Genomic DNA, 57,182 nt, shown 5'->3' on the forward strand with positions numbered 1-57,182 from the left:
GGCCGGGGACCTGGCGCTGGCCGCCGGTACCGTCCTCGGCCCGCCGCAGATCGCCCTGCTGGCCGCCATCGGGCGCGGCACGGTCCGGGTCCGGCCGCGACCGCGGGTCGTCGTCATGTCCACCGGCAGCGAGTTGGTCCAGCCGGGTGAGACGCTGGCCGCGGGCACGATCTACGACTCCAACAGCTTCGCGCTGGCCGCGGCCGCGCGGGACGCCGGAGCCATCGCCTACCGGGTCGGCGCCGTCGCGGACGACGCCGACACCCTGCGCTCGACCATCGAGGACCAGCTCATCCGGGCCGACCTCCTGGTCACCACGGGCGGGGTCAGCGTCGGCGCGTACGACGTGGTCAAGGAGGCCCTGACCTCCGTTTCGGCCGGCGACGACGCGGCCGAGGCGGGGAACGTCGACTTCCGCAAGCTCGCGATGCAGCCCGGCAAGCCCCAGGGCTTCGGCACCATCGGACCCGACCACACCCCGCTGCTGGCGCTGCCCGGCAACCCGGTGTCCTCGTACGTCTCGTTCGAACTGTTCGTGCGGCCCGCGATCCGGGCGTTGATGGGCCTGCCCGCTTCCGTGGTCGGCCGGCCGAGCGTGCGGGCCGTGCTCACGTGCGACAAGCCCCTCGGCTCGCCGGCGGGCCGTCGGCAGTACCTGCGCGGCAAGTACGACGCCGAGGCCGGCACGGTCGCCCCGGTCGGCGGATCGGGCTCCCACCTGATCGCCGCGCTGGCCCACGCCGACTCCCTGATGGTCGTACCGGAGGACGTCACCTCGGTGGAGTCCGGCACCGACCTGGAAGTGATCCTGCTCGGCTGACCACCCGCCGGTGCGGGTAGCGTGTGTCGCACCACACAGGCCCCTCGGGGCCCAGAGCGGAGCGGCACAGCATGAGTACCGAGAGCAGGCTCACCCACATCGACGAGGCCGGCGCTGCCCGGATGGTCGACGTCTCGGCGAAGGACGTCACCACCCGGACGGCCCGCGCCAGCGGACGCGTCCTCGTCTCCCCCCGGGTGATCGAGCTGCTGCGCGGCGAGGGCGTGCCCAAGGGCGACGCCCTCGCCACCGCGCGGATCGCCGGGATCATGGGGGCCAAGAAGACCCCCGACCTGATCCCGCTGTGCCATCCGCTGGCGGTGTCCGGAGTGAAGGTCGACCTGTCGGTCGTCGACGACGCCGTCGAGATCCTCGCCACCGTGAAGACGACCGACCGCACGGGCGTCGAGATGGAGGCCCTGACGGCCGTCGCGGTCGCCGGGCTCACCGTGATCGACATGGTGAAGGCCGTCGACAAGGGCGCGGTCATCACCGACGTCCGGGTGGAGGAGAAGACCGGCGGCAAGTCGGGCGACTGGAGCCGGGGATGAACGCCCCCCGCGGCGGCGAGGTCCACAGCCACGTCCCGCCGGTGACCGGCGACGCGTGGCCGGCGGCGGCGCCCGCCGCGTCCGCGGCCCCGACCACGCGCGCCCTGGTCGTCACCGCCTCCAACCGCGCCTCGCGGGGCGTCTACGCCGACAAGGGCGGCCCCCTGCTCGCCGAGGCGCTGGAGAAGCTCGGCTTCGCGGTGGACGGCCCGCGCGTGGTTCCGGACGGGGACCCCGTCGAGGCGGCGCTGCGCGAGGCCGTGGCCGCCGGGTACGACGTCGTCCTCACGACCGGCGGCACCGGCATCTCGCCGACCGACCGCACCCCGGACGCGACCGCCCGCGTACTGGACTACGAGATCCCCGGCATCCCGCAGGCCATCCGCGCCGAGGGCCTCGCGAAGGTACCGACCGCCGCCCTGTCCCGGGGGCTGGCGGGCGTCGCCGGTCACACCCTCATCGTGAACCTGCCCGGTTCGACGGGCGGGGTGAAGGACGGCCTGGCCGTGCTGGCCCGGATCCTGCCGCACGCCGTCGACCAGATCCGGGGCGGCGACCACCCCAGACCCCCGGCGGACCCCGGGAGCCAGAACTGAACGGCCCGTCCTGGCCGGTGGCACTCGCGGACGGCGACGTCACGCTCCGGCCGATAAAGGTGCGGGACCAGCGCGCCTGGCGCGAGGTCAACCGCCGCAACCGCGAATGGCTGCGGCCGTGGGAGGCCACCATTCCGCCGCCCGCGCCCTGGGGCCCCGTCATCCACCGGCCGACGTACCGGCAGATGGTCCGTCACCTGCGGGCGGAGGCGAACGCGGGCCGCATGCTGCCCTTCGTCATCGAGTACCAGGGGCGCCTCGTCGGTCAGTTGACGGTCGCCGGGATCACCTGGGGCTCGATGTGCGCCGCGCACGTGGGTTACTGGGTGGACCGCGACGTCGCGGGCCGCGGGGTGATGCCGACGGCCGTCGCGCTCGCCGTGGACCACTGCTTCGGGAAGGTCGGTCTGCACCGCATCGAGGTGTGCATCCGCCCGGAGAACGGTCCCAGCCGCCGGGTCGTGGAGAAGCTCGGCTTCCGCGCGGAGGGGATGCGTCCGCGGTACCTGCACATCGACGGTGCCTGGCGGGACCACCTGGTGTTCGCGTTGACGGTGGAGGAGGTCCCGGAAGGACTGCTGCGCCGGTGGCACCGGACGCGGCCGCAGCCTCAGGACAGGCCGCCGACGGTCGCCTGAAAGCCGGTTATCGGAAATGCGTTCGAATTCATGACCGGGTCGCCCATAACCTGATCCGAAGAATCACAAAAAAAGTCCGTGATATCAGCCTGATCGTGCGACACACCGACCCAATTGGCTGATCCCCCCGCCCGCGCCCCTCTACGGTGTGGGGTGTGAGCAGCAGCGGCCTCATCTACGCAGTCATTGTCGGGGCCTGGGCCGCCTACTTGGTGCCCATGTGGCTCCGGAGGCAGGACGAGCTGAACGAAGCGCGTCCGACGGAACGCTTCTCCACCGCCATCAGGCTGCTTTCCGGCCGGGCGGGAATGGAGCGCCGTTACGCCAAGGGGCTGCGTGAGCGCGGTGACGAACAGGCGGAGCCCCAGCCCCACGGGGACCCGGACGCCGCGACGGAAACGGTCAATTCCGTGGACGCCGACGCCCGGGCCTTCGACGTGCCCCCGACCAGGGCCGAACCGAGGTTCGTCGAAGCCGAACGGGTCCGGCGACAGCAGCGCCTCCAGGTGCTCGCCCGCCGCCGGCGCACCACCGCGCTGCTCTTCCTGGTCTTCAGCGCCGGAGCGGTCGTCGCCGCGGTCGGTGGACTGCACTACCTGTGGGCGCCGGCCGTCCCCGCCCTGCTGCTGAGCGCCTACATCGTGCACCTGCGCGTCCACGAGCGCCGGCGCTACGAGTTCACCATGGACCGGCGCCGCGCCGAGGCCGCCGCCCGCAACCTGCGGGAGAACCGGCCCCGCCGCCGGGCGGCCGAGGACCCCGCCGCGGGCGCCGAACCGGACCCTGCGCCACCGGTCTCCCCCCAGGAAGCCGGGCGCCGCGCGCTCGTCGAGCAGACCGACCACGCCGAGTGGGTGGACCAGCAGCGCGAGCGTGAGCGCGGTCCGGCACGCGGCGACAGCTGGGAGCCGGTCCCGGTCCCGCTGCCGACGTACGTGACGGCCCCCGTGGCTCCCCGCGCCACCGGCCCGGCCGCCCCCGACGCCTGGAGCTCGACCCGCTCCAGCACCGCCGAGCCGACCGAACCCCGACTGCGGGCGCAGCCCGGGGTGCCGAAGCCGGCGTCGGAGCCCAGGCCCGAGGCGAAGGCGGCGACGGGCCCGGATGCGGGTCAGGCTTCCCGGCCGGAGCTCGGGGCCCAGGCCGCCGCGCCGCGCCCCCGCGGCCGCGAGCGGGGTCGCACCCCGCTGTTCGACCAGTACGAGGGCGAGGACCGCCCGCGCGCCGCGAACGAGTGATCGGCGATCGGTGACCTGCGCGGACGCTCCGGAGAATCGGTTTTGGAGCACCCGCGAGGGGATGCTAATGTTTCACACGTCGCAAGGGCCTGTGGCGCAGTCTGGTAGCGCACCTCGTTCGCATCGAGGGGGTCTGGGGTTCAAATCCCCACAGGTCCACAAACGACAGTTCACGGGTTGCTCCCGAGAACGTCCCGAAATCCCGTCCGGTCGCAAGACCGGGCGGGATTTCGGCGTTTGCGCGCGCTGTCCCCGACGGCCGACCGCCGACGCCCGGGACCGGCGCGTCGCCTTCTCGCGGAGTCGACCGCCGGACCCGCCGTCGGATGTGTCAGCCCGTCAGCGGCTTCGTCATGCAGCGGCTGGACTCGTGGAAGCGGTAGTGGCCGAACTTCTCGGACAGGGCGTAGCCCGAGGAGAGGTAGAGGGCGATGGCCTCCGGCTGCTGGTCGCCGGTCTCCAGGACCATGCGGCGGCGGCCCGCCGCGCGGGCGTCGGCTTCGAGCTCGGCCAGGATGCGGCGGGCCAGGCCCAGTCCGCGGGCCTCGGGAACCACGTACATGCGCTTCACCTCGGCGTCGCCCTCGGAGTAGCCCTCCTCGCTCCGCTCCATGCAGCGCCAGGCCCCGCTGGCCACGGGGGCGTCCGAGGCGTCGTAGGCCAGCAGGTACAGGCCGTTCGGCGGGACGAACATGGCGGGGTCGAGGAAGGTGGCGTCGCCCTCGCCCTGGTAGCGCTGCTGGTATTCCAGCTGGACCCGGGCGTCGAGGTCGACGGCGTGGGGGTGGTCGTAGGCGGCGGTGCGCAGGTGTATCCCGTGAGACATCAGGACATCGTACGGAAGGCTCCGGCTATGGTGCTGGGATGCTCACTGTGACCTCCGTGAATGTGAATGGGATCCGCGCCGCCGCCAAGAAGGGCTTCGGGGAGTGGCTCGCGGGATCCGACGCCGACGTCGTGTGCCTCCAGGAGGTACGGGCCGAGGAAGGGCAGATTCCGGACGAGGTGCGCACGCCCGAGGGCTGGCACACGGTGTTCGCGCCGGCCGCCGCCAAGGGCCGGGCCGGCGTCGCGCTGTACACGCGCCGGGCGCCGGAGCGGGTGCGCGTCGGCTTCGGGAGCGACGAGTTCGACGCCGCCGGGCGGTACCTGGAGATCGACCTGCCGGGCGTGACCGTCGCCAGCCTCTACCTGCCCTCCGGCGAGGCGGGTACCGAGAAGCAGGACGAGAAGTACCGGTTCATGGACGAGTTCCTCCCCTACCTGACCGCGCTCAAGGCGTCGGCCGCCGCCGACGGCCGCGAGGTCGTGGTGTGCGGTGACTGGAACATCTGCCACCGGGAAGCCGACCTCAAGAACTGGAAGACCAACCGCAAGAACGCCGGCTTCCTGCCGGAGGAGCGGGAGTGGCTGGGGAAGGTGTACGCGGAGGCCGGTTATGTCGACGTCGTGCGCGAGCTGCACCCCGACACCGAGGGCCCGTACTCCTGGTGGTCCTACCGGGGTCGGGCGTTCGACAACGACGCCGGTTGGCGCATCGACCTCCAGGTGGCGACCCCGGGGCTGGCCGCGAAGGCCGTGAAGGCCTGGGTGGAGCGCGCCGAGACCCACCCGGAGCGCTGGTCGGACCACGCCCCGGTGTCGGTGGCCTACGCGCTCGGGTCCTGATTCGAGGCCAACAGTCGGTCCATCGCCATCGTGAGCTCCGCCTCGACCACGCTCTTCGCGAGGGGGCGCAGGCGGGGCAGCGACTCCTCGGACAGGTGCGTGGAGATGAGTTCCGTGAAGAGGGCGGCCATCGCGTCCGCGTGCTCGCGGACCCGGCGGCCGGTCTCCAGCACGGCCGCGAGCGGCACGCCTTCGCGGACCAGCGCCGACGAGACGTCCAGTAGCCGGCGGCTGACGTGCACGATGGCCTCGCCGTCGACGGCGAGGTAGCCGAGGTCGAGGGAGGCCGCGAGGTTCTCCGGGGTGACCTCGCCCTCGAAGTGGTCGGCGAGGGCCTCGGGGGTCAGCCGGACCGGGGTCTCCTCGGACCAGCCCATGCCGAGGAGCTCGCCGAGCTGGCCGACGTCGCGGCCGTTCTCGAAGGCGGCGATCAGTTCGGCGATGCCGCCCAGGGTGTGGCCGCGTTCCAGGAGCGCGGCGATGGTGCGCAGGCGGGCCAGGTGGTGGTCCTCGTACCAGGCGATCCGGCCTTCGCGGCGGGGCGGCGGGAGCAGCTTGCGCTCGCGGTAGAAGCGCAGGGTGCGCACCGGTATGCCGGCCGCTTCGGCCAGTTCCGCGGTCCGGTATTCGCGTGCCATCGCGGGCCCGTCCTCCGTCGTCACTGCTGATTCTTCGTGCGCCACACGCGCAGCCTAGGCCGTACCCGCAGTAACTTTCCGGGCGTGACCCCTACCCATGGGTACGGGGCTGCTCTACCCTCCCGATTGTGCCAGTGATTGCTGGCAGTGTTGCGGTGTGGTGGCTGGGACTGCGGAAGCGGAAGGCGGCGGGCATGGGCGGCATGGCAGAACACGGACGCGAGCACGTACGAGTGGCGGTGATCGGATCCGGATTCGGCGGGCTGGGAGCGGCCGTACGGCTGCGGCGCGAGGGGATCACGGACTTCGTCGTCCTGGAGCGGGCCGACTCCGTCGGCGGCACCTGGCGCGACAACAGCTATCCGGGGTGCGCGTGCGACGTCCCCTCGCACCTGTACTCCTTCTCCTTCGCGCCCAACCCCGACTGGCCGCGGACCTTCTCGGGACAGCCCGCCATCCGGGAGTACCTGGAGCACGTCGCCGACGTGTTCGGGCTGCGCCGCCACATCCGACTGAACCACGAGGTCGAGATGATGCGCTGGGACACCGAGGAACTGCGCTGGGAGATCGAGACCTCCGCCGGTGCGTTCACCGCCGACGTGGTCGTCTCCGCGACCGGGCCGCTCTCGGAACCGAAGCTGCCGGAGATCCCCGGGCTCGCCGAGTTCCCCGGCAAGGTCTTCCACTCCGCCCGCTGGGACCACGACTACGACCTGCGCGGCAAGCGCGTCGCCATGATCGGGACCGGGGCCTCCGCGATCCAGATCGTCCCGGCCATCGCCCCCGAGGTGGAGCGCCTCACGCTCTTCCAGCGGACCCCGCCGTGGGTCATGCCGCGCACCGACCGGGCCATCAGCTCGGGCGAGCGGTGGCTGCACCGTCAGCTGCCCTTCACCCGCGCCGCGCGCCGCGGGCTGCTGTGGGGGATCCGCGAACTCCAGGTCAGCGCCTTCACCAAGCGGCCGAACCAACTCGGACTGGTCGAGTCGCTGGCGAAGGCCAACATGGCGCGCTCGATCAAGGACCCGGAGCTGCGGGCCAAGCTGACGCCCTCGTACCGGATCGGCTGCAAGCGGATCCTGCTGTCCAGCGAGTACTACCCGGCGCTGGCCCGGCCCGACGTGGACCTGGTGGCCTCCGGGCTGACGGAGATCCGCGGTTCGGTCCTGGTGGCGGCCGACGGCACCGAGACCGAGGTCGACGCGATCATCTTCGGCACCGGCTTCCACGTCACGGACATGCCGATCGCCGACCGGGTCGTGGGGGCGGAGGGGCGGACCCTCGCGGACACCTGGAAGGACGGCATGCAGTCGCTGCGCGGTGCGACCGCGGCCGGTTTCCCCAACTGGATGACGATCATCGGTCCGAACACGGGCCTGGGGAACAGCTCGATGATCCTGATGATCGAGTCGCAGCTGAACTACCTGGCCGACTACATGCGCCAGCTGGGCGTGTTGGGCGGGCGCACCGCGCTGGCCGCCCGACCCTCCGCGGTGAACAAGTGGAACCGGGACGTGCAGGCCCGCATGGAGCGGACCGTGTGGAACACCGGCGGCTGCACGAGCTGGTACCTGGACGCCCAGGGCCGCAACACGACCGTCTGGCCGGGCACGACCGGCGAGTTCCGCAAGGAGACGCGGACCGTCGACCTGTCCGAGTACGAGGTCATCCGGGTGCGGGACCGCGAGCGGGTCCCGGCCGTCGCCGTCCCCGTCGCCGAGGCGGCCCCCGCCCCCGCCCCCGTCGCCGCCCCCGCCCCCGCGGCCCAGCCGCGTCGGAGCGGCAAGGCCCCGGCGGAACCCGCCCCGGCCCCGGAGCCCACCGCGGCCACCGCCGAGGAGGGCGCGGCGTGAGCCGGCCGGCGTACGTCACCACCGGGCGGTGGGCGCCTCCCGCGCCGGCCCGGGTGGCGGCCGTGACCTCCGCGGACGGGGCCCGCCTGCACGCCGAGGTGCACGGGGCCGAGGGCGCCCCGGCCGTGGTCCTCGCGCACGGCTGGACCTGCTCCACCGCCTTCTGGGCGGCGCAGGTGCGGGACCTGTCGAAGGACCACCGCGTCATCGCCTACGATCAGCGCGGCCACGGCCGCAGCCCCGCGGCCCGCGCCTACGGCACCGACTCCCTCGCCGACGACCTCGTCGCGGTGCTGGGGGCCACCCTCGCCCCCGGCGAGCGGGCCGTCGTCGCCGGGCACTCCATGGGCGGCATGACCGTCATGGCCGCCGCCGGTCGGCCCGAGTTCACCGAGCACGCCGCGGCCGTCCTGCTGTGCAGCACCGGCAGCTCCGGGCTGGTCGCGGAGTCGACCGTGCTGCCGCTGCGCGCCGGACCGCTGCGGACCCGCGCGACCCGGGCGGTGCTCGGCGCTCGGGCCCCGCTCGGGCCCGTCACGCCCGTGGCCCGCGCCCTGCTCAAGTACGCGACGATGGGCCCCGGATCGGCGCCGGACCGGGTGGAGGCCTGCGCGCGCATCGTGCACGGCTGCCCCAGCGGGGTCCGACACGCCTGGTCGCTGGTGCTGGCCGCCCTCGACCTGGACGCCGAACTGGCCCGGCTGACCGTGCCCACCGCCGTGATCGGCGGCACGGCCGACCGGCTCACCCCGATCGGGCACGCCCGGGCGCTGGCCGCCGCCCTGCCGAACTGCGTGGGCCTGACCGAACTCACCGGAGCGGGCCACATGACGCCCGTCGAGGCGCCGGAGGCCGTCTCGGCCGCCCTGCGCGAACTCACCGCCCGCCACCTCCCCGCACCACAGGCCGCCCCGGCCGCGGGAACCGCCCCGGCCGCAGAGGCCGAGAAGGAGAAGACGCCGTGAGCCGCAGCAGTCTGGAAGGACAGGTCGCCGTCGTCACCGGAGCCGCCCGCGGGGTGGGCGAACTGCTCGCCCGCAAGCTGTCCGCGCGCGGTGCCAAGGTCGCCCTGGTGGGCCTGGAGCCGGAGGCCCTCAAGGAGGTCTCCGAACGCCTCCACACCGACAGCGCCCACTGGCACGCCGACGTCACCGACCACGAGGCGATGGCGCGGGTCGCGCGGGAGGTCAAGGAGCGCTTCGGCAAGGTGGACATCGTCGTCGCCAACGCGGGCGTCGCCGCCGGCGGGCCGTTCGTCGACTCCGACCCGGTGGCCTGGCGCCGCGTGATCGAGGTCAACCTCATCGGTGGGGCCGTCACCGCCCGCGCCTTCCTGCCCGTCCTCACCGAGAGCCGCGGCTACTTCCTCCAGATCGCCTCGCTCGCCGCGATCACCCCGGCCCCGATGATGACGGCGTACTGCGCGTCCAAGTCCGGCGTCGAGGCCTTCGCGCACTGCCTGCGCGCCGAGGTCGGGCACAAGGGCGTCAAGGTCGGCGTCGGCTACCTCTCCTGGACCGACACCGACATGGTGCGCGGGGCCGACCAGGACGAGGTCATGCGCGACCTGCGCCGGAGCCTGCCGTGGCCCGCGAACCGCACGTACCCGCTCGGGCCGGCCGTCGACCGGATCGTGGCGGGCATCGAACGGCGCTCGCCGCACGTCTACGCGCAGTGGTGGCTGCGCGGCATGCAGGGCACGCGCGGCTACCTGCCGGGGCTCATCGCGACGGTCGGGCAGCGGGAGATGCGGCGGTTCGAGCCGCGCCTGTCCGGCGTCTCCACGGGACTCGTCGGAGCCGGCGGGGCGGCCGACGAGAAGGAACGCACCCACCACGCTTAGACCGTAATGCGAGGAACGTCCCTCCGTGCCAGGCTGGTCGGCATCACGCACCCACCCTTTCCAGGAGGGCACAGCATGGGTTTGAGGGACCAGTTCCAGGACAAGGCGAGACGGCTCGCGGAGCAGGCCGAGGCGACGGCCGCCGCGCAGGGCGCCGAGGCGGAGGCCACCCGCGCCCCGGCCCCGGCGCACGAGGTGGGGTCACGGACCGGCCGGGTCCGTGACGCCCTGGACGACGCGCTCGACAAGTAGCGCGTCCCGACGCCGAGGGGCGCGGCCCGCACCACGCGGGCCGCGCCCCTCGCGCATGCCGGTTCCCGCGCGCCTACTCCCGCGGCGGCAGCTTCGGACGGCGCCGGTCCGGTACGTCCGTGTAGCCGGGCGGCACGGCCGCCGGGTCCTGTTCCAGCAGCTCCAGCGCCAGGTGGACGGCGTCGTCGAGCTGGGCGTGCCGGCCCTCCGCCCAGTCCAGCGGGGTGCGCAGGATCGCGAGGTCGGGCTCGACGCCGTGGTTCTCCACCGACCAGCCGTACTCCGGGAACCAGGCGGCGTTCATCGGCACCGTGATCACCGTCCCGTCGCCCAGGGTGTGCCGGCCGGTCATGCCGACGACCCCGCCCCAGGTGCGCTGGCCAACCACCGGTCCCAGGCCCAGCAGTTTGAATGCGGCGGTGATCATGTCCCCGTCGGAGGAGGTCGCCTCGTCGGCCAGGGCCACGATCGGGCCGCGGGGGGCGTTGGAGGCGTACGAGACCGGCTGGGCGTCCCGGGTCAGGTCCCAGCCGAGGATCGAGCGGGTCAGCTTCTCCACGACCAGCTCGCTGATGTGGCCGCCCGCGTTGCCGCGCACGTCGACGATCAGGGCCGGCCGGGACATCTCCATCCGCAGGTCCCGGTTGAACTGTGCCCAGCCCGAGCCGCCCATGTCGGGGATGTGCAGGTAGCCGCAACGACCGCCGCTGACCTCGCGGACCACGGCCCGGCGCTTGGACACCCAGTCCTGGTAGCGCAGCGGCCGGTCGTCGACGAGCGGCACGACGGCCACCCGCCGGGCCCGGCCGGACCCCTCGGCGGGCTCGAAGGTGAGCTCGACGGTGGTGCCCCCGGCCGCCGCGAGCAGCGGGTAGGGGCCGGTCACCGGGTCGACGGGCCGGCCGTCGACGTGCGTGAGCACGGCGCCCTCGCGGATGCCGGTGCCGGCGAGGGGGGAGCGGGCCTTGGAATCGGAGGATTCGCCGGGCAGGATCCGGGCGAGCATCCAGGCGCCGTCCCGGGGTACGAAGTTGGCGCCGAGCAGCCCGATGGCCCGCTGGTAGTGCGGCGGGCCCTCGTTGCGGCGGGCGGGGGAGACGTAGGCGTGCGAGGTGCCGAGTTCGCCGAGGACCTCGCGCATCAGGTCGGCGAACTCGTCCGGGGAGGCGACCCGTTCGACCAGCGGACGGTACTGGCGCAGCACCGCGTCCCAGTCGATCCCGCACATGCCCGGGTCCCAGAAGTAGGCGCGGATCAACCGGCCCGCCTCCTCGAAGGCCTGGCGCCACTCGGCCGCCGGGTCCACCTCGTGCAGGATGCGCCGCAGGTCCAGGTAGACCGTGGAGTCCCCGTCGCCGGGTTCCGTCGCGGGCACCGCGCGCAGGTCACCGTCGTCGTTGACGACGAGGCGGGTGCCGTCGCCGCTGACGGCGAACCAGTCCAGCCCGGAGGCCAGTTCGGCCTTGCGGGCCTTGGTCATGTCGAAGTGCTCCAGCGTCGGCTTGCCGCTGGTGTCGGCCGGGTTGGCGAAGGTCTCGCCGAGCGCGCCGGAGATGGGCCAGCGCAGCCACACCAGCCCGCCGCCGCTCACCGGGTACAGGGCCGAGTACTTCGACGCGGACACCGGGAACGGGGTGACCCGGCTCTCCAGCCCCTCGACCTCCACGGTCACCGCGCCGTCGCCGGACTCGGAGTCCCCCTCGGCCGGGTCGAGTCCGCCGGCCGCCGGTCGTCCGTCGGGGGAGAACGCGAAGGGGGAGTTCGTCGCGGAGGAGAGCGGCACCAGGTACGGGCGGCAGCCCAGGGGGAAGGAGAGGTCGCCGGTGTGCACGTCGTAGACGGGGTCGAAGCCGCGCCAGGACAGGAAGGCGAGGTAGCGGCCGTCGCGGGTGAAGACCGGGTTCTCGTCCTCGAAACGGCCGTTGGTGACGTCGACGACGGTGTGTGCGCCGGGCCCGGCGATCTTCGCCATCTTGATCTGCCGCAGCGAGCGCCCGATGCCGGGGTGCGACCAGGTCAGCCAGCAGCCGTCGGGGGAGAAGGCCAGGTCGGTGACGGGTCCGTTGATCGACCGGACCAGCTCGGTGACCTCGCCGTTGGACTCCTCCGTCGCGTCGAGGAGCAGCAGCCGTCCGTCGTTGGAGGCGATCGCGAGGCGTTCCCCGTCGGGATCGGACAGCAGCTCCAGTACGCGGCCCAGCGCGCCCGAGGCCAGCCGCCGGGGCTCGCGTTCGCCGGACGCGCGGGGGAGGTAGGCGATCTCGATCGCGTCCTCGCCCTCGGCGTCGGTGACGTAGGCGACCTGGCCGCCGCTGCCGAGCATCTCGGGCAGCCGGACCCGCACGCCCGGGGTGTCGGCGATGGTGCGGGCGGGCCCGTCGCGGTGGGTCAGCCAGTACAGGCTGCCGCGTACGACGACGGCGCTGGCCCGGCCCGTGGCGTCGACGGACAGGGAGTCGACGTGGCTGGCGGCCGGCACCTGGTACGTACGGCGCCCCGCGCGCGGCCCGCCGAGGCGGACGTGGAGCTTGCGGGGGGAGGCGCCCGGGGCGAGGGAGTCGACGAGCCAGATGTCGCCGCCGCACTGGTAGACGACCCGGGAGCCGTCGCTGGAGGCGTGGCGGGCGTAGAACTCGTCGTGGTCGGTGTGCCGGCGCAGGTCGCTGCCGTCCGGCAGGCAGGAGTAGAGGTTGCCGATGCCCTCGTGGTCGGAGAGGAAGGCGATCCGTCCGTCGACGAACACGGGGGAGTCGAGGTGCCCTTCGATGTCCTCCAGCAGCCGCTTGCCGTGCAGCCACAACCGGCCGGTGGCGCCGCCCCGGTAGCGCTTCCAGGCGGCGGGCTCGTGCGGCGGCTTGCCGGTCAGCAGCAGGCTGCGCCGCTCGCCGTCCGGCCCCTCCTGGACCTGGAGGTCGGACACGGGCCCCCAGGGGAGGCGGCCGCCGGGGCTGCCGTCCGTGGGCAGGCTGTAGGCCCAGGCGAAGTAGGAGAAGGGTTGGTCGTGCGAGGACACGGCCAGGATGTCGCTGCGGCCGTCCTCGTCGGGCGGGGTCCAGCCGCAGACGCGCGTGTCGGTGGCGCCCCAGTAGCTGAGCTGCCGGGCCGGACCGCCGTCCACGGGGACGAGGTGGATCTCGGGGTCGAGGCTGCGCCAGGTGGTGTAGGCGATGTGCCGGCCGTCGGGGGAGAACCGCGGGTGACTGACCCGGGTCCGGTCGACGGTGATCCGCCAGGCCCGGCCGGGACTGGCTCCTTCGGGAACGAGGGGGGCGACCCAGAGGTCGTCCTCGGAGGCGAAGCACAGCAGGTCGTCGTGCAGGTGCGGGAACCGGAGGTACGCGACGTCGTGACTCACCCCCCAATGCTTTCCGCGGCGGGGGGCCGCGGCAACTCGTACAGGTGATCCCCTTCGGGGGATTCGGGGCGTTCGGCGACCGGGTGACCGACGCCACTCCCCGCAACGAAACGGAACGGTTTCGTTCCCTTGAGGGTGGGGGTATCGTCTTAACGGTACGGAACAGTTTCGCTCGGGCAGGGGGCACGGAGATGACCGAAGAGGCGTCGGAGACGTCGGCGCGGCGCACCCGGATCACCCCCGAGCGGCAGGCCGAGCTCCACGAGGCGGTCCTCGACCTCCTGCGCGAGGTCGGCTACGACGCGTTGACCATGGACGCGGTCGCGGCCCGTACGAAGTCCAGCAAGGCCACCCTCTACCGCCAGTGGGGGAGCAAGCCGGAGCTGGTCGCCAAGGCCCTGCGATGTACCCAGCCGGTCTCCCTCGGGGAGATCGACACGGGGACGCTGCGGGGGGACTTCGCGCTGATGGTGGCGCACTCCGATGACGCGCAGATGGCCAAGGACACCGCGCTGATGCGGGGTCTGGCCCATGCGGTCCACGAGAGCCCGGAGCTCCACAAGGCGCTGCGGGACCTGCTGGTCGACCCGGAGATCAACGGTCTCCAGCGGATGCTGCGGCGCTCGGTGGACCGGGGCGAGATCCGGCCGGACTGTCCGGCCCTGGATTTCGTGCCGCACATGCTCATCGGAGCGTTCATCGCGCTCCCGCTGATCGAGGACCGGTCCGTCGACCGGGCCTTCCTCGGTGAATTCATCGATGCCGTGGTCTTCCCCGCCCTCGGCGTCTGACTCCCTCCCCACAAGCGTTCCGCACCGCCCGCTGCTCCTGACACGCCGCTCTCGTCGTCGGGCCGGCTCACCACGCCCTGATCCGTCCCGGATCCATCCCACGACCTGAACGGGAGAACCACCCTCGTGGCCACCTTCCTCTACCGGCTCGGCCGCGGCGCCTTCCGGCGCCGCCGCTTCGTCGTCCTCGCCTGGGTGGCGTTGCTGTTCGTCGCCGTCTTCGGCGCCGCGACGGCCGCCACGCCCACCTCCGGCTCGTTCTCGATACCCGGCACCGAGGCCCAGCGGGCCTTCGACCTGCTGGACAAGAAGTTCCCGGGCATGTCCGCCGACGGCGCCACCGCCCGCATCGTCATCAAGGCCCCCGAAGGCGCCAAGGTCACCGACCAGGGCGTCAAGAGCGAGGTCGAGAAGGTCATCTCCGGCCTCAAGAGCGGCCCCGGCGCCGCCGAGGTCGCCTCCGTCGACGACCCGTACGCGACGCAGGCGGTGAGCCAGGACGGCTCCACCACCTACATCAGCGTCAAGTACAAGGTCAGCGGGATGGAGCTGAAGGACGCCACCCGCGACGCGCTCAAGGAGTCCGGCAAGGACGCCCAGGCGCAGGGGCTCGGCGTCGAGATCGGCGGCGACGCCCTGATGGTGGCGCCCGAGACGGGCTCCGGCGAGATCATCGGCATCCTGGTCGCCGCGATCGTCCTCGTCATCACCTTCGGCTCGCTGATCGCGGCCGGCCTGCCGCTGCTGACCGCGCTGATCGGCGTGGGCATCGGCGTCTCCTCCATCACCGCGCTCGCCAACGTGCTGGACCTCGGCTCCACCACCTCCACCCTCGCGATGATGATCGGCCTCGCGGTCGGCATCGACTACGCCCTCTTCATCGTCTCCCGCTACCGCGCGGAGCTCGCCGAGGGCCGCGCACGGGACGAGGCCGCCGGCCGCGCCACCGGAACCGCCGGTTCTGCCGTCGTCTTCGCCGGTCTGACCGTGGTCATCGCCCTGGTGGGTCTGGCCGTCGTCAACATTCCGATGCTGACCAAGATGGGTGTCGCCGCCGCGGGCACCGTGGTCATCGCGGTGCTCGTCGCCCTGACGCTCGTCCCGGCGATCCTCGGCGTCGCGGGCAAGAGGGTCCTGCCCGCCGGCGAGAAGAGCAAGCTGTTCGGCAAGGGCAAGCGCCCCGCCGCCGCCGCCGCCGACGCGGACGCCAAGCCGAAGCCCAACGGCGGCACCCGCTGGGCCCGCTTCGTGCTCCGCCGCCCCGTCATGGTGCTGCTCGCCGGCGTCATCGGCCTCGGCATCATCGCCATCCCGGCGAGCAAGCTGGAGATGGGCCTGCCGGACGACGGCGCCCAGCCGGTCTCCACCACCCAGCGCAAGGCGTACGACCTGATGTCCGACGGCTTCGGCCCCGGCTTCAACGGTCCCCTGATGGTCGTCGTCGACGGCGACAAGGCGCTCGCCGACAGCACCGCCGAGCGGATCAAGGGCCTGCCGGGCGTGGCCGCGGTGGCCCCGCCGATGCAGAACGAGGCCAAGGACGCGGCGATCGTCAGCGTCATCCCCAAGGACCGGCCCTCCTCGCACGCCACCGAGGAACTGGTCCGCGAGATCCGCGACGGCAGCGGGGACGACGTCCTCGTCAGCGGCCAGACCGCGATGAACATCGACTTCTCGCAGAAGATGAACGACGCGCTGCTGCCCTACCTGGCGCTCGTGGTCGGTCTCGCGTTCCTGCTGCTGATGCTCGTCTTCCGCTCGATCCTGGTTCCGCTCAAGGCCGCCCTCGGCTTCCTGCTGTCGGTCGTCGCCGCCCTCGGCGCGGTCGTCGCGGTGTTCCAGTGGGGCTGGCTCGCCTCGGTCTTCGGGGTGGAGCAGACCGGGCCGATCATGTCGATGATGCCGATCTTCATGGTGGGCGTGGTCTTCGGCCTGGCCATGGACTACGAGGTCTTCCTGGTCACCCGCATGCGGGAGGCATACGTCCACGGCGAACGCCCGGGCCAGGCCGTCGTCACCGGCTTCCAGTACAGCGCCCGCGTGGTCGTGGCCGCCGCCGTCATCATGATCGCGGTGTTCGCCGGCTTCCTCGGAGCCAGCGACCAGATGGTCAAGATGATCGGCTTCGGCCTGGCCATCGCCGTCCTCTTCGACGCCTTCGTGGTCCGCATGGCCATCGTCCCGGCGGTGCTCGCGCTCCTCGGGCACAAGGCTTGGTGGCTGCCGAAGTGGCTCGACCGGATCCTGCCGAACGTGGACGTCGAGGGCGAGAGCCTGCGCAAGCACCTCGGCGAGGACTCCGGCCCCTCGGAGGGCCCGGACAAGGATCGCGAGCTGGTCAACGCCTGACCGGCGCACGCGCGACGGCCCCGGCCCCGCACCCCTTCGGGGGTGCGGGGCCGGGGCCGTTTCCGGGACCGTGACCAGGGGTGTTCCGGGCCCCTTTTCGGTGCCCGGCCGCTGCGCCTAACGGGTGGCGGGGGCGGCGGGGGCGTACGTACGGCGCAGGAAGCGGCGCAGCGCGGCGATGTCGAACTGGACGACGGCGACCCCGTCGGGGGAGTGGAACTCGACCACCGCCTGCACCCGGCCGCACGGCCAGACGCGTACGTCCCCGGTGCCCGTCGGGGCGGTCAGGCCCGCCTCCAGCAGGGCGCGGGGGAAGACCCACTCGTTGTCGGTGCCCTCGGGGGAAAGCTCGGCGGGGAAGACGATCCGTACGGCCAGCGGTTCGTCGGGGGCGAAGCGCAGGGCGACCGGGATCGTCCGGTAGAGGGGGTCGTCGGTGATCACGCGGGCGCGCACCCGCTCCTCGACGGCGGTCGTGTCTGCGGTCGCTGCTGGATTCTCCGCGGTGGCTGACATCGACAGGCTCCTCGAAATCGGAACATTTGCGTCCGTTTGTCCGTCCAGACTCGCACATTCCAACGAAACCGCGCGCCACTATTTGTGATGCGACCGCTCTTGCCAACGGTTTGCAACTGGGCACTATTCTTGAACGGTTAAAGATTTTGTGAGGTAAACAGGAAGCGGAGCCACTCCATGCATGTGCCCGACGGATTCATCAACGCACCCGTCTCGGTGGCCGCCGGAGTGGTGGCCGCGGCCGCCGTCGCCGTCAGCCTCCGCGGCGCCCGCCGCGAACTCGACGAACGCACGGCTCCCCTCGCGGGCCTCGTCGCCGCCTTCATCTTCGCCGTGCAGATGCTGAACTTCCCGGTCGCCGCGGGCACCAGCGGCCACCTCCTCGGAGGGGCGCTCGCCGCGATACTCGTCGGCCCGTACACCGGCGTGCTGTGCGTGTCCGTCGTCCTGCTGATGCAGGGCATCCTGTTCGCCGACGGCGGCCTGACCGCGCTCGGCGTCAACATCACCGTCATGGGCGGCGTCACCGTCGTCGTCGCGTACGCCGTCTTCCGCGGCCTGCTCAAGGTGCTGCCGGCCACCCGCCGGTCGGTCACCGTGGCCGCCTTCAGCGGAGCCCTGCTCTCCGTACCGGCCGCCGCGGCCGCCTTCACCGTCCTCTACGCCCTCGGCGGGACCACCGACGTCCCGATCGCCAAGGTGTTCACCGCGATGGTCGGCGTGCACGTCCTCATCGGCATCGGCGAGGCCCTGATCACCGCCGCGACCGTCGGCGCCGTCCTCGCCGTCCGGCCCGACCTCGTCCACGCCGCGAGCGGCCTGAGCACCCCGCTGAAGCTGCGCGTCGACGGCGAACTCGTCGACGCCCCGGCGCCCGTGCCCGCCGCGCCCGTCGCCGCCCGCTCCGCCCGCTCCACCCGTGGGGTGTGGCTGACCGGCCTCGCCACCGCCCTCGTCCTGGCCGGCGTCGTCTCCTTCTACGCCTCGGCCAACCCGGACGGGCTGGAGAAGGTCGCCGCCGACAAGGGCATCGACGCCAAGGTCGAGGACCATGCCGCCGCGGACTCCCCGCTCGCCGACTACGGCGTCAAGGACGTCGAGGACGCCCGCCTGTCCGGCGGCCTCGCCGGGGTCATCGGTGTCGGCGTCACCGTCCTGGTCGGCACCGGGATCTTCTGGAGCGTGCGCCGCCGCCGCGCCGAGGACCTGACCGCCACGTCCACGGCCGCCCCCTCGGCCCACTGACATGGGGGCCGGGCACGCGCACAAGCTCTACCGGCACGGGCACTCGCCCGTCCACGCGCTGCCGCCGCACTGCAAGATCGCCGCGGTCTTCGCCTTCGTCGTGGTCGTCGTCTCGACGCCGCGCGAGGCCATGTGGGCCTTCGGTGCGTACGCCGTCCTGGTCGCCGCCGTCGCGGCGGCGGCCCGGATCCCGGCCGGATTCCTGCTGCGACGGCTGCTGATCGAGGTGCCGTTCGTGGCCTTCGCCGTCCTCATGCCCTTCGTGGCGGAGGGCGAGCGCGTGGAGGTGCTCGGCATGTCGCTGAGCGTCTCCGGGCTCTGGGGCGCCTGGAACGTCCTGGCCAAGGGCACCCTCGGCGTCGCCGCCTCCGTGGTCCTCGCCTCCACCACCGAACTGCGGTCCCTGCTGCTCGGCCTCCAGCGGCTGAGGCTGCCGCCGCTGCTCGTCCAGATCGCCTCGTTCATGATCCGCTACGGCGACGTCATCACCGGCGAGCTGCGGCGCATGTCCATCGCCCGCCGCTCCCGCGGTTTCGAGGCCCGCGGCATCCGGCACTGGGGCGTCCTCGCCAAGACCGCGGGCGCCCTGTTCATCCGCTCCTACGAACGGGGCGAGCGGGTCTACCTCGCGATGGTCAGCCGCGGCTACACCGGCTCCATGCCGGTGATCGACGAGGTGTCGGCCACCCGCGCCCAGTGGGCGTACGCGGCCGTGCTCCCGGCGGCGGCCCTCGCCGTGTGCCTGATGGGGTGGACGCTGTGACCGCGCGGGGTGGGGCGGGCGCCGTGACCCCCTCGGGTGCGGCGGGCGCCGTGACCCCCTCCTGCGGGGTGGGCGCCGTGGCCCCGGCCCGTGCGACGGGTACTCCGACCGCTCTGATGGGATGGACACCGTGACCGCTGCTTCCGCTTCCTCCGCCCCGTCCTCCCCAGCGGCCGTGCCCTCCCTGGAGGTGTCCGGTGTCGCGTACGCCTACCCCGACGGGCACCAGGCCCTCTTCGGGGTCGACCTCACCGTCGGGCACGGCGAGCGGGTCGCCCTGCTCGGGCCCAACGGCGCGGGCAAGACCACCCTGGTGCTGCACCTCAACGGCATCCTCGGCGGCGGCGTCGGCACGGTGACCGTGGCCGGCCTGCCGGTAGAGAAGCGGCACCTCGCCGAGATCCGCCGCCGGGTCGGGATCGTCTTCCAGGACCCCGACGACCAACTGTTCATGCCGACCGTCCGCGAGGACGTCGCCTTCGGCCCGGCCGCCGCCGGGATGCGCGGCGCCGAGTTGGAGACCCGGGTCCGCGAGGCCCTGGAGCAGGTCGGCATGGCGGCCTTCGCCGACCGGCCGCCGCACCACCTGTCCTTCGGCCAGCGCCGCCGGGTGGCGGTGGCGACCGTGCTGGCCATGCGTCCGGAGATCCTCGTCCTCGACGAGCCCTCCTCCAACCTCGACCCGGCCTCCCGCCGCGAACTGGCCGACATCCTGCGCTCCCTGGACGTCACCGTCCTGATGGTCACCCACGACCTGCCCTACGCGCTGGAGCTGTGCCCCCGCGCGGTCATCCTCAGCGAGGGCGTCATCGCGGCGGACGGCCCGACCCGCGACCTGCTCTGCGACGAGGAGCTCATGGGCGCGCACCGCCTGGAGCTCCCCTTCGGCTTCGACCCCCGCGCCACCGCCGGCCCGGGCCGCCGACCCCGCTGAGCCCGGGCCCCGCGCCCGCCGGCCGGGCGGGAAGCAGGACCGGCCGGGCGGCGTTGCATCCTGGTGGGCGGCTCCGCACGGGGGGCGTCGGAGCAGGCGAGCAGCGCGCGAGGAGTCGGCCGTGGAGGTCCAGGGGACGGTGGCGGAGGGCTTCGAGGCCGTCCGGGAAGCGTTCGTACGAAACTTCGAGGCCCGGGGGGACCGCGGCGCGGCCGTCGCCGTGTACCGGGACGGCCGACGGGTCGTCGACCTGTGGGCCGGCTCCCAGGACGCCGACGGGGCGCCCGCCGAAGGAACCGACGCCGAGGCCCCCGGGGCGTGGCGGGCCGGCACCGCCCAGGTGGTCAGGTCCGCCACCAAGGGCGTCGCGGCGGCCGTCCCGCTGCTGCTGCACCAGCGGGGTCTGCTGGACCTGGAGGCGCCGGTCGGGGCGTACTGGCCGGAGTTCAAGGCGGGCGGCAAGGAACACGTACGGGTCCGGGACCTGCTCGCCCACCGCGCGGGCGTACCGGCGCTCGACCGGGGCCTGACCCCGGCGGAGGCGGTCGACGGGGTGTCCGGGCCGCGCGCCGTCGCCGCGCAGGCCGCCCTGTGGGAGCCGGGCACCGCGCACGGCTACCACGCCCAGACCTACAGCTGGCTGCTGTCGGAGCTGGTGCTGCGCGTCACCGGCGCCTCCTTGGGGAGCTGGCTCGCGGAGCAGGTCACCGGGCCGCTGGGGCTGGACTTCTGGATCGGCCTGCCGGACGCCGAGGCGGGCCGGGTGGGTCGCGTGGCCCCCGTGGACGCGCCGGAGCGCGCGGGCGCGCTGAAGGTCCGCCCCCGCAGGAACGTTTCCGAGGCCTGGGCCGACCCGGACTCCCTCACCCGGCGCGCCTTCGCCGCGATCGACCCGCTGCCCGACGAGAACGCCCCCGCCTACCGGGCGGCGGAGCTCCCGGCCTCCGCCGGCATCGGCACCGCCCGGGCGCTGGCCGGGTTCTACGCGGCGCTGATCGGCGACACCCAGGACGGCGCCCGCCTCTTCGCCCCCGGGACCACCGCGCTCGCCGGGACGGAGCTCTCCGCCGGGGCGGACCGGGTCCTGGTCGTCAACACCCGCTTCGGCCCCGGCTACATGCTGCACGGCCCGGCCTCACCGCTGCTGTCCCCGGCCTCCTTCGGCCACCCCGGACGCGGCGGATCACTGGCGTTCGCGGACCCGGAGGCGGGCATCGGCTTCGGCTACGTCACCAACGGCCTGGCCAAGTCCGTCACCGCCGACCCGCGCGCGCAGGCCCTCGTACGGGCGGTGGGGGCGAGCTTGTAGGGGCGACCGCCGGTGACGGGCCCGGGGCCCGGGTCCGCGTCACCCGGGTCCGCGTCATGGGTTCGAGGGGGCGGACGTCAGGAGTTGAGGACCCCGGCGACGATCCGGCCCGCCGAGTCGCCGCCGTGGCCACCGCCCTCGACCATCGCGGCGGCGGCCAGGTCGCCGCTGAAGCCGGTGAACCAGCTGTCCGGGCTGCTCGCGCCGTCGACCTCCGCCGAGCCGGTCTTCGCGCCCTTGTCGGAGCCCCGGACCGAGGCCATCGCCGCGGCCGCGGTGCCGCCGGGGGCGGCCGTCTGCTTCATCATGCTGACCAACTGCCCCGAGACGCCGGGCCGGAGCGGCCGCGAGGCCGTGGCCAGGGTGCGCCCGTCCAGGGACGCCTTGACGACCACCGGCTGACGGAACACCCCGGTCCGGGCCGTGGCGGTGATCGAGGCGAGGTTCAACGGGTTCATCTGGATCGTGCCCTGGCCGATGTACTCCGCGGCTGCCGCGGCGCCCGAGGTCACCGGGACGGACCCGTCCTGGGTGACGACGCCCGCCTTCCAGTCCAGGCCGATGCCGAAGACGTCCTTGGCCTCGCGCGGGAGCGCGCCGTTGTCGTCCACCTGGTCGATCAGGCCGATGAAGGCGGTGTTGCAGGACCGGGCGAAACTCGTGGAGAACGGCTTGCCCTGGAGGCTGAAGCCGTCGAGGTTGCGGAAGGACTTGCCCTCCCACGACACGGTCGGCGCGCACTCCGCCGGCTTGTCCGCCGCCACCAGGCCCTTCTCCAGCAGCATCGCCGCCGTCACGATCTTCATCGTCGAGCCGGGCGCGCGACGGCCCTGGAGCGCCGCGTCGAAACCGTCCTTGCGGTGGTTGGCGACGGCCAGGATGTCGCCGGTGCTCGGCTTGAGCGCGACGACCGACGCCTCGGCGTACGAGGTCACGGCCTTCTCCGCGGCGGCCTGCACGTCGGCGTCCAGCACCGTCCGGATCTCCCCGGGCTTGCCCTCCACCAGGGTCAGCAGGGTCCGCTTCGGGGCGTCCGCGGCGGTCGGCTCGATCCACAGCTCGACGCCGGGGGTGCCGCCCGTCTTCTCCCCGTACGACGTGCGGAGCTGGTCCAGCACCGTGCGCAGCGAGGGGTACAGCTCGGCCGTCAGCTCCTTGCCGTTGCGGTCGACGGCCTTGACCGGCGGGCTCGACGGGGTGCCGGCGCGCAGCGCCTCGCCCTTCTGGAGCTGCGGGTGAACCACCGATTCCTGCCAGTCGACGAGCGGCTTGCCGCTGCTGACGCCGCGTACGACGGTCAATTGGGAGTCGTAGACGAGGGGCTTGGTCGAGCCCTGGTACGTGACCTCCGCCTCGACCTTGAAGGGCACGGTGGTGCCGTTCGGGGTGCCGGGGGTGATCACCGTCCTGGAGACGTACGCCTTGGTCCGGTAGCCGGCGACGGCCGTCTGCGCGGCCGGGGCGTTGTTGGTCAGCTCGGCCGCCGTGCGGTCGTCGCCGGCCGCCCACGCGGCGAGGAAGGCCTTCGCGGTGGCGGCGGCGTCCTTCTCCGCGACGGGTCCGCTCCCCTTGGGCGCGGGGGCGGCCTTGCCGGCGACCTCGGAGCCCTTGTCGCTCCCGCTCTCGTCCGCCACCAGGGTGTAGGCGCCGTATCCCGCCCCGCCGATCATCGCGAGGAACACCCCGCCGATGATGACGCCCTTTCCTGCCCCGTTCATCCTTCGTCCTCCCCCGTGACCACAGTTCTCTGAACATGTTCAAAGAACCCCTGGTGCGGACCTTACTCTGCGCGAGCGGGCGGGGTGCGTGTTGTTACCCGACCGGAACATCGGGCCGGGGGACGCGAGGGGCCCGGCACCGTGCGGTGCCGGGCCCCTCGTTCGTGCCGCTAGATCCAGGTGTCCAGCCACATCCTGTTGCGCCAGGAGTCCATCGGGAGGGTCTGGCCCGTGTAGATGGGCCAGAAGTAGATGAAGTTCCAGACGATCAGCAGGACCAGGACGCCCGCGCCGATCGCGCCGAGCGTGCGGCGGCGTTCCGTGGAGCCCGCCGGGCCCAGTAGGGCGCCGATCATCATGGCCACGGCCAGGCACAGGTACGGGACGAAGACGACCGCGTAGAAGTAGAAGATCGTCCGCTCCTGGTAGTTGAACCAGGGCAGCAGGCCGGCGGCCAGCGCGCACGCGATGGCGCCCGCCCGCCAGTCGCGGCGGAAGAACCACCGCCACAGCACGTACAGCAGCGCGAAGCAGCCCGCCCACCACAGCAGCGGCGTGCCCAGCGCCAGGACCTCGCGGGCGCACTTGCCGGCCTCCGTCGCCGGGCAGCCGTCGGTGCCGGGGTCGGGGGACTCGTAGAAGTAGGAGACGGGCCGGCCCAGGACCAGCCAGCTCCACGGGTTGGACTCGTAGGTGTGGCCGGAGGTCAGGCCGACGTGGAACTTGTAGACCTCCGTCTCGTAGTGCCACATGCTGCGCAGCCACTCCGGCAGGAAGGACAGCGAGCTGCCCCGGTCGTTCTTGGCGGCCCAGTCCCGGAAGTAGCCGCCCTTGCCGTTGTCGGGGGAGAGGATCCAGCCCAACCAGGTCATCAGGTAGACGCCGATCGCCACCGGGACCGTCGATACGAAGGCCGGCAGCGCGTCGCGGCGCAGCATCGACGCGTACGGGGAGCCCGCGCCGGCGGTGCGGCGCGCGGCCGCGTCCCACACGACGGTGAGGATTCCGAAGAACGCCAGCACCACGAGGCCGTTCCACTTGGTGCCGAACGCCAGGCCGAGACAGACGCCCGCCAGGATCCGGTACGGGCGCAGTCCCAGCCGCAGCGTCTCGGCGATCTTGAGATCGGGCCGGGTACGGCCCTCCTCGTCCACCGGTAGGGCCGCCGCGAGCCGGGCCCGCGCCCGGTCCCGGTCGATGAGCAGCGCTCCGAAGGCCGCCAGCACGAAGAACATCAGCACCAGGTCGAGGAGCGCGGTACGGCTCATCACGAGGTGCAGGCCGTCCACGGCGAGCAGGGTGCCCGCCAGGCAGCCGAGGAAGGTCGAGCGGAAGAGGCGGCGGCCGATCCGGCACAGCATCAGCACCGACAGGGTGCCGAGCACCGCCGTCATGAACCGCCAGCCGAACGGGTCGAAGCCGAACATCCACTCGCCGAGGCCGATCACCCATTTGCCGACGGGCGGGTGCACGACGTAGCCGGGATCCGTGGGCAGCGGGACGCCGTCGGGATTGGCGAGGATCGCCTTGTCGATGTCCTTCGGCCAACTGGCCTCGTAACCCTGCCGGATCGTGGCCCAGGCGTCCTTGGCGTAGTACGTCTCGTCGAATATCACCGCCTTCGGGCTGCCGAGGTGCGTGAACCGCAGCACCCCCGCCACCAGCGTCACCAGCAACGGACCGACCCAGGCCATGACCCGCTGCCAAGTCTCCGTCGCCGACGGCGCGACGCCGAGCGCCGTCCACAACTGCGCGGACGGGCGGGCGTACGGGGGCACGAGCCGCGTGCGGACGTCGGCGCGCGCCCCGCCCGGGGCGGTGCGCGGCACGTATCCGAAGCCGCGCAGGCGGCGCAGCCAGACGGGCGGTCCCTGTTCGAGGTCGCGGTCGCCCGTCGGCTCGGGCGGGGCCCCCGCGGGGCTGGGCGGCGGCGTCGCGGTACTGGTCACCGGGTCATCGTAGGGAACGCCCCTGTGCACACCCCAGCCCCCACAGGCGCGGCTCCGCCCGAACCCACCCGAAACTCCCGTCCCGCGCACACCGATCGCTGCCCCGTACGCGGTCCCCGCCGCCGTCCGCGCCCCGGAGGCCGGGGGACCCAATGAGAGGATGGTGCGGTGACTGATCAGCCCCGTTCTGCCGATGCCCCCTCCTCCGCAGGCGTCCTCGTCCTCGCCGGTACGCCCATCGGGGACCTCGCCGATGCCCCGCCACGGCTGGGCGCCGAGCTGGAGCGGGCCGATGTGATCGCCGCCGAGGACACGCGGCGGCTGCGCCGCCTGACGCAGGGCCTCGGCGTGCACACCACCGGGCGGGTGCTCTCGTACTTCGAGGGCAACGAATCCGCCCGCACCCCGGAGCTGGTGGAGGCGCTGGAGGCCGGCAAGCGGGTGCTGCTGGTCACGGACGCGGGGATGCCGTCGGTGTCCGACCCCGGCTACCGGCTGGTGGCCGCGGCCGTGGAGAAGGACATCAAGGTGACGGCCGTGCCCGGGCCGTCCGCCGTGCTCACCGCGCTGGCCCTGTCGGGGCTGCCGGTGGACCGGTTCTGCTTCGAGGGCTTCCTGCCGCGCAAGGCCGGCGAACGGCTGGGCAAGCTCCGCGAGGTGGAGGGCGAGCGGCGCACGCTCGTCTACTTCGAGGCGCCGCACCGACTGGACGACAGCCTGGCGGCCATGGCGGAGGTGTTCGGCGCGGACCGGCGGGCGGCCGTGTGCCGCGAGCTGACGAAGACGTACGAGGAGGTCAAGCGCGGCGGGCTCGGCGCGCTGGCCCTCTGGGCGGCGGAAGGCGTGCGCGGGGAGATCACGATCGTGGTCGAGGGCGCCCCGGCGGCGACTCCCGGTGACGTGGACGCCGAGGAGCTCGTGCGTCGCGTGCGGGTGCGCGAGGAGGCCGGGGAGCGCCGCAAGGAGGCCATCGCGGCGGTCGCGGCAGAGGTCGGCGTACCCAAGCGCGAGGTGTTCGACGCGGTGGTGGCGGCAAAGAACGCGGCACAAAAGGTGCCGTAAGTCGGTAAAGAGCTAACCTGAAAGGCAAAGCTCAGACCGCGCACCGGGCGCTTGGGGCATGAGTCGCCCAAGGACCGTCCAACACTCGACAGGGCCTGATGCGCTCCCGCCCGAAGAGGCGTCCACTGGCAGTGGCACCAGTGGAACAAGAGGAGCTGGCATGAGTGAGATCGCAGACACCCCGGCACCCGCCCCCGCCCCCGTGCACGTCCCGGTCGCACCGACCGTGCCGACCGTGCACGAGGCGTACTCCTTCGCCTGCATGAAGTGCGGATACGGCTGGGAGCAGGCCTACGAGATAGAGCACCACGTCGACGGCAGGGGCGAGGCGTTCATCGTCTACCGGGCGAACAGCGAGCGGGTGCCCTCGCCGCTGTCCAACCCGACCTGCTTGAACTGCGACGGCCACGTCGTACGGATCATGCGGGAGGGCCAGGTCTCCTCGGTGACCGGGATGCTCGACAAGCTCTACCACCACCCCGTCGCCCCCGGCATCGCCGGACCGGTTCCGGCGGGCGCGTCCCTGCCGCGCACGCCCCGCCCGCGCAAGGCGAGGCCGCCGAAGGGGGCGCCGGCCGCGAGGGGGACGCAGCCGGCGCACGACGCGCCCGGGCCCGTCGCCGTGGACCCCGAGGAGGGGCGCGGCCTGTTCGCCCGGCTGATGGGGTTGTTCCGCCGGTCATAGGATCGGCCCCATGAGCCCCAGCCCTTCCTCCTCCTCCGCCACCGCCAAGGACGCCAAGGACACCCCGCCTCCGCTGCCCGAACCGCTCCGGGTGGCGGTGGCGGATTCGCACACCCACCTCGACATGCAGTCCGGCACGGTCGAGGAGGGCCTCGCGAAGGCCGCCTCGGTGGGCGTGACCACCGTCGTGCAGGTGGGGTGCGACGTGAAGGGCTCCCGTTGGGCCGCCGAGACTGCGGCCGCGTACCCGAACGTCCACGCGGCGGTGGCCCTGCACCCGAACGAAGCCCCCCGGATCGTCCACGGGGACCCGGACGGCTGGTCCCGCCGGGGCGCCCGGCCCGGCGGCGGCGACGCGGCCCTGGACGACGCCCTCGGCGAGATCGAGGCGCTGGCCGCGCTGGACCACGTGAAGGCGGTCGGTGAGACCGGCCTCGACTTCTTCCGCACCGGTCCCGAGGGGATGGCGGCGCAGGAGCGTTCCTTCCGGGCCCACATCGAGATCGCGAAGCGGACGGGCAAGGCGCTGGTCATCCACGACCGCGACGCCCACGCGGACGTGCTGCGCGTGCTGCGGGAGGAGGGCGCGCCCGAGCGGACGGTCTTCCACTGCTACTCGGGGGACGCCGAGATGGCCCGCGCGTGCGCGGCCGCCGGCTACTACATGTCCTTCGCCGGGACCGTCACCTTCAAGAACGCCGCGCCGCTGCGCGAAGCCCTCGCGGTGGCCCCGCTGGAACTCGTGCTGGTGGAGACGGACGCCCCGTTCCTCACCCCGGCGCCGTACCGCGGTCGGCCCAACGCGCCGTACCTCATTCCGCTGACGGTACGGGCGATGGCCGCGGTCCGCGGCCTCGACGAGGACGCCATGGCGACGGCTCTGGCCGCGAACACGGCCCGCGCCTTCGGGTACTGACGCGTGGGCACGGCCGTACTGGCGCGCGGGCACGGCCGCTCCCGCTCGTCCCACCCCCGGCTCGTCCCACCTCGCCCGCTCGCCCCACCCCCTCACGTCGCACGCCCGTTCGTCCGACACGCTGGGTAGTCGAACGGCTTTGAAGCGTGACGCCCGCTCCGGCTAGGGTGCGCTGCCCCGACCAGCAGGGGCCGGACCAGTGGAGCGAGCGACGTGAGCGAAACACAGGGCAGTCACCGCCGTGTCTCCTGGCCGGGGACCGAGCCGGACGCCGATCCGATGCCGGCCCCGGACCTCGCCCTCGACCCCGAACTCGACCTCCCCCTCGACCCCGAGCTCGACTTCGCCCCCGACCGGGACCCGGACCCCGAGCTCGACCTCGCCTCCGCGCTCGGCCTCGTCGCCGACGGCGGCCCCGACGGCGGCGTCCCGGCCCCCCGGGGCGAAGGCCGCCGGGGGTCGCGGCGGCGGGGTGCGCCGACCGCCGCCACCCCCGGGACCGGCCTGCGCCCCACCGGCCGCCGCCGCGCGGCGGATCCGGTGCCGCCGCCCCCGCTGCCGGATCCGCAGGCGCAGGCCCCGTCGGTCGGGCGCGCCGCCGGTCGGCGCCGTGCGGGGGACCCGGTGCCGCCGCCCCCGCTGCCGGGCCCCGACGCCGGGGCGCCGGCCGCCGGGCGCCGTCGCGCCGCGGATCCCGGGCCGGAGCCCGACGTCCCCGAGACCCGTCGGCCCACCGGCCGCCGCCGGGCGGCGGATCCGGTGCCGCCGCCCCCGCTCCCGGGCCCGGACGCCCCGGACTCCGGGCGCCGGCGGGCCTCCGTCCCGGCCCAGGGCGGCGGTGGTCGCGGCGGGTCCGGGCAGCGGGCCGCAGCCCGCGGTCGGCGGGGCGCGGCGGCCCGCGCCGGCTGGCGGAGCATCGTCCCGCAGGCCCTCGTCGTGGCCGTCCTGGCGGGCGGCACCACCGCCTTCGTCGCCGCCGACAAATCGGTCCGGCTCACCGTGGACGGAGTGCCCCGCAGCCTCCACACCTTCGCCGGGAGCGTCGACGCCCTGCTCGCCGCCGAAGGCCTCGGCGTCGGCCCCCACGACCTGGTGGCCCCCGCACGCGGCTCCGACCTCGCCGACGGCGAGGAGATCGTCGTCCGCTACGGCCGCCCCCTGGAACTGACCCTCGACGGCCGCACCCGCCGGCTGTGGACCACCGCCCGCACCGTCGAGAGCGCCCTGCGCCAGCTCGGCGTCCGCGTCGAGGGCGCCTTCCTCACGTTGCCCCGCACCGCCGGCGTCCCGCGCGCCGGCCTGACCCTCGGCGTGCGCACGGAACGCGGCGTCACCTTCATGGCCGACGGCCGCGAACGCACCATCCGCACCAACGCCGCGACCGTTCAGGAGGCCTTGGACCAGGCCGGCATCACCCTCGGCGGCCAGGACACCACCTCGGTCCCGCCCGGCGCGTTCCCCCGTGACGGTCAGGTCGTCACCGTGCTGCGCATCACCGGCACCCGCGAGGTCCGCGAGGAACGCATCCCCTTCACGACCGAGCGGGTCGAGGACGGGGACCTGTTCGCCGGGACCGAGGTCGTCGAACGGGCCGGGCGGCCCGGCGCCCGCCGGGTCACGTACAGCCTGCGGACCGTCAACGGGGTCCGGCAGCAGCCCCGCAGGATCGCCGAGGAGGTCGTCCGCGAGCCCGTCGGCCAACTCGTGAAGGTCGGTACGAAGCGGCTGCCGAACTCCGTCGCCGGCGCCGATGGCCTGGACTGGGGCGCGCTGGCCCAGTGCGAATCCGGCGGCCGGGCCTCGGCCACCGACCCCTCGGGGACCTACGGCGGCCTCTACCAGTTCGACGTGCGCACCTGGCAGGGCCTCGGCGGCAGCGGCCGCCCGCAGGATGCTTCGGGCTCGGAGCAGACGTACCGGGCCAAGAAGCTCTACGTGCAGCGGGGGGCGAGTCCGTGGCCGCACTGCGGCCGTAGGCTTTACCGGTGAGCACCGCAGAGCAGCAGCCCCACGAGACCCCTTCCGACGCCCTCCTCGGGCCGGCCGACATCCGGGAACTGGCCGCCGTACTCGGCGTACGGCCGACGAAGCAGAAGGGCCAGAACTTCGTCATCGACGCCAACACGGTCCGCCGCATCGTCCGCACCGCGGAGGTGCGCCCGGACGACGTGGTCGTCGAGGTCGGTCCGGGACTCGGCTCGCTGACGCTCGCGCTGCTGGAGGCCGCCGACCGGGTCGTCGCCGTCGAGATCGACGACGTCCTGGCCGCCGCCCTGCCCGCCACCATCGAGGCCCGGATGCCCGCGAGGCAGGACCGCTTCGCGCTCGTCCACTCCGACGCCATGCTGGTCAAGGAGCTGCCCGGCCCGCCGCCGACCGCGCTCGTCGCGAACCTGCCCTACAACGTGGCCGTTCCGGTGCTGCTGACCATGCTGGACCGGTTCCCGACCATCGAGCGGACCCTCGTCATGGTCCAGGCCGAGGTCGCCGACCGGCTCGCCGCCGAGCCCGGCAACAAGGTGTACGGCGTGCCCTCCGTCAAGGCCAACTGGTACGCGCACGTCAAGCGCGCCGGGTCCATCGGCCGCAAGGTGTTCTGGCCCGCCCCGAACGTCGACTCCGGTCTGGTCTCGCTGGTGCGCCGCACCGAGCCGATCCGGACCACCGCGTCCAAGGCCGAGGTCTTCGCGGTCGTCGACGCCGCCTTCGCGCAGCGCCGCAAGACCCTGCGTGCCGCCCTGGCCGGCTGGGCCGGTTCGGCCGCGGGCGCCGAGGCGGCGCTCGTCGCCGCCGGGATCTCCCCGCAGGCGCGCGGCGAGTCCCTCACGGTCGAGGAGTTCGCGGCGATCGCCGAGCACAAGCCCGCCGCGGAGAGGCCCGCCCTGTGAGCGTGACCGTACGGGTCCCCGCGAAGGTCAACGTGCAGCTCGGGGTGGGCGCCGCCCGCCCCGACGGCTTCCACCCCCTCGCGACCGTCTTCCTCGCCGTCTCCCTGTTCGACGAGGTCACGGCCACCCCCGCCGCGGAACTGACCGTCACCTGCGAAGGCCCCGACGCCGACCAGGTGCCCCTGGACCGCACCAACCTCGCCGCCCGGGCCGCCGAGGTCCTCGCGGCGCGGGCCGGCGTCGAGCCGGCCGTCCACCTCCACATCGCGAAGAACATCCCCGTCGCCGGCGGCATGGCGGGCGGCAGCGCCGACGGGGCGGCCGCGCTGCTGGCCTGCGACACCCTGTGGGGGCTGGACACCCCGCGCACGGAACTCCTCGACCTGTGCGCCGAACTGGGCAGCGACGTCCCCTTCAGCCTGCTCGGCGGCGCCGCCCTCGGGACCGGCCGCGGCGAGCTGCTCACCCCGGTCGACGCGGGCTCCTTCCACTGGGTGTTCGCGGTGGCCGACGGGGGCCTGTCCACCCCGGCCGTGTTCCGCGAGTTCGACCGGCTGACCGCGGGCACCACCGTCCCGGAGCCGGAGGCCTCCCCGGCACTTCTCGCGGCCCTCGCGTCCGGGGACCCCGACCGGCTGGCGCCCGCCCTGTCCAACGGCCTCCAGGCCGCCTCGCTGTCGCTGCGCCCGGCGCTGGCCGACACCTTCGCGGCGGGCATCGGAGCCGGCGCGCTGGCCGCGCTGGTCTCCGGCTCCGGCCCGACGACCGCCTTCCTGGTCCGGGACGAGGAGGGCGCCGCCAAGGTCGCCGCCGCGCTGGAGGCCTCCGGCACCTGCCGCACCACCCGCACCGCGTCGGGCCCCGTCCCCGGCGCCACGGTCCTGCCGGCCTGACCGGGTCTGCCGGCCCGACCGTGCCCGGCGGTCGGGAGGCCGCGGTACCCAGCGCGATCTGAGTATCCGTACCCTGTCGCCGCGGCCGCCCCGCCGCGACCGTGGTGGACATGACAGCCACCGCACGCGACCTGGCCGCCGCGACCCCCGCGACCAGGGACCGCTACGTCGATCTGCTCCGGGTCGCCTCGCTCGGCACGGTCGTACTCGGCCACTGGCTGATGGCGGCCGTCGCCGGCGACGGCATCGGGAACCTGCTCGCCCTCGTGCCCCCGCTCCAGGTGCTCACCTGGGGGCTCCAGATCATGCCGGTGTTCTTCTTCGTCGGTGGGTTCGCGCACGCCCTCTCGTACCGTTCCCTCGCCCGCAGGGCCGACGGGCCGCTGTACGCCGCCTTCCTGCGGGCCCGCCTCCAGCGGCTGCTGCGGCCCACCCTCGTCTTCGTCCTGGTGTGGACCGCTCTCGCGCTGGCCGTCCAGCTCGCCGGGCTCGACGGCGGCCGGCTGACCGGCGCCGCGCTGCGGCTGGTCACGCAGCCGCTGTGGTTCATCGGGATCTACCTCGCGATGGTCGCCCTCACCCCGCCCCTGCTGAAGCTCCACGAGCGCCACGGCTGGGCCGTCTTCGCCGGGCTCGCGGGGGCGGCCGCACTGGTGGACGTCCTGCGCTTCGCGCTCGGCGTCCCGTACGTGGAGTTCCTGAACTTCGCCTTCGTGTGGCTGGCCGTGCACCAACTCGGCTTCCTGCGCGCCGACGGGCGCATCACCCGGCCGGCCGCCCTGGCCGCCGCCGGGCTCGCCGGGGCCGTCCTGCTCGTCGCGGTCGGCCCGTACCCGCTGTCCATGGTCGGGATGCCCGGCGAGAAGGTGTCCAACATGGCCCCGCCCACCCTGGCCCTGCTCTGCCACGGCCTGTGGCTCGTCGGCGCCGTCCAGCTGCTCGCCCGGCCCGCCGCGGCCTGGTTGGAGCGGCCCCGCGTCTGGCGGCGGGTCGTCACCGCCAACGGCGTCGCCATGACCGCGTTCCTGTGGCACCTCACCGCCATGCTCGGCGTGTACGCCGCCCAGCTCGCCCTCGGCCTCGCGCTGCCCGAGCCGGCCACCGCCGCCTGGTGGGCGCAGGTCCCGCCCCGGATCCTGCTCGCGGCCCTGGTGACGGCCCTGCTCGTCGCCTGCTTCCGCCGCTTCGAGGCCCCCGTACCGGCCGCGCCGACGCCGGGGAGCGGGCCCGTCGCCGCCGTCGGGATCACCCTCGGCCTGCTCGGGATCCTCGGCCTCTCCATGACCGGCCTCGGCGGAATCCTGGACGGCCACAGCGCCACCCTGATCGCCCTGCCGCTGACCGCGCCCGCCGCCATCGGCATGGCCCTCGCGGGCGCCCTTTTGGTGGATCGGTCGGGGTCGGCCCGGAGGGTTAGGCTGGGGGGCTGATCCACACCCCTTCCCTGGAGCGCGTCTGATGGCCGTCAATCTGGTCAATGTCGAGGCAGTCAGCAAGGTGTACGGCACCCGTACCCTGCTCGACGGCATCTCCCTCGGCGTGTCCGAGGGGGACCGGATCGGTGTCGTCGGCCGCAACGGCGACGGCAAGACCACCCTCATCCGGATGCTCGCCAAGCTGGAGGAACCCGACACCGGCCGGGTCACCCAGAACAGCGGCCTGCGCATGGGCGTCCTCACCCAGCACGACTCGCTCGACCCCTCCGCCACCATTCGGCACGAGATCATCCGCGACATGGCCGACCACGAGTGGGCCGGCAACGCGAAGATCCGCGACGTGCTCACCGGCCTCTTCGGCGGACTCGACCTGCCCGGCTTCGGCCAAGGCCTCGACACCGTCATCGGCCCGCTCTCCGGCGGCGAGCGGCGCCGCATCGCGCTCGCCCAGCTGCTCATCGCCGACCAGGACCTCCTCGTCCTCGACGAGCCCACCAACCACCTCGACGTCGAGGGCATCTCCTGGTTGGCCAAGCACCTCCAGGAACGCCGATCCGCGCTCGTCTGCGTCACCCACGACCGCTGGTTCCTCGACCAGGTCTGCACCCGCATGTGGGACGTCCAGCGCGGTGACGTCCACGAGTACGAGGGCGGCTACAGCGACTACGTCTTCGCCCGCGCCGAGCGCGACCGGATCGCCGCCACCGAGGAGTCCAAGCGGCAGAACCTCATGCGCAAGGAGCTGGCCTGGCTGCGCCGCGGCGCCCCCGCCCGGACCTCCAAGCCGCGCTACCGCATCGAGGCCGCCAACGAGCTCATCGCCGACGTGCCGCCGCCGCGCGACACCTCCGAGCTGATGAAGTTCGCCAACGCCCGCCTCGGCAAGACGGTCTTCGACCTGGAGGACGTGACCGTCCAGGCCGGCCCCAAGACCCTCCTCAAGCACCTCACCTGGCACCTCGGCCCCGGCGACCGCGTCGGCCTCGTCGGCGTCAACGGCGCCGGCAAGACCTCGCTGCTGCGCGCGCTGGCCGAGGCCGCCCGCACCCAGGGCGACGTCCAGCCCGCCGCGGGCAAGGTCAGCGTCGGCAAGACGGTCAAGCTGGCCTACCTGTCCCAGGAGGTCGGGGAGCTCGACCCCTCGCTGCGCGTGCTCGAAGCCGTCCAGCGGGTGCGCGACCGCGTCGACCTCGGCAAGGGTCGCGAGATGACCGCGGGCCAGCTGTGCGAGCAGTTCGGCTTCACCAAGGAGAAGCAGTGGACCCCGGTCGGGGACCTGTCCGGTGGTGAGCGGCGTCGGCTGCAGATCCTGCGGCTGCTGATGGACGAGCCCAACGTCCTCTTCCTCGACGAGCCCACCAACGACCTCGACATCGAGACCCTGACCCAGCTGGAGGACCTCCTCGACGGCTGGCCGGGCTCGATGATCGTGATCTCCCACGACCGGTTCTTCATCGAGCGCACCACGGACACGGTGATGGCGCTGCTGGGCGACGCCTCCCTGCGGATGCTGCCGCGCGGACTCGACGAGTACCTGGAGCGCCGGCAGCGGATGATCGAGGCCGCCGCCCCGGCGGCCCCGGCGCCCGCCGCGAAGTCGTCCGCCTCGGGGGACTCGCGCGCCGCGAAGAAGGAGCTGCAGAAGATCGAGCGGCAGCTCAACAAGATGTCCGACCGCGAGTCGAACCTGCACGCGCAGATCGCCGAGAACTCCACGGACTACGACAAGGTCGCCAAGCTCGACGCCGAGCTCAGGGAACTGATTTCCGAGCGCGACGAGTTGGAGATGCGCTGGCTGGAACTGGCCGAAGACGCCTGATTCCGGACAGATTTGAACATGATCCGGTCGGATAACGGCTACGTCACGGGCCGGTCCTCCCTTGGGAACAGGGGTCGGACCGGCCCGTCGCGTGTCGGCCACGAGTGATAGAAAGGGTCGTTCTACCGACCGACTTACCGCCTGACGCCGAAGGTATGCGCTGATGACCGAGCCGCCCCAGCCGCCGAACCAGCCGCCGTCACCTTCCGGTTACGGCCACCTGCCGGGCCCGCCGCAGCCGGGGTACGGGTTCCCGCCGCAGGGGCCCAATCCGTACGCCCAGCAGCCGCCGACCGTCCCGCAGCCGCCCGTGCAGAACGGCGGCTACGGATTCCCGCCGCCGCCGCAGGGCATGCCGCCGGTCCCGCCGCCGCCCGGGCGCAACAAGGCCATGGTCCTGATCGCCGCCGCGGTCGCCGGGGTGCTCGTACTCGGCGCCGGCGGATACTTCCTCCTCGCCGGCGACGGCGACGACAAGGCCGCCAAGGAGCCCGTCGCCCAGAGCCCCGCGCCCGGCGACGACAAGCCCTCCCCCTCGGCCTCCGTGGACAAGGGCGACGGCAACGGCGCCGGCGGCTCCTACCCGACCGACCTCAACTCCGGACGCAAGACCGGCGAGGACCGGGCCCTGTGGCTCAACACGGTCAAGATGGAGGGCCCCGGCGCCGGCATCCCGACGCAGGGCCAGTGGGTGGTCGGGGACGCCGTCATCAAGACGGTCGACAAGTCCGTCGTGGCCTACGCGGTGGCCGACGGCAAGGAGAAGTGGAAGCTCGACCTCCGTACGGAGATCTGCGGCCTCACCGGTCAGACCACCCCCGACGGCAGGACCGTCATGGTGGTCAAGAACGACGACGACTCCAACTGCAACCAGATGAAGCTCGTCGACCTCAAGGGCGGCAAGGAGCTCTGGAGCAAGGAAGTCGTCATGGAGGGTCTCTTCAAGACCGCCACCGACACCACGGTCACCTTCACCGGGGACAGCGTCGCCATCGGCTGGATGGGCGGCCAGAGCGTCCACCGCCTGAGCACCGGCGACAAGCTCTTCTCCGACGCCGGCCCCGAGGGCTGCAAGCCCTCGGACTACGCCGCGGGCAACGGCAGGATGATCGCCGTCGCCACGTGCCTGGACGCCGACAAGACCGTCGAGATCCAGGACGCCGACCCGAACACCGGCAAGAAGACCTGGTCCTACAAGCTCCCCAAGGGCTTCCAGGTCAAGGCCGTCTACTCCGTCAGCCCGACCGTGATCGACGCCCAGAACCGCGATACCAAGCAGCGCGGCATCATCGTCCTCGACGACAAGGGACAGAAGCGCAACTCGCTCTCCGGCGACGGCAACTTCGTGATCAACTGCGGCGGCAGCAGCACTAGCGAGGGCCTCCAGAACTGCGGGAACTCCGTCGTCGACGGGGACACCATCTACCTGGGCACCGGGGCGGAACTGGACACCGCGAGCGCCGAGATCGTCGCGTTCGACCTCAACACCGGCAAGGTCAAGTGGCGCACCAAGGCCGGCGACAAGAAGACCTTCGTCCCGCTCAAGGCCGCGGGCGGCCAGCTGACCGCCTACCGCACGGGCGCCGGTCTCGACGAGCCGGGCGAGATCGTGTCCCTGCCGGCCGGCAGCGGGACGCCCAAGGTGCTCCTGAAGCTTCCCTCGGGCCCCGCCGCGAAGATCGAGGGCTCCTTCATGTTCGCCAAGACCGCCTACGAGGACGGTCGCTTCTTCCTCTCCGTCACCCGGCTGGTCGGCGACGGCAAGGACGAGAAGCTCCTGATGGCCTTCGGCAAGTGAACGAGTCCACCGAGCCGCCCACCGAGAGGCAGTAGCACGCCATGAGTACCCCGCCGCCCCCGCAGCAACCCCCGTCGGGAGGCTTCGGCGCACCCCGGTCGGTCCCGCCGCCCCCGCCGATGCCCCCCACCGTCCCGCAGCAGCCGGCCCAGCAGCCGGGCTACGGGTACCCCCAGCAGCAGCCCGGCTACGGCTACCCGCAGCAGCCGGCCACCGTCCAGTCCCCGGCGCGGCCCGCCGCGGCCGGCGGCAACGTCGTCCGCACCCAGCTGATGATCGTCGGCGCCGCGCTGGTGGCGATGGCGCTCATCATCGGCGGCGGCTTCTGGTACGTCTCCGGTGACGGCGACGGCGGTGGCGCCCCCACCGCGGACGGCGGCACCCCCAGCGGCTCGCCCGACGCCAAGGCCCCCGCGGCCCCGGGCGGCACCGAGAAGGTCCCGACCAACACCAAGTCGAAGACGCTGCTCAACGTGCCGAGCCCGCAGCCCGCCGACAGCGTCTCCGTCGACGGCTCCTGGCTGACCGACTCCACCTACGTCAAGTCCGACGTGGCGAAGGTCATCGGCTACAACCTGGTCGACGGCGGCAAGAAGTGGGAGCTCCCGCTCCCCGCCCACGTCTGCGGCGCGACCAAGCACGTCAGCGACAACAAGTCGGCGATCCTCTTCCAGGAGGCCCTGCCGACCGAGGACAAGAAGTACCCGCAGTGCAACCAGGTCGGCGTCATCGACCTGAACACCGGCAAGCTGCTGTGGTCCGGCTCCGCCAAGTCCTCCACCGGCGGCGACAGGCCCGTCGCCTTCAGCGAGGTCACCATCAGCGGCCAGACCGTCGCCGCCGGCGGCCTCAGCGGCGGCGCGGCCTGGAACCTCGCCGACGGCAAGTCCCTGTGGACGCCCAAGGTCGACGCCGAGAGCTGCTACGACCTCGGCTACGCGGGCGGCGAGGCCCTCGCGGTCCTGCGCAAGTGCGGCCGGATCCCCAACCAGAGCCTGACCGCCCAGATCCTCGACCCGGTCACCGGGGCGCCGAAGTCCTCGTACAAGCTGTCCCCGGGCATCGAGTGGGCCGGCATCATCTCCACGAAGCCGCTCATCGTCGCCGCGGACGTCGGTGACACCGCCAAGAACGCCACCGGTGTCAGCGACCTCTTCGTCGTCGACGACGCGGGCCAGCTCAAGAGCCGCATCTCGCTCGCCGCCGGCACCTGGGCGCCCGAGTGCCCCGCCACCGAGGTCGAGCAGTGCTCGAAGATGGTCGTCGGCAACGGCAAGGTCTACCTGCCGACCTACGAGCACCAGGGCTCGGGATCCTCCGTCGGCCGCACCAACGAGCTCGTCTCCTTCGACCTGCAGACCGGCAAGCCCACCACCGACCGGGCCGACGCGGGCGAGAGCTACACGATCACCCCGCTGCGCATGGACGGCTCGAACGTCATCGCCTACAAGTCGCCCCCGTACAACAAGGGCGGCCAGATCGTCAGCATCGACAGCAAGACCATGAAGGAAACCGTCCTCATGGAGAACCCGCCGGAGAAGACGGGCCAGCGCGCCGAAGCCCAGTTCTCCGCGGACCACTCCGAGTTCCGCTACCACAACGGCAAGTTCTTCATCTCCCGCACGACGGTCCGCAAGCCGTACTCGGAGAAGAGCGACCCGGAGTACCTCTTCGTCTCCTTCACCGCGAGCTGACCCCGGCGGCCCGCCGCACAGCACGCCCCGCAGCCCCCGGAAGGTCCGCCCTTCCGGGGGCTTCTGCGCGGTATCGGGCACGTCCCGTCGAACAAGCGTGTAGCTTGCCGGGTCAGAAGGATCTGGGGTGGGAGCCTTAATGGGCGTACGGGTCATGGTGGTCGACGAACACCGGCTACTGGCCGAGGCGCTCGCCTCGGCCCTCAAACTGCGCGGGCACCGGGTGCTCGCGGCCGCCGCGCCGACGGCCGGAGCCGCCGAGCTGGTCATCGGCCGCGCCCCGGAGGTCTGCCTGTTCGGCACCGCCACCCCCGCCGCCCCCGGGATCTTCGAACCCGTCGCCCGGATCAAGCGAGAGCGCCCGCAGATCGCCGTGGTCGTCCTGGGGCCGGTGCCCAGCCCGCGCGGCATCGCCGCCGCCTTCGCCGCCGGGGCCTCGGGATACGTACGCCACGACGAGCGCATCGAGGGAGTGGAACGCGCCCTGGCCAAGGCCCGGGCCGGCGAGCCGGCGATCGCCCCGCAGCTGTTGCAGGGGGCCTTCGCCGAACTGCTCAACCCCGCCGCCCAGCCCGACGACGAGGGCAGCCGGCTGCTGCGCCTGCTCACCCCGCGCGAGGTGGAGGTGCTGGTCCGGGTCGCCGAGGGCGAGGACACCCGGCTCATCGCCGCGGGCATGGCCATCGCGCCGAGCACGGCCCGCACCCACGTCCAGCGGGTGCTGATGAAACTGGGCGTGGGATCACGGCTGGAGGCGGCCGCACTGGCCGCGCGCACCGGCCTGCTCGACCGGGCCGTGCTGCCCGCGGGGCCGGGAACCGTCGCGGGATGAGCCGTCCCGTCGGGTGACGATTTCCCCGGGAGCGCGGAATCCGGTATGCCAGATACCAGCACGCGCGTACGCGTGCGTCCGCGAGAGCTTGGAGTGCGAGTGAGTAAGTACCTGGTCACCGGTGGCGCCGGATACGTGGGCGGCGTCGTCGCGGCCCACCTCCTGGAAGCCGGCCACGAGGTAACCGTCCTCGACAACTTCTCCACCGGCTTCGGTGCGGGAGTCCCGGCCGGAGCGACCCTGATCGACGGCCGGATCCAGGACGCCGCCGACCACCTGGACGCCTCCTACGACGCGGTCCTGCACTTCGCGGCCTCCTCGCAGGTCGGCGAGTCCGTCGTCAATCCCGGCAAGTACTGGGACAACAACGTCGGCGGCACCCGGGCCCTGCTCGACGCGATGCGCGGGGCCGGCGTCCGCAAGCTCATCTTCTCCTCGACCGCCGCGACCTACGGCGAGCCGGCCGACGGTCCGCTCACCGAGGACTCGGTGACCGCGCCGACCAACCCCTACGGTGCCTCCAAGCTGGCCGTCGACCACATGATCGCGGGGGAGTGCACGGCGCACGGCCTCGCGGCGGTCTCGCTGCGCTACTTCAACGTGGCCGGCGCCTACCGGGAGTTCGGCGAGCGGCACGACCCCGAGACCCACCTGATCCCGCTGGTCCTCCAGGTCGCCCTGGGCGAGCGCGAGGCGATCTCGATCTTCGGCGAGGACTACCCGACCCCGGACGGCACCTGCGTACGCGACTACATCCACGTCGCCGACCTCGCGGACGCCCACCTGGCGGCGCTGGAGACGGCGGCCGAGGGCGAGCACCTGATCTGCAACCTGGGCAACGGCAACGGCTTCTCGGTCCGCGAGGTGATCGAGACCGTCCGCAAGGTCACCGGCCGGGAGATCCCCGAGACCGTCGCCGCCCGCCGCGCCGGCGACCCGGCGGTGCTCGTCGCTTCCGCGGAGGCGGCGCGCGTACGCCTCGGCTGGACCCCGACCCGCTCGGACCTCACCAACATCGTGACGGACGCCTGGAACTTCGCCCGCGAACAGCGTTCCTGACGCGGACGCCGCAGCCGGCTCACGCCGGTCGGCTCCGCGCGACACGTTCATCCCACGCCCCCCGCACCCGACCGGTGCGGGGGGCGTGCGCGTGCGCGGCGAGCGCGGTCGACGGGCGCTCTGCGCGGGCGCCCGGCGCGCGTACGCCGGGTGAAAGGCCCCTCGTGCAACTGCCGATGGCACACTCCGGTCGGGAAATCAGCTTCCGGGCCTCCCGGACCGTCCAAATCAAGCCACCGCAACTCCCCTGCGGGACCGCTCCACCCGAAAATCGCTCGAAAAACTTCTGCTATTCGGCCAACCGCGAGACGGTGCCGGGCCTACGCTGAGGCGTGACACCGGTGGGGGCCGGTGTTGATTCAGGGGTCGAGACACGCCGGGTACGGCGTCCGGTCCGGGGTAGTGCACAGAAGTCACGGCGGCGGCTGCGACGGCCTGTGGACCTCCTGGTCCGGGCGTCGTACCCGCAGTCGTCCGTTCCCCGACCCTTGGGGGTTTTGTGGTTCGCATCCGGGTTCTGGTGGTCGACGACCACCGCATCTTCGCCGAGTCCCTCGCGGCCGCGCTCGCGGCCGAGCCGGACGTGGACGTGTCCGCGGCCGGCAGCGGTCCCGCGGCCGCGCGCTGCCTCGAACGCGCGGCGGCGGAAGGCCGCCGCTTCGACGTCCTGCTCGTCGACGCCGACCTCGGCGCCGTCGCCGGGACCGTGCCCGCCCAGCGGGAACCGGGCTCCGGGCCACCGCCCGGCCCGGACGGGATCGCCCTGGTCGCCGGGGTGCGCGTCGCCCATCCCGGGGTCCACACCGTGGTCCTCGCCGAACGGGACGACCCCCGCCGGGCCGCCCTGGCCCTGCAGGCGGGCGCCTCCGGGTGGGTGGCGAAGGACTGTTCCCTGTCCCGTTTGCTCGCCGTCATCCGGGGGGTGCTGCGCGAGGAGACCCACCTGCCGCCCGCGCTGCTCACCGGGGTGCTGCGGGAACTCACCGCAGCCCGCAAGCACCGTACGGACAGCGAACGGCTCGTCGAGTCCCTCACCCCGCGGGAGCACGAGGTGCTGCGCTGCATGGTGGCGGGGTTGGGCCGCAAGGACGTGGCGGCCAGGCTGTTCCTGTCCCCGCACACCGTCCGCACCCACATGCAGAACGTGCTGGGCAAGCTGGGCGTGCACTCCACCCTGGCGGCCGTGGCCCTGGCCAGGCGGGCGGGCGTACGGCCCGCCGAACTGGCGGGTCTACCCGGGGATGTTGTCGAACGGAGCGGTCAACTGGCGTAGCAGTCCGGCGAGGTCGCCGCGCTGCACCGTCGAGAGCTGGGCCAGGATCGCCCGTTCCTGGGCCAGCAGACCCGCGAGGGACTGGTCGGCGCGGTCGCGCCCCTCCGGCGTCAGCCGGACCAGCACGCCCCGACGGTCGTTGGGGTCGGGAAGCCGTTCGACGAGGCCCTTCTTGGCGAGCCGGTCGATGCGGTTGGTCATGGTGCCCGAGGTGACGAGCGTCTGGGTCAGGAGTTGCCCGGGTGACAGCTGGTAGGGCGCGCCGGCGCGCCGCAGCGAGGTCAGCACGTCGAACTCCCACGGTTCCAGCCCGTGCTCGGCGAAGGCCAGCCTGCGGGCGCGGTCGAGGTGGCGCGCGAGCCGGCTGACACGGCTGAGCACCTCAAGCGGTTCCACGTCGAGGTCAGGGCGCTCTCGCCGCCATGCCGCGACCAGTCGGTCGACCTCGTCCTCCATGCCGATCAGTGTAAGGGGTCTGTCGACATGAAGTCTCTTGAGTTCAAGAATCTTGACATCGAGATATATTCTGGCCGACCATGGGGCATGGAGGTGGCCGGAACGGCTTCCGCTTCCATTCGCCCCACCAGTAGGGAGGCTCGAACATGCATTCCGATATCGCGCCGGCCGTGCGCCCCCCGGCCCAGGACGGTTCCACCCCGTCCGCACCCACCTGGGACCCCCAGCAGTACCTCCGGCACGCGGGACACCGAACCCGCCCCTTCCTCGACCTGCTGACCCGGATATCCGAGCTGCCCACGCCGTCCGCGACGTCCGACGAGAGCCCCGGCCCGCGCATCGCGGACCTCGGCTGCGGCCCCGGCAACGTCACCGCCCTGCTCGCGGAGCGCTGGCCCGAGGCCCGGATCACCGGCTTCGACCTGTCGCCCGAGATGCTCGCCCGCGCCACGGCGGAGTACGCCGGGCCCACCGCGGGCGGCGGCCGGCTCGACTTCCGGCACGGCGACATCGCCGACTGGATGCCCGAGGAGACGTACGACCTGATCGTTTCCAACGCCGCCCTGCAGTGGGTGCCCAGCCATCCCGGGTCCTTCGCGCCCTGGATCCACGGGCTGCGGCCCGGCGGCACCTTCGCCTTCCAGATCCCCGGCAACTTCGGCGCCCCCAGCCACCGACTGTTGGCGGAGCTCTGCGACACCCCGCGCTGGCACTCCCGGCTCGCCGGGCACGGCGCACGCTACGTACACCTCCTCGAACCCGCCGAGTACCTCGCCCGATTCACCGAGCTCGGGTGCGCCGTCGACGTGTGGGAGACCACCTACCACCAGCTGTTGCAAGGCCCCGACCCCGTGCTCGACTGGGTCAAGGGCACGGCCCTGCGGCCCGTCCTGACCGCCCTCGGCGACGACCGGGAGGCCGTCGAGACCTTCCTCGCCGAGTACCGCGAGGCGCTGCGCGAGGCCTACCCGCCCGGCCCCCGCGGCACCGTCTTCCCCTTCCGACGCATCTTCGCCATCGCCCGCAAGGAGGCCTGAGCGTGCTGACGGGCGTCGATCACGTGCAACTGGCGGCGCCACCCGGTTCGGAGGACGCGCTGCGCGCCTACTACACGGGCGTTCTCGGCATGCGGGAGCTGTCCAAACCGCCCGTGCTCGCCGCCCGGGGCGGCTGCTGGTTCGCCGTCGGCGCGGTCCAACTGCACCTCGGCGTGGAGGAGGACTTCCGTCCCGCCCGCAAGGCGCACCCCGGGCTCAGGGTGCGCGGCATCGAGGAGTACGCGCGCGGGCTCCAGGAACGCGGGGCGCGGGTCGTGTGGGACGGCGACCTGCCGGGCCACAAGCGCTTCTACTCCGAGGACCCGGTCGGCAACCGGCTGGAGTTCCTGGAGCCGTACGTCCCGGACGTCCCGGTGCCGGACGCGCACGGTTCGGCCGCGCACGGTTTTGACGCGCACGGTCCGGGCGGGTGCGGCCCCGGCGGGCGCCGCCCGTAGGGAGCCCGACGCGACGGCGCCCCGCCACCGGATCTCCGGTGACGGGGCGCCGTCGCGTCGTCCGCGGTGCGGACCGTGAGGTCCGCGGCCGGGTTCCGGTGGCTCGGTCCCCGCCGCCCGGTCCCCGCCGCTCAGCTCTTGCGGTGTCCCACCAGCCGGGGCCTGGCCTCCAGGTTCTCCAGTCCGTGCCAGGACAGGTTCACCAGGTGCGCGGCGACCTCGGCCTTCTTCGGCTGCCGGGTCTCCAGCCACCACTGGCCGGTCAGCGCCACCATGCCGACCAGCGCCTGCGCGTACAGCGGCGCCAGCTTCGGATCGAACCCGCGGGCCTTGAACTCCAGCCCCAGGATGTCCTCGACCTGTGTGGCGATGTCACTGATCAGCGACGCGAAGGTGCCCGTCGACTGGGCCACGGGAGAATCCCGGACCAGGATCCGGAAGCCGTCCGTATAACTCTCGATGTAGTCGAGCAGGGCGAACGCGGCCTGTTCCAGGAGTTCCCGCGGGTGCCCCGCCGTCAGGGCCCCCGTCACCCCGTCCAGCAGTTGCCGCATCTCGCGGTCGACCACCACCGCGTACAGGCCCTCCTTGCCGCCGAAGTGCTCGTACACCACCGGCTTGGACACCCCGGCCTTGGCCGCGATCTCCTCCACCGACGTGCCCTCGAAGCCCTTCTCGGCGAACAGGGTGCGGCCGATGTCCAGCAGTTGCTGACGCCTTTCGGCGCCCGTCATCCGGACCCGGCGGCCTCGCCGGGGCTTGTCGCTGCTGGAACTGCTGCCGTCGATCGCCACGTCCCCCATCATGCCGGGTTCGTCATCTTTTCCTGGCGCCGGGCGGCGATCCGGTCGGCCGACGGCCAGCGCACGTCCGACGCCCATCCCAGCTGCTCGAACCAGCGGATCAGCCGCGCGCTCGAATCGACCTGCCCGCGCAGCACGCCGTGTCGGGCCGACGTCGGGTCGGCGTGGTGCAGGTTGTGCCAGGACTCCCCGCACGACAGCACCGCCAGCCACCACACGTTGCCGCTGCGGTCCCGGGACTTGAACGGCCGCTTGCCCACCGCGTGGCAGATCGAGTTGATCGACCAGGTCACGTGGTGCAGCAGCGCCACGCGCACCAGGGAGCCCCAGAAGAACGCGGTGAACGCGCCCCACCAGGACATCGTCACCAGACCGCCCACCAGCGGCGGGATCGCCAGCGAGAACATCGTCCAGTACACGAAGTCGCGCGAGATCCGGCGGATCGCCGGGTCCTTGATCAGGTCGGGGGCGTACTTCTGCTGGTCGGTCTGCTCCTCGTCGAAGAGCCACCCGATGTGCGCCCACCACAGGCCCTTCATCAGGGCCGGCAGCGTCTCGCCGAACCGCCACGGCGAATGCGGGTCGCCCTCGTGGTCGGAGTACTTGTGGTGCTTGCGGTGGTCGGCGACCCAGCGCACCAGCGGCCCCTCCACCGCCATCGACCCCATGATCGCCAGGGCGATCCGCAGCGGCCGCTTCGCCTTGAAGGAACCGTGCGTGAAGTACCGGTGGAAGCCGATGGTGATGCCGTGGCAGGCCAGGAAGTACATGAACACCATCAGGCCGACGTCCAGCCAGCTCACCCCCCAGCCCCAGGCCAGCGGGATCGCCGCCAGCAGCGCGACGAAGGGGACGGTGATGAACAGCAGCAGAGCGATCTGCTCGATGGACCGCTTGTTCTCGCCGCCGAGGGTGGCGGAGGGCTCGGACGCGGGATCGCCACCGCGCACGGAGGACGACGCCGCGTCCTCGATCAGATCCGGACTGGTGGTCATGGGGGTTCCCCCGGGGGTGAGGAGTCGGCAGGCGCCGGGCGCGGACCTACGGGTCCGTAACCTACGGCGTCGTAAGTATGGCAAAGGTCCCGGATCCGGCAAGAGGAGCACGCCCGTGACCTTGCCGACCGGCGCGCCGCTCCGCCGCGCCCGTCCATTGGACGGTCACCCTGGCGGGGCACCGGCACGGGCCACCTATCCTGGTGTCGTCGGACAGCGCGGTCCGCACGGGCAGCCCGAGCTGCGCATCAGGACGCGGCACCGCCGCGCGCACCCGGGAGCCCCCCGCCCAGTAGCGCTCGAACACTGCAAGGAGCCGCACCTGTGAGCAGTGCTGACCAGGCCCCCGCCACCTCCGTCTCCGCGACCGCAGCGGACACGGCCAACGCAGAGCTGCGCGCGGACATCCGCCGCCTCGGCGACCTCCTCGGGGAGACCCTCGTACGCCAGGAGGGCCAGGACCTCCTCGACCTCGTCGAACGCGTCCGCGCGCTGACGCGCACCGACGGCGAAGCCGCGGCCACCCTCCTCGGCGACACCGACCTGGAGACCGCCGCCAAGCTGGTGCGCGCCTTCTCCACCTACTTCCACCTCGCCAACGTCACCGAGCAGGTGCACCGCGGCAAGGAGCTGCGCGCCCACCGCGCGGCCGAGGGCGGGCTCCTCGCCCGCACCGCCGACATGCTCAAGGACGCCGACCCCGAGCACCTGCGGCAGACGGTCAAGAACCTCAACGTGCGCCCCGTCTTCACCGCGCACCCCACCGAGGCGGCCCGCCGCAGCGTCCTGAACAAGCTGCGCCGCATCGCCGCGCTCCTTGAGGAGCCCGTCTCCGGCGCCGGCGAGCGCCGCCGCCACGACCTGCGGCTCGCCGAGAACATCGACCTCGTGTGGCAGACCGACGAGCTGCGCGTGGTGCGCCCCGAGCCCGCGGACGAGGCCCGCAACGCCATCTACTACCTCGACGAGCTGCACGCCGGCGCGGTCGGCGACGTCCTGGAGGACCTCGCCGCCGAGCTCCAGCGCGTCGGCGTCGAGATCCCCGCGGGCACCCGCCCGCTCACCTTCGGCACCTGGATCGGTGGCGACCGCGACGGCAACCCCAACGTCACGCCCGACGTCACCCGCGACGTACTGATCCTCCAGCACGAGCACGGCATCACCGACGCCCTCGAACTGATCGATTTCCTGCGCGGGCTGCTGTCCAACTCGATCCGCTACACCGGTGCCACCGAGGAGCTCCTCACCTCCCTCCAGGCCGACCTGGAACGCCTCCCCGAGATCAGCCCCCGCTACAAGCGGCTGAACGCCGAGGAGCCGTACCGCCTGAAGGCGACCTGCATCCGGCAGAAGCTCGTCAACACCCGCGACCGCCTGGCCAAGGGCACCCCGCACGAGGAGGGTCGCGACTACCTCGGCACCGCCGAGCTGCTCACCGACCTCACCCTCGTCCAGACCTCCCTGCGCGAGCACCGCGGCGCGCTGTTCGCCGACGGCCGCATGGACCGCACCATCCGCACGCTGGCCGCCTTCGGTCTCCAGCTGGCGACCATGGACGTACGCGAACACGCGGACGCCCACCACCACGCCCTCGGCCAGCTCTTCGACCGGCTCGGCGAGGAGTCCTGGCGCTACGCCGACATGCCGCGCGACTACCGCCAGAAGCTGCTCGCCAAGGAACTGCGCTCCCGGCGGCCGCTGGCCCCCACCCCGGCCCCGCTCGACGCGGCCGGCCAGAAGACCCTCGGCGTCTTCGGCGCGATCAAGGACGCCTTCGAGAAGTTCGGCCCCGAGGTCATCGAGTCCTACATCATCTCGATGTGCCAGGGCGCCGACGACGTGTTCGCCGCCGCCGTCCTCGCCCGCGAGGCCGGTCTCCTCGACCTCCACGGCGGCTGGGCCAAGATCGGCATCGTCCCGCTCCTGGAGACCACCGACGAGCTGCGCGCCGCCGACGTCATCCTCGACGAGATGCTCGCCGACCCCTCCTACCGACGCCTCGTCTCCCTGCGCGGCGACGTCCAGGAGGTCATGCTCGGCTACTCCGACTCCTCCAAGTTCGGCGGCATCACCACCTCCCAGTGGGAGATCCACCGCGCCCAGCGCCGGCTGCGCGACGTCGCCCACCGCTACGGGGTGCGCCTGCGCCTCTTCCACGGCCGCGGCGGCACCGTCGGCCGCGGTGGCGGCCCCTCGCACGACGCGATCCTCGCCCAGCCCTGGGGCACCCTGGAGGGCGAGATCAAGGTCACCGAGCAGGGCGAGGTCATCTCCGACAAGTACCTCGTCCCCTCGCTGGCCCGCGAGAACCTGGAACTGACCGTCGCGGCCACCCTGCAGGCCTCCGCCCTGCACACCGCGCCCCGCCAGTCCGACGAGGCCCTCGCCCGCTGGGACGCGGCCATGGACATCGTGTCCGACGCCGCGCACGGCGCCTACCGGGCGCTCGTCGAGGACCCGGACCTGCCCTCGTACTTCTTCGCGGCGACCCCCGTCGACCAGCTCGCCGACCTGCACCTGGGCTCCCGGCCCTCGCGCCGTCCCGACTCCGGCGCCGGCCTCGACGGGCTGCGCGCCATCCCGTGGGTGTTCGGCTGGACCCAGTCCCGCCAGATCGTCCCCGGCTGGTACGGCGTCGGCTCCGGCCTCAAGGCCCTGCGCGAGGCCGGCCAGGACGCGGCCCTCGGCGAGATGGGGGAGCGCTGGCACTTCTTCCGCAACTTCCTCTCCAACGTCGAGATGACCCTCGCCAAGACGGACCTGCGCATCGCCCGGCACTACGTCGACACGCTCGTCCCCGAGAACCTCAAGCACGTGTTCGCCCGCATCGAGGCCGAGCACGAGCTGACCGTCCGCGAGGTCCTGCGCATCACCGGCGGCAAGCGGCTCCTGGACTCCAACCCGGTCCTCCAGCAGACGTTCGCCGTCCGCGACGCCTACCTCGACCCGATCTCCTACCTCCAGGTCTCCCTGCTGGCCCGCCAGCGCGCGGCGGCCGCCCGCGGGGAGGAGGCGGACCCGCTGCTGGCCCGCGCCCTGCTGCTCACCGTCAACGGCGTCGCCGCCGGCCTGCGCAACACCGGCTGATCCCGCCCCCGCACGCGGGAAGGCCCCCGCCACCGGATTCCTCCGGTGGCGGGGGCCTTCCCCGTACGCCCTACGAGTTGTACGTCGACTGGGCCCGCTCCAGGCCCTCCTGGATCAGGGATTCCACGGCGTCCGCGGACCGGTCCACGAACCAGTCCAGCTCCTTGCGCTCCGTCGAGGAGAAGTCCTTCAGCACGAAGTCGGCGACCTGCATCCGACCCGGCGGCCGGCCGATGCCGCAACGGACCCGGTGGTAGTCCGGACCCATCGCCTTCGTCATCGACTTCAGGCCGTTGTGCCCGTTGTCGCCGCCGCCCAGCTTCAGGCGCAGCGTCGGGTAGTCGATGTCCAACTCGTCGTGGACGGCGACGATCCGCTCCAGCGGGACCTTGTAGAAGTCGCGCAGGGCCGTCACCGGGCCGCCCGACAGGTTCATGAACGACATCGGCTTGGCCAGCACCACCCGGCGGTTCGCCGGTCCCGGCGGGCCGATGCGGCCCTCGACCACCTGGGCCCGCGCCTTGTGCGCCTTGAACCTGCCGCCGATCCGCTCGGCCAACAGGTCGGCCACCATGAACCCGATGTTGTGGCGGTTGCCCGCGTACTCCGGCCCGGGGTTCCCCAGGCCGACGACCAGCCAGGGCGCCGCGTCGTCCGACATCAAAAACTCCTTACGCCGTAAGCCCGTACACGAGAACGACCGCCGTCCCGCTCCAGTGGAGCCGGACGGCGGTCGGTCAGCAACTGCTGAGGGGGTGGGGCGAGGCTCAGGCCTCGGTGCCCTCGGCCTCGGCGGCCGGCTCCTCGGCCTGCGGGGCCACGACCTGGAGGACGGCGATGTCGCCGTCGACGGCCAGGGTGGTGCCCTTCGGGAGGACCAGGTCCTTGGCGTGGATGGTCGCGCCGGCCTCGAGGCCCGCGATGGAGACGGTGACCTCGGTCGGGATGTGCGTGGCCTCGGCCTCGACGGAGATGGTGTTCTGGAGGGTCTCCAGCATGTTGCCGCCGGCGGCCAGCTCGCCCTCGGTGACGATCGCGACGTCGACGGTGACCTTCTCGCCCTTCTTGACGATCAGGAAGTCGACGTGCGAGATCGAGCGCTTCAGCGGGTGCTTCTGCACGGCCTTCGGGATGACCAGCTCGGTGCCGGCGTCGCCCAGGTCCAGGGAGAGCAGGACGTTCGGGGTGCGCAGCGCCAGCTGAAGGGCGTGGGCGTCGACGTTGACGTGCTTCGGCTCGGTGCCGTGGCCGTAGATGACACCGGGGGTCAGGGCGTCGCGACGGGCCTGGCGGGCGGAGCCCTTGCCGAAGGAGTCACGGATCTTGGCGGAAAGCTTGACCTCGGACATGCTCACTCCTCGTGGGGTGACGGAAATTGGACGACGGTCACCCGGCCGGAACGGCCTGCTACGAAGAGCGCGTCGATAACGGAGCGTCCGGACCCGAAACGGGTACGGCCTCCCTCGCCGAGCAACTCGTGGAGTGTACCCGGGCGGGGGAGGCCGCACCAAAAGGATCTAACCGAGGAACGGTTACTGCTGCTCCTCGAAGAGGCTCGTCACCGAACCGTCCTCGAAGACCTCGCGCACCGCGCGGGCGATCATCGGGGCGATCGACAGCACGGTGATCTTGTCGAGCTCCAGGTCGGACGGGTCCGGCAGGGTGTTCGTGAACACGAACTCGCTGACCTTGGAGTTCTTCAGGCGGTCGGCGGCCGGGCCCGACAGGATGCCGTGCGTGGCCGTCACGATGACGTCCTCGGCGCCGTGCGCGAACAGCGCGTCGGCGGCGGCGCAGATGGTGCCACCGGTGTCGATCATGTCGTCGACCAGGACGCAGACGCGGCCCCGGACCTCACCGACGACCTCGTGGACGGTCACCTGGTTGGCGACGTCCTTGTCGCGGCGCTTGTGCACGATCGCCAGCGGGGCGTCCAGGCGGTCGCACCAGCGGTCGGCGACGCGCACGCGGCCGGCGTCCGGGGAGACGATCGTCAGCTTGGTGCGGTCCACCTTGGCGCCGACGTAGTCCGCGAGGACCGACAGGGCCGAGAGGTGGTCGACCGGGCCGTCGAAGAAGCCCTGGATCTGGTCGGTGTGCAGGTCGACCGTGAGGATGCGGTCCGCACCCGCGGTCTTCAGCAGGTCCGCGACCAGGCGGGCCGAGATCGGCTCGCGGCCCTTGTGCTTCTTGTCCTGACGGGCGTAGCCGTAGGACGGGACGATCACGGTGATGGAGCGTGCCGACGCGCGCTTGAGCGCGTCGATCATGATCAGCTGCTCCATGATCCACTTGTTGATCGGAGCCGTGTGGCTCTGGATCAGGAAGCAGTCCGCGCCACGAGCCGACTCCTGGAAGCGGACGTAGATCTCACCGTTCGCGAAGTCGAAAGCCTTGGTCGGCACGAGGCCGACTCCCAACTGGTGTGCGACCTCCTCGGCCAGCTCGGGGTGGGCGCGGCCGGAGAAGAGCATCAGCTTCTTCTCGCCGGTCGTCTTGATCCCGGTCACAGCACAGTCTCCTCAGACGTCTGAAAGCTGCTCGCTCCCGTGTGCGTCCGTCCCGCACACGGTGAGCCAGCCGAATTGCGTGCACCTATCACGGTACGCCGTCACGGGCGCACCTGTTTCCGGCCAGTTCACCTCACGGGCGGCCGGAGTCCTTGTCCGCGGTCGACTGCGCGGCCGTCGCCGCCGCGCTGCCGGGACGCTTGCGGGCCACCCAACCCTCGATATTCCGCTGCTGGCCGCGGGCCACGGCCAGGGCGCCGGGCGGCACGTCCTTGGTGATCACCGAGCCGGCGGCCGTGTAGGCGCCGTCCCCGATGGTGATGGGAGCCACAAACATGTTGTCGGATCCCGTCTTGCAGTGTGAGCCGATGGTCGTGTGGTGCTTGTGTTCGCCGTCGTAGTTCACGAACACGCTGGCCGCGCCGATGTTCGTGTGGTCGCCGATCGTCGCGTCGCCCACGTACGACAGGTGCGGGACCTTGGTGCCCTCGCCGATCGTCGCGTTCTTCATCTCGACGTACGTACCGGCCTTGGCCTTGGGACCGAGGTTCGTGCCCGGCCGCAGGTACGCGAAGGGCCCGACGGTCGCCGACTCCCCGATCACGGCCGTGTCCGCCACCGTGTTGTCCACGCGTGCCCGCGGCCCCACCCGGGTGTCCTTCAGGCGGGTGTTCGGGCCGACTTCGGCCCCCTCGGCGACGTGCGTGTTGCCGAGCAGCTGGGTGCCCGGGTGGATCAGGGCGTCCTGCCCGAAGGTCACCGTCACGTCCACGAAGGTGCTCGCCGGGTCCACGACCGTCACGCCCGCGAGCATCGCCCGCTCCAGCAGGCGCGCGTTGAGCAGCGCACGGGCCTCGGCCAGCTGGACCCGGTTGTTGATCCCGAGGATCTGCCGGTGGTCCGCGCCGACGGCCGCGCCGACGCGGTGGCCGGCCTCGCGCAGGATGCCGAGGACGTCGGTGAGGTACTCCTCGCCCTGACTGTTGTCCGTACGGACCTTGCCGAGCGCGTCGGACAGGAGGGACCCGTCGAAGGCGAAGACCCCGGAGTTGATCTCGCGGATCGCGCGCTGCGCGTCGGTGGCGTCCTTGTGCTCGACGATCGCCGTCACGGCGCCGGTGGCCCCGTCGCGGACGATGCGCCCGTAACCGGTGGAGTCCGGGACCTCGGCGGTGAGCACGGTGACGGCGTTGCCGTCGGCCTCGTGCGTGGCGACCAGGGCGCCGAGGGTCTTGCCGGTCAGCAGCGGGGTGTCTCCGCAGACCACGACCACGGTTCCGGCGACCGGTCCGCCGAGCTCCTCGAGCGCCATCCGGACGGCGTGCCCGGTGCCGTTCTGCTCGTACTGGACGGCGGTGCGCACGTCGGCGTCGATCGCGGCGAGGTGCTCGGTGACCTGCTCACGGGCGTGGCCCACGACGACCACGAGGTGCGTGGGGTCCAGTTCGCGGGATGCGGCGACCACGTGACCGACGAGCGAGCGCCCGCTGATCTCGTGCAGAACCTTGGGAGTGGCCGACTTCATGCGGGTGCCTTCACCCGCTGCGAGTACGACGACGGCTGCCGGGCGGGTTGCGCTCACGGGTGTGCCCTTCGGCTTCGGGTGGTGGACCCGTGAAGGATAGCCGGGCCCCAACATCCACAAACGAAGCCGGGTCCCGACCGTGGAGGTCGGGACCCGAACGTGCGAAGCTCCCCCGCCAGGACTCGAACCCGGACATAAGGCACCAAAAGCCTCAGTGCTGCCAATTACACCACAGGGGAATAATTCCGATTAAACCGGACAGGAATTCCTGCCGGTTGAATCGACGGCACCTACTATGCCGCACCACCGCCCCTCGACGCGACGGTATGGATCAGCGCCTCGCAGTACGCCCAGTAGTACGCGCACGCCAGTACGCGCGACGCGCCCGCGCTCGCGGAAATCGGCTCGCACGCGGGCGGGAGGCGCTGCGTACGCTGGTCGGCATGACCGGTACGGGGGACGAGCGGGGCGGGGCCGAGCGGGACGGGCCCTGGTGGTGGGAGCGGCGGCGGGGGGCCGTCCTGGACGTGGGGTTGGGGGTGGTGTCCGCCGTCGAGTGCGCCCTGGAAGGGGTGCCGACCGCTCGCGAGGCGGGCGTACCCGTGGTCGTCGGGGTGCTGTTCGGGCTCGTGGTGGGGTCCACGCTGGTGCTCCGCCGGCGCTGGCCCATCGCGGTGGCCCTGGTGGGCATCGCCGTGACCCCGGCGATGATGGGCTTCCTGTTGGGGGTGGTCGGGCTCTACACGCTCGCCGCCTCCGAGGTGCCCCGACGGATCGTGGGGACGCTCGGCCCGATGGCGCTCGCCGGGACGTTCGTCGTGACGTACGTGCGCACCCGGGACGACATCAAGGCCGACGGCACGCTCGTGTTCGTGCTGTCCGCGTTCATGGCGGTGGCGCTGACCCTGCCGCCCGTGCTCCTCGGGCTGTACGTGGGCGCCCGGCGCCGGCTGATGGAGAGCCTCCAGGAGCGCGCGGACTCGCTGGAGCGGGAGCTGTCGCTGTTGGCGGACCGGGCGGAGGAGCGGGCCGAATGGGCCCGTAGGGAGGAACGGACCCGGATCGCGCGCGAGATGCACGACGTCGTGGCGCACCGGGTGTCGCTGATGGTGGTGCACGCGGCGGCGCTCCAGGCCGTCGCGCTGAAGGACCCGGCGAAGGCGGTGCGCAACGCCGCGCTGGTCGGGGACATGGGTCGGCAGGCCCTCACGGAGCTGCGGGAGATGCTCGGGGTGCTGCGGACCGGCGCGGCCAAGCCGGTGGCGCAGGCTCCGCCGGTTTCCCCGCAGGCGGGGGGCTTCGAGGAGGGGCCCTCGCTGGAGGAGCTGGAGGTGCTGGTCGGGCAGTCGCGGGCGGCCGGGATGGTCGTCGAACTGCTGGTGCAGGGGGTGGGGCGGGAGGATCCGTACCCGGCGGAGGTGGAGCAGACCGCGTACCGGGTGGTGCAGGAGGCGTTGACCAACTGCCACAAGCACGCGCCGGGGGCCCGGGTCGTCGTACGGCTGGCGCATCGCGACGGGGAGGTGGCCATGCAGGTGGAGAACGGTCCCTGCGCCGCCGACGTGACCCGGCCCGGGCTGCCCAGCGGGGGCAACGGGCTGGTCGGGATGCGGGAGCGGGTCGTCGGCCTCGGCGGGGTCTTCGTGTCGGGGCCGACGGACGCGGGCGGGTTCCGGGTCTCGGCGGTGCTGCCGCGCGAGCGGGCGGCGTAGGGCGGCGTACGGCGTCGCGGGGCGGTGGCGTGCGGGCGCGGGGTCCGGGGTCCCCGCCCGCACCCGTTTCGGGCGCGGTCGGCGCGGGCGGCGCGGGCGGCGCGGGCTCAGGGCTCCGTGCTGAGGCGGGCCGGTTGCAGACCGGTCAGGAGCAGGGTCAGGGCCTCGTCGAGGCCGCCGCCCAGGTACCAGTCGCCGGTGTGGTCGATGCCGTAGACGCGGCCCTCGCGGTCGATCGCCAGGTGGGCCGCGCCGTCGGAGTCCACGCCGAGCGGGCAGAGCTGGGTGGACAGGGCGCGGCCGAGGTCGGCGAAGGTGCGGGCCAGGTGCAGGCCCGTGAGCGGGTCGAGGCGGATTGGGGTCGGGGCTATCTGGCGGCCCGGTCCGGGTGCGGACACGACGAGCCCGCCGAACTCGGCCCAGGCCTCGACGGCCGCCGGGAAGACGGTGTGGCGGTGTCCGGCCGGGGTGGTGTGGTCGCGCAGCGCGTCCGCCCAGTACTCGGCCTGCTTGATGTCCCAGCGGCCGGGCTCCCAGCCGGCGGTGCGCAGCGCGGAGTCCACGACGCCCGGGAAACGGGTGGCCGAGGAGCGGTCGTAGGAGGCCGAGGAGGCCGAGGTGGCGGTCATGGTGGCTACTCGGGGTGGGTGAGGTCGACGGGGCGTACGCCGAAGTGGTTGAGGAGCGCGTCGCAGGAACGGCAGGGCGGTGCGTAGCTGCCGTGGAGCGGGTCGCCGTCCTCGCGGATGCGACGGGCGGTGATCCGGGAGTGTTTGAGGGAGCGGCGGGCCTCGCCGGCGGTCAGCGGCTTGCGGGACGCGCGCCGGCTGCGGGCGCCCTCCACGGTGGCGAGGTGGCGGGAGAGCAGGATCGCCTCCGGACATCGGCCGGTGAAGCGTTCGCGCTGGCCGCTGGTGAGGGTGTCGAGGAAGTCCTGGACGAGCGGGTGCAGTACGGGTGGCTGGTCGGCCTTGCCCGCGGTGCCGGTGAGCGTCTCGCCGCGTACGGAGAGCGCGGCGGCGACCGTCGGCAGGATCCCGTCGCGGCGGAAGCGCAGGACGGGCGCTCCGGCGCCGTCGGTGCTGCTCCAGCGCAGCCGGGGATCGCCGGTGGCGCCGGCGTCCGTCGGTTCCGCCCGGTCGGTGCGGGTTGCCGTGTTTCCTGGTGTCGCGGTCTGCATGGTCGCGCCTTCCCTCCCGTGGCGGCGGTGGTGGCCGCTGTCGCGCACGCCCCCGTGCTGCGGGGACAGCCTGTCAAATGTCACCTGCCGTGTGGAAGCGGGGTCGAATATTCGTATCAATTCGGATGTTCCCGCCTGGTGCGCGTGCGCACTGGGTAGGGACGGGTGTCGCTCTTGCCCGAACGCATAGGCTGTGGCGAACCAGCCAGATCCAGCAGGGGGCTACCGCCATGACGACAGGTCGGCTCGGGCAGCAGGCCGCGCCACCCAACGCCGCTTACTCGGGGCAGGTCGTGCACTTCCCGGACCCGGTCCGGGCCGCCCGCCATCCCCACGGAGTGCGGATGGACGGGGACGGTCATCCCGATTTCTCGCGTTACGCGCGGGCGGCGGTGGAGATCGCCGAGCCGCCCGAGGGCTTCGGCGTCGACGAGCTGCGCCTGACGGACTGCGTCTCCGCGAACGCGGCGATGCGGGCGGCGGGCCACGAACTGTGGGACACCGTCGGACCCGTGGCGACCCCGCACGGCTGGACCTGGCACCACGTCGCCGGGACCCGCCGGATGGAACTGGTCCCCGTCGAGGTCAAGGCGCTGCTGCGGCACCACGCCGGTCTCGCGACGGCCCCGGTCGACCACGACAAGCGCGGTACGCGCCCCCTCCAGGAAGTGCGCCCGGCGCACCTGGAGCTGCCCAAGACGCTCGTGTCGGTATCCGAGCAGCAGGTGCAGGGCGTCGAGGAGGACCTCGGCTACCGGCTGCCCGAGGCGTACCGGTCCTTCCTGAAGGCGGCGGGCGGTTGCGCCCCCGTGGGCGCGGGCCTGTTCGTGGAGCTGGGCCTGTTGGTCGACCAGCCGTTCTTCACGGTGCGCGAGGAGGCGGCGGTCAACGACCTCGTCTACGTCAACAAGTGCTTGCGCGACCACCTGACGAAGGACTACCTGAGCGTGGCCTTCGTGCAGGGCGGGTTGATCGCGGTGAAGGTGAAGGGCCAGGGGATCGGTTCCGTCTGGTTCTCCCCGTTCGACGACGCGCGCGACCGGGACGGCTGGTCGGTGCAGGAACGGGTGGATCAGCTGCTGCTGCCGTGCGGTGCCGATTTCGATGCCTTCCTGGAGCGCCTGGCGGGGAACCCGCCGGAGCTGGAGACGGTGGCCGGTCTGATGGTGGACGGCGGATTCGCACGTTCGGTTCCGGTGTCCGCGCCGGGCATGGGGGGTTGATCGGGCTGTGGTGACGTTCGCGCAGGCGCAGGAGCGCGCCGAGGAGTGGATCAACGGGGACGTTCCCGCGTACCAGCACCGCGAGGTGCGCGTACGGGAGTTCGGACTCGGGTTCGTCGTGTGGGCCGAGGACCGGCCCACCGGTCCGGTGTCCGGCGGCGGCCGGCAGCGGCTGGTGATCGCGCGGGACAGCGGCGAGGTGACGCTGTGGCCGGGGCTGCCGGTCGGCGAGGTCATCCGGCGCTACGAGGAGGAGTACGGCGCCGGGGCCGCTGCGGCCCCCGCCGAGGCCTCGGTACCTCAGCCGCGGATCGACTCCGAGATGACCTCGTTCATGCTGAGTCCGCCGGAGTGGCTCCAGGAGGCGGCGGACCGGGCGGGGATCCCGAGGGATCCGTCGTCCTCGTCGTCGTCGTCCTCGTCCTCGTCGTCCTCTTCTTCTTCCTCGGCTCCGTTGCCGGCCTCCGCCGTTTCGATGGATCCGGCTCCGGTTGCGATCCCCGCTCCGGAGGCCGCGCCGGCCCCGGGCGTGGTCGGGGAGCCGGTGCCGCTGCGGCGCGGCGGCGAGGTGCCGTACGAGCCGACCGCGAACGACGGGGTGCCGGCTGGGTCCACGCCGTGGGCCGGGACCGATGTGAACTCCGGTTCGGACGAGGCCTCCGTACCCCTGCCCGCGACGGTGTTCGCGCCGCCGCTGTCCGGATCGGACCAGGAGGAAGCGCCCTCGTCCTCCGGTGTGGCTCCGGAGGCGAAGACCACGCTGATGGCCGGTGGCAGCCAGTTGCCGAGGACGGCCGTCGTTCCCGCGCTGGGGC

At 72.7% G+C, this 57,182-nt stretch carries 50 protein-coding genes and 2 tRNA genes (2 of these 52 only partly in view); 36 read left to right on the forward strand and 16 right to left on the reverse strand.

All coding sequences use genetic code 11. The features are described 5' to 3' along the window. The 6 genes from glp to ACFY0I_RS19980 form a co-directional block, all read left to right on the forward strand. Positions 1–820, forward strand: partial view of a gephyrin-like molybdotransferase Glp gene (gene glp / locus ACFY0I_RS19955; RefSeq protein WP_388897281.1) — the 3' portion only. The gene continues 521 nt to the left of window position 1, outside the view; the window shows 820 of its 1,341 coding nt (coding positions 522–1,341); its start codon lies beyond the left edge, outside the window; it ends in the stop codon at positions 818–820. Positions 821–891: 71 nt separating this feature from the next. Continuing rightward, a complete protein-coding gene (gene moaC / locus ACFY0I_RS19960) occupies positions 892–1,371 on the forward strand; it encodes a cyclic pyranopterin monophosphate synthase MoaC (RefSeq protein WP_388897284.1) in 480 nt (159 codons plus the stop codon). Further along, positions 1,368–1,967, forward strand: a complete 600-nt coding sequence (locus ACFY0I_RS19965) for a molybdenum cofactor biosynthesis protein B (protein ID WP_388897287.1) — start codon at positions 1,368–1,370, stop codon at positions 1,965–1,967. Before moaC ends, ACFY0I_RS19965 begins: the two co-directional genes overlap by 4 nt. A gap of 17 nt (positions 1,968–1,984) precedes the next feature. Next, on the forward strand, positions 1,985–2,605 hold the full coding sequence (locus ACFY0I_RS19970; RefSeq protein WP_388897290.1) for a GNAT family N-acetyltransferase: 621 nt from the start codon (positions 1,985–1,987) through the stop codon (positions 2,603–2,605). A 155-nt stretch (positions 2,606–2,760) separates the two neighbouring features. Continuing rightward, on the forward strand, positions 2,761–3,843 hold the full coding sequence (locus ACFY0I_RS19975; protein ID WP_388897293.1) for a hypothetical protein: 1,083 nt from the start codon (positions 2,761–2,763) through the stop codon (positions 3,841–3,843). Positions 3,844–3,928: 85 nt separating this feature from the next. Next, positions 3,929–4,002 (forward strand) — tRNA-Ala (locus tag ACFY0I_RS19980). A 172-nt stretch (positions 4,003–4,174) separates the two neighbouring features. On the opposite strand, the gene ACFY0I_RS19985 is transcribed toward ACFY0I_RS19980, so the two are convergent. Further along, on the reverse strand, positions 4,175–4,669 hold the full coding sequence (locus tag ACFY0I_RS19985) for a GNAT family N-acetyltransferase (protein WP_388897296.1): 495 nt from the start codon (positions 4,667–4,669) through the stop codon (positions 4,175–4,177). 38 nt (positions 4,670–4,707) lie between these two features. On the opposite strand from ACFY0I_RS19985, the gene ACFY0I_RS19990 reads away from it, so the two are divergent. Next, entirely contained in the window at positions 4,708–5,511 is an 804-nt protein-coding gene (locus ACFY0I_RS19990; RefSeq protein WP_388897299.1) for an exodeoxyribonuclease III, read from the forward strand. Here the strand turns inward: ACFY0I_RS19990 and ACFY0I_RS19995 are convergent. Next, entirely contained in the window at positions 5,493–6,149 is a 657-nt protein-coding gene (locus tag ACFY0I_RS19995; protein WP_388897302.1) for a MerR family transcriptional regulator, read from the reverse strand. The genes ACFY0I_RS19990 and ACFY0I_RS19995 overlap by 19 nt on opposite strands. Positions 6,150–6,352: 203 nt before the next feature. On the opposite strand from ACFY0I_RS19995, the gene ACFY0I_RS20000 reads away from it, so the two are divergent. The 4 genes from ACFY0I_RS20000 to ACFY0I_RS20015 all read left to right on the forward strand — a co-directional run bounded on the left by ACFY0I_RS20000 (position 6,353) and on the right by ACFY0I_RS20015 (position 10,097). After that, positions 6,353–8,002: a flavin-containing monooxygenase gene (locus ACFY0I_RS20000; RefSeq protein ID WP_388897629.1), complete on the forward strand. Its 1,650-nt coding sequence runs from the start codon at positions 6,353–6,355 to the stop codon at positions 8,000–8,002. Further along, entirely contained in the window at positions 7,999–8,967 is a 969-nt protein-coding gene (locus tag ACFY0I_RS20005) for an alpha/beta fold hydrolase (RefSeq protein WP_388897304.1), read from the forward strand. Before ACFY0I_RS20000 ends, ACFY0I_RS20005 begins: the two co-directional genes overlap by 4 nt. Beyond that, positions 8,964–9,845, forward strand: coding sequence for an SDR family oxidoreductase (locus ACFY0I_RS20010; RefSeq protein ID WP_388897307.1), 882 nt, complete (start codon positions 8,964–8,966; stop codon positions 9,843–9,845). The genes ACFY0I_RS20005 and ACFY0I_RS20010 overlap by 4 nt, the downstream gene beginning before the upstream one ends. Before the next feature lie 75 nt (positions 9,846–9,920). Then, positions 9,921–10,097 carry a hypothetical protein gene (locus ACFY0I_RS20015; protein WP_388897310.1) on the forward strand — a complete coding sequence of 59 codons (177 nt, stop codon included), beginning with the start codon at positions 9,921–9,923 and terminating at the stop codon, positions 10,095–10,097. Between the two features lie 73 nt (positions 10,098–10,170). Here ACFY0I_RS20015 and ACFY0I_RS20020 read toward each other — a convergent pair whose 3' ends face one another. Beyond that, a complete protein-coding gene (locus ACFY0I_RS20020) occupies positions 10,171–13,452 on the reverse strand; it encodes a S41 family peptidase (RefSeq protein ID WP_388897313.1) in 3,282 nt (1,093 codons plus the stop codon). Positions 13,453–13,643: 191 nt separating this feature from the next. Between ACFY0I_RS20020 and ACFY0I_RS20025 the strand changes: the two genes are divergently transcribed. Together ACFY0I_RS20025 and ACFY0I_RS20030 are read left to right on the forward strand one after the other, a co-directional pair. Beyond that, entirely contained in the window at positions 13,644–14,243 is a 600-nt protein-coding gene (locus tag ACFY0I_RS20025; protein ID WP_388897316.1) for a TetR/AcrR family transcriptional regulator, read from the forward strand. A 126-nt stretch (positions 14,244–14,369) separates the two neighbouring features. Beyond that, positions 14,370–16,592, forward strand: coding sequence for an MMPL family transporter (locus ACFY0I_RS20030; protein ID WP_388897318.1), 2,223 nt, complete (start codon positions 14,370–14,372; stop codon positions 16,590–16,592). A 117-nt stretch (positions 16,593–16,709) separates the two neighbouring features. Here ACFY0I_RS20030 and ACFY0I_RS20035 read toward each other — a convergent pair whose 3' ends face one another. Beyond that, positions 16,710–17,108 (reverse strand): SsgA family sporulation/cell division regulator, encoded by a 399-nt coding sequence (locus tag ACFY0I_RS20035; RefSeq protein ID WP_388897321.1) that lies wholly within the window; start codon positions 17,106–17,108, stop codon positions 16,710–16,712. 177 nt (positions 17,109–17,285) lie between these two features. On the opposite strand from ACFY0I_RS20035, the gene ACFY0I_RS20040 reads away from it, so the two are divergent. The 4 genes from ACFY0I_RS20040 (at position 17,286) to ACFY0I_RS20055 (ending at position 21,359) form a co-directional block, all read left to right on the forward strand. Next, positions 17,286–18,353: an energy-coupling factor ABC transporter permease gene (locus tag ACFY0I_RS20040; protein WP_388897323.1), complete on the forward strand. Its 1,068-nt coding sequence runs from the start codon at positions 17,286–17,288 to the stop codon at positions 18,351–18,353. Between the two features lies 1 nt (position 18,354). Further along, positions 18,355–19,116, forward strand: coding sequence for a cobalt ECF transporter T component CbiQ (cbiQ, locus tag ACFY0I_RS20045; protein ID WP_388897326.1), 762 nt, complete (start codon positions 18,355–18,357; stop codon positions 19,114–19,116). 121 nt (positions 19,117–19,237) lie between these two features. Further along, positions 19,238–20,050 (forward strand): energy-coupling factor ABC transporter ATP-binding protein, encoded by an 813-nt coding sequence (locus tag ACFY0I_RS20050; protein WP_388897329.1) that lies wholly within the window; start codon positions 19,238–19,240, stop codon positions 20,048–20,050. 121 nt (positions 20,051–20,171) lie between these two features. Further along, positions 20,172–21,359 (forward strand): serine hydrolase domain-containing protein, encoded by a 1,188-nt coding sequence (locus ACFY0I_RS20055; protein ID WP_388897332.1) that lies wholly within the window; start codon positions 20,172–20,174, stop codon positions 21,357–21,359. Positions 21,360–21,436: 77 nt separating this feature from the next. Here the strand turns inward: ACFY0I_RS20055 and ACFY0I_RS20060 are convergent, their stop codons facing one another. Together ACFY0I_RS20060 and ACFY0I_RS20065 are read right to left on the reverse strand one after the other, a co-directional pair. Continuing rightward, on the reverse strand, positions 21,437–23,077 hold the full coding sequence (locus ACFY0I_RS20060; RefSeq protein ID WP_388897335.1) for a penicillin-binding transpeptidase domain-containing protein: 1,641 nt from the start codon (positions 23,075–23,077) through the stop codon (positions 21,437–21,439). 170 nt (positions 23,078–23,247) lie between these two features. Continuing rightward, complete coding sequence (locus ACFY0I_RS20065; RefSeq protein WP_388897337.1) at positions 23,248–25,026, reverse strand: dolichyl-phosphate-mannose--protein mannosyltransferase; 1,779 nt, start codon at positions 25,024–25,026, stop codon at positions 23,248–23,250. 168 nt (positions 25,027–25,194) lie between these two features. Here ACFY0I_RS20065 and rsmI point away from each other — a divergent pair, with 168 nt between their 5' ends. The 13 genes from rsmI (at position 25,195) to ACFY0I_RS20130 (ending at position 41,381) form a co-directional block, all read left to right on the forward strand. Then, positions 25,195–26,088, forward strand: coding sequence for a 16S rRNA (cytidine(1402)-2'-O)-methyltransferase (gene rsmI / locus ACFY0I_RS20070; protein WP_388897340.1), 894 nt, complete (start codon positions 25,195–25,197; stop codon positions 26,086–26,088). A 160-nt stretch (positions 26,089–26,248) separates the two neighbouring features. Next, complete coding sequence (locus tag ACFY0I_RS20075; RefSeq protein ID WP_388897342.1) at positions 26,249–26,773, forward strand: hypothetical protein; 525 nt, start codon at positions 26,249–26,251, stop codon at positions 26,771–26,773. Positions 26,774–26,783: 10 nt separating this feature from the next. Further along, the gene (locus ACFY0I_RS20080; protein ID WP_388897345.1) at positions 26,784–27,689 is read left to right on the forward strand and encodes a TatD family hydrolase; all 906 of its coding nucleotides are present in this window, start codon (positions 26,784–26,786) and stop codon (positions 27,687–27,689) included. A 759-nt stretch (positions 27,690–28,448) separates the two neighbouring features. Then, on the forward strand, positions 28,449–29,678 hold the full coding sequence (locus tag ACFY0I_RS20085) for a ubiquitin-like domain-containing protein (RefSeq protein WP_388897632.1): 1,230 nt from the start codon (positions 28,449–28,451) through the stop codon (positions 29,676–29,678). Beyond that, the gene (gene rsmA / locus ACFY0I_RS20090; RefSeq protein WP_388897348.1) at positions 29,675–30,577 is read left to right on the forward strand and encodes a 16S rRNA (adenine(1518)-N(6)/adenine(1519)-N(6))-dimethyltransferase RsmA; all 903 of its coding nucleotides are present in this window, start codon (positions 29,675–29,677) and stop codon (positions 30,575–30,577) included. Before ACFY0I_RS20085 ends, rsmA begins: the two co-directional genes overlap by 4 nt. After that, positions 30,574–31,470, forward strand: a complete 897-nt coding sequence (locus ACFY0I_RS20095; protein ID WP_388897351.1) for a 4-(cytidine 5'-diphospho)-2-C-methyl-D-erythritol kinase — start codon at positions 30,574–30,576, stop codon at positions 31,468–31,470. Before rsmA ends, ACFY0I_RS20095 begins: the two co-directional genes overlap by 4 nt. Positions 31,471–31,580: 110 nt before the next feature. Then, positions 31,581–32,900 (forward strand): acyltransferase, encoded by a 1,320-nt coding sequence (locus tag ACFY0I_RS20100; protein WP_388897354.1) that lies wholly within the window; start codon positions 31,581–31,583, stop codon positions 32,898–32,900. Positions 32,901–32,928: 28 nt separating this feature from the next. After that, on the forward strand, positions 32,929–34,725 hold the full coding sequence (locus tag ACFY0I_RS20105; protein WP_281208804.1) for an ABC-F family ATP-binding cassette domain-containing protein: 1,797 nt from the start codon (positions 32,929–32,931) through the stop codon (positions 34,723–34,725). Positions 34,726–34,888: 163 nt separating this feature from the next. Next, positions 34,889–36,523, forward strand: a complete 1,635-nt coding sequence (locus ACFY0I_RS20110) for a PQQ-binding-like beta-propeller repeat protein (protein ID WP_388897357.1) — start codon at positions 34,889–34,891, stop codon at positions 36,521–36,523. A gap of 41 nt (positions 36,524–36,564) precedes the next feature. Next, positions 36,565–38,217, forward strand: coding sequence for a PQQ-binding-like beta-propeller repeat protein (locus ACFY0I_RS20115; protein WP_388897360.1), 1,653 nt, complete (start codon positions 36,565–36,567; stop codon positions 38,215–38,217). Between the two features lie 139 nt (positions 38,218–38,356). Next, positions 38,357–39,049: a response regulator transcription factor gene (locus tag ACFY0I_RS20120; RefSeq protein WP_388897635.1), complete on the forward strand. Its 693-nt coding sequence runs from the start codon at positions 38,357–38,359 to the stop codon at positions 39,047–39,049. A gap of 45 nt (positions 39,050–39,094) precedes the next feature. After that, positions 39,095–40,108, forward strand: a complete 1,014-nt coding sequence (gene galE / locus ACFY0I_RS20125; protein WP_388897363.1) for a UDP-glucose 4-epimerase GalE — start codon at positions 39,095–39,097, stop codon at positions 40,106–40,108. A 499-nt stretch (positions 40,109–40,607) separates the two neighbouring features. Further along, positions 40,608–41,381, forward strand: a complete 774-nt coding sequence (locus ACFY0I_RS20130; protein ID WP_388897366.1) for a LuxR C-terminal-related transcriptional regulator — start codon at positions 40,608–40,610, stop codon at positions 41,379–41,381. Here ACFY0I_RS20130 and ACFY0I_RS20135 read toward each other — a convergent pair. Next, entirely contained in the window at positions 41,340–41,837 is a 498-nt protein-coding gene (locus tag ACFY0I_RS20135; RefSeq protein WP_388897368.1) for a MarR family winged helix-turn-helix transcriptional regulator, read from the reverse strand. The genes ACFY0I_RS20130 and ACFY0I_RS20135 overlap by 42 nt on opposite strands. 146 nt (positions 41,838–41,983) lie before the next feature. On the opposite strand from ACFY0I_RS20135, the gene ACFY0I_RS20140 reads away from it, so the two are divergent. Both ACFY0I_RS20140 and ACFY0I_RS20145 read left to right on the forward strand, forming a co-directional pair. After that, positions 41,984–42,874, forward strand: coding sequence for a trans-aconitate 2-methyltransferase (locus tag ACFY0I_RS20140; protein WP_388897371.1), 891 nt, complete (start codon positions 41,984–41,986; stop codon positions 42,872–42,874). Between the two features lie 2 nt (positions 42,875–42,876). Beyond that, complete coding sequence (locus ACFY0I_RS20145) at positions 42,877–43,332, forward strand: glyoxalase (RefSeq protein WP_388897374.1); 456 nt, start codon at positions 42,877–42,879, stop codon at positions 43,330–43,332. A gap of 131 nt (positions 43,333–43,463) precedes the next feature. Here the strand turns inward: ACFY0I_RS20145 and ACFY0I_RS20150 are convergent, their stop codons facing one another. Both ACFY0I_RS20150 and ACFY0I_RS20155 read right to left on the reverse strand, forming a co-directional pair. Beyond that, the gene (locus tag ACFY0I_RS20150) at positions 43,464–44,138 is read right to left on the reverse strand and encodes a TetR family transcriptional regulator (RefSeq protein WP_281208796.1); all 675 of its coding nucleotides are present in this window, start codon (positions 44,136–44,138) and stop codon (positions 43,464–43,466) included. Beyond that, positions 44,135–45,130, reverse strand: coding sequence for an acyl-CoA desaturase (locus ACFY0I_RS20155; RefSeq protein ID WP_388897376.1), 996 nt, complete (start codon positions 45,128–45,130; stop codon positions 44,135–44,137). Before ACFY0I_RS20155 ends, ACFY0I_RS20150 begins: the two co-directional genes overlap by 4 nt. Positions 45,131–45,454: 324 nt before the next feature. Between ACFY0I_RS20155 and ppc the strand changes: the two genes are divergently transcribed. Next, on the forward strand, positions 45,455–48,217 hold the full coding sequence (gene ppc, locus ACFY0I_RS20160) for a phosphoenolpyruvate carboxylase (RefSeq protein ID WP_388897379.1): 2,763 nt from the start codon (positions 45,455–45,457) through the stop codon (positions 48,215–48,217). A 70-nt stretch (positions 48,218–48,287) separates the two neighbouring features. On the opposite strand, the gene pth is transcribed toward ppc, so the two are convergent. The 5 genes from pth to ACFY0I_RS20185 form a co-directional block, all read right to left on the reverse strand. Then, complete coding sequence (gene pth / locus ACFY0I_RS20165; RefSeq protein WP_281208794.1) at positions 48,288–48,878, reverse strand: aminoacyl-tRNA hydrolase; 591 nt, start codon at positions 48,876–48,878, stop codon at positions 48,288–48,290. Between the two features lie 106 nt (positions 48,879–48,984). After that, on the reverse strand, positions 48,985–49,566 hold the full coding sequence (locus ACFY0I_RS20170; RefSeq protein WP_388897382.1) for a 50S ribosomal protein L25/general stress protein Ctc: 582 nt from the start codon (positions 49,564–49,566) through the stop codon (positions 48,985–48,987). Between the two features lie 183 nt (positions 49,567–49,749). Next, positions 49,750–50,727, reverse strand: coding sequence for a ribose-phosphate diphosphokinase (locus ACFY0I_RS20175; protein WP_031138975.1), 978 nt, complete (start codon positions 50,725–50,727; stop codon positions 49,750–49,752). A 133-nt stretch (positions 50,728–50,860) separates the two neighbouring features. Further along, positions 50,861–52,309, reverse strand: a complete 1,449-nt coding sequence (gene glmU / locus ACFY0I_RS20180; protein ID WP_388897385.1) for a bifunctional UDP-N-acetylglucosamine diphosphorylase/glucosamine-1-phosphate N-acetyltransferase GlmU — start codon at positions 52,307–52,309, stop codon at positions 50,861–50,863. Between the two features lie 110 nt (positions 52,310–52,419). Continuing rightward, positions 52,420–52,491 (reverse strand) — tRNA-Gln (locus tag ACFY0I_RS20185). Positions 52,492–52,695: 204 nt separating this feature from the next. On the opposite strand from ACFY0I_RS20185, the gene ACFY0I_RS20190 reads away from it, so the two are divergent. Then, positions 52,696–53,964, forward strand: a complete 1,269-nt coding sequence (locus ACFY0I_RS20190; protein ID WP_388897388.1) for a sensor histidine kinase — start codon at positions 52,696–52,698, stop codon at positions 53,962–53,964. 107 nt (positions 53,965–54,071) lie between these two features. Here the strand turns inward: ACFY0I_RS20190 and ACFY0I_RS20195 are convergent, their stop codons facing one another. Further along, positions 54,072–54,593 (reverse strand): SUKH-3 domain-containing protein, encoded by a 522-nt coding sequence (locus tag ACFY0I_RS20195; protein WP_388897391.1) that lies wholly within the window; start codon positions 54,591–54,593, stop codon positions 54,072–54,074. A gap of 5 nt (positions 54,594–54,598) precedes the next feature. Next, positions 54,599–55,144: a YwqJ-related putative deaminase gene (locus ACFY0I_RS20200; RefSeq protein ID WP_388897638.1), complete on the reverse strand. Its 546-nt coding sequence runs from the start codon at positions 55,142–55,144 to the stop codon at positions 54,599–54,601. Between the two features lie 230 nt (positions 55,145–55,374). Here ACFY0I_RS20200 and ACFY0I_RS20205 point away from each other — a divergent pair, with 230 nt between their 5' ends. Together ACFY0I_RS20205 and ACFY0I_RS20210 are read left to right on the forward strand one after the other, a co-directional pair. Beyond that, positions 55,375–56,367: an SMI1/KNR4 family protein gene (locus tag ACFY0I_RS20205; protein WP_388897394.1), complete on the forward strand. Its 993-nt coding sequence runs from the start codon at positions 55,375–55,377 to the stop codon at positions 56,365–56,367. Positions 56,368–56,374: 7 nt separating this feature from the next. After that, positions 56,375–57,182, forward strand: partial view of an SUKH-4 family immunity protein gene (locus tag ACFY0I_RS20210; RefSeq protein WP_388897397.1) — the beginning only. The gene runs 1,646 nt beyond the window's last position; the window shows 808 of its 2,454 coding nt (coding positions 1–808); its start codon is at positions 56,375–56,377; its stop codon lies beyond the right edge, outside the window.

Source organism: Streptomyces sp. NPDC001568 (genome assembly GCF_042893755.1).
In the GTDB taxonomy this organism is placed as follows: domain Bacteria; phylum Actinomycetota; class Actinomycetes; order Streptomycetales; family Streptomycetaceae; genus Streptomyces.

Coding starts and splice junctions, on each gene's coding strand:
- ACFY0I_RS20135 (WP_388897368.1), bottom strand. CDS start 41,837: ATGGAGGACGAGGTCGACCGACTGGTCGCGGCATGGCGGCGAGAGCGC.
- ACFY0I_RS20150 (WP_281208796.1), bottom strand. CDS start 44,138: ATGATGGGGGACGTGGCGATCGACGGCAGCAGTTCCAGCAGCGACAAG.
- ACFY0I_RS20105 (WP_281208804.1), top strand. CDS start 32,929: ATGGCCGTCAATCTGGTCAATGTCGAGGCAGTCAGCAAGGTGTACGGC.
- ACFY0I_RS20075 (WP_388897342.1), top strand. CDS start 26,249: ATGAGTGAGATCGCAGACACCCCGGCACCCGCCCCCGCCCCCGTGCAC.
- pth (WP_281208794.1), bottom strand. CDS start 48,878: ATGTCGGACGACGCGGCGCCCTGGCTGGTCGTCGGCCTGGGGAACCCC.
- ACFY0I_RS20015 (WP_388897310.1), top strand. CDS start 9,921: ATGGGTTTGAGGGACCAGTTCCAGGACAAGGCGAGACGGCTCGCGGAG.
- moaC (WP_388897284.1), top strand. CDS start 892: ATGAGTACCGAGAGCAGGCTCACCCACATCGACGAGGCCGGCGCTGCC.
- ACFY0I_RS20080 (WP_388897345.1), top strand. CDS start 26,784: ATGAGCCCCAGCCCTTCCTCCTCCTCCGCCACCGCCAAGGACGCCAAG.
- ACFY0I_RS20110 (WP_388897357.1), top strand. CDS start 34,889: ATGACCGAGCCGCCCCAGCCGCCGAACCAGCCGCCGTCACCTTCCGGT.
- ACFY0I_RS20140 (WP_388897371.1), top strand. CDS start 41,984: ATGCATTCCGATATCGCGCCGGCCGTGCGCCCCCCGGCCCAGGACGGT.
- ACFY0I_RS20155 (WP_388897376.1), bottom strand. CDS start 45,130: ATGACCACCAGTCCGGATCTGATCGAGGACGCGGCGTCGTCCTCCGTG.
- ACFY0I_RS19995 (WP_388897302.1), bottom strand. CDS start 6,149: ATGGCACGCGAATACCGGACCGCGGAACTGGCCGAAGCGGCCGGCATA.
- ACFY0I_RS20050 (WP_388897329.1), top strand. CDS start 19,238: ATGGACACCGTGACCGCTGCTTCCGCTTCCTCCGCCCCGTCCTCCCCA.
- ACFY0I_RS20190 (WP_388897388.1), top strand. CDS start 52,696: ATGACCGGTACGGGGGACGAGCGGGGCGGGGCCGAGCGGGACGGGCCC.
- ACFY0I_RS20200 (WP_388897638.1), bottom strand. CDS start 55,144: ATGCAGACCGCGACACCAGGAAACACGGCAACCCGCACCGACCGGGCG.
- ACFY0I_RS19985 (WP_388897296.1), bottom strand. CDS start 4,669: ATGTCTCACGGGATACACCTGCGCACCGCCGCCTACGACCACCCCCAC.
- ACFY0I_RS19990 (WP_388897299.1), top strand. CDS start 4,708: ATGCTCACTGTGACCTCCGTGAATGTGAATGGGATCCGCGCCGCCGCC.
- ACFY0I_RS20035 (WP_388897321.1), bottom strand. CDS start 17,108: ATGTCAGCCACCGCGGAGAATCCAGCAGCGACCGCAGACACGACCGCC.
- ACFY0I_RS20120 (WP_388897635.1), top strand. CDS start 38,357: ATGGGCGTACGGGTCATGGTGGTCGACGAACACCGGCTACTGGCCGAG.
- ACFY0I_RS20025 (WP_388897316.1), top strand. CDS start 13,644: ATGACCGAAGAGGCGTCGGAGACGTCGGCGCGGCGCACCCGGATCACC.
- cbiQ (WP_388897326.1), top strand. CDS start 18,355: ATGGGGGCCGGGCACGCGCACAAGCTCTACCGGCACGGGCACTCGCCC.
- galE (WP_388897363.1), top strand. CDS start 39,095: ATGCCAGATACCAGCACGCGCGTACGCGTGCGTCCGCGAGAGCTTGGA.
- ACFY0I_RS20000 (WP_388897629.1), top strand. CDS start 6,353: ATGGCAGAACACGGACGCGAGCACGTACGAGTGGCGGTGATCGGATCC.
- ACFY0I_RS20205 (WP_388897394.1), top strand. CDS start 55,375: ATGACGACAGGTCGGCTCGGGCAGCAGGCCGCGCCACCCAACGCCGCT.
- ACFY0I_RS20115 (WP_388897360.1), top strand. CDS start 36,565: ATGAGTACCCCGCCGCCCCCGCAGCAACCCCCGTCGGGAGGCTTCGGC.
- ACFY0I_RS19965 (WP_388897287.1), top strand. CDS start 1,368: ATGAACGCCCCCCGCGGCGGCGAGGTCCACAGCCACGTCCCGCCGGTG.
- ACFY0I_RS20060 (WP_388897335.1), bottom strand. CDS start 23,077: ATGAACGGGGCAGGAAAGGGCGTCATCATCGGCGGGGTGTTCCTCGCG.
- ACFY0I_RS20170 (WP_388897382.1), bottom strand. CDS start 49,566: ATGTCCGAGGTCAAGCTTTCCGCCAAGATCCGTGACTCCTTCGGCAAG.
- ACFY0I_RS20195 (WP_388897391.1), bottom strand. CDS start 54,593: ATGACCGCCACCTCGGCCTCCTCGGCCTCCTACGACCGCTCCTCGGCC.
- ACFY0I_RS20100 (WP_388897354.1), top strand. CDS start 31,581: ATGACAGCCACCGCACGCGACCTGGCCGCCGCGACCCCCGCGACCAGG.
- ACFY0I_RS20040 (WP_388897323.1), top strand. CDS start 17,286: ATGCATGTGCCCGACGGATTCATCAACGCACCCGTCTCGGTGGCCGCC.